The following is a 57,671-nucleotide window of genomic DNA, read 5'->3' as shown; positions in this document are numbered from 1 at the left end:
AAAACGGACGCCCCGCTTACCGTCCATCGGATTTACTCAAACTCTACATTTATGGGTATCTGAACAGAACCCGCTCCTCCCGAGGTTTAGAGAAAGAGTGCAAGAGAAACATAGAGGTCATGTGGTTACTCAAATGCTTAAGCCCTGACCACAATACCATTTCGAACTTTAGACGGGACAATCCCAAAGCAATAAAAAAAGTGTTTCGAAAAACCGTTCAGCTGGCCAAATACTTTAATTTGATTGGCGGGAAATTGTTAGCTGGAGACAGTACCAAACTCAGGGCACAGAACAGCAAAAAGAACAACTTCAACCAAAAAAAGATTGACCGTCATTTAGCTTATATTGAGAACAAGCTTTCGGAGTATGAAAAGGCATTGGCAGAAAGTGACGGCGATAAAAAAAAGATCATCGAAGAAGAAATCAGCAAACAAACTGATCGGAAAAAGGAGTATCAAAATATAGAGAGTCAAATCAAGCAAACAGGTCAGCCTCAAATCTCTACTTCCGATCCTGACAGCCGTCAGATGATTACCCGTAATAACATTACCGAAGTAGCGTATAATGTACAAACTACGGTTGATTCAGATAACAACATCCCCATCGATTACAAAGTGACAAATGCCAACGACAGCAAAGCCATGGGCAATATGCTGCAACGTGCAAAATCAATTTTACGAAGCAACCAATTCACGGCTCTATACGATAAAGGTTATCATACCGGTTCCGAATTCGCTGTCGCGGATCGATTGGGTATTGAAACCATAGTAGCCATACCCAGAGTGGCAGCACAAGCACCGAATCCGCAGTATAATGTAGAAAATTTCAAGTACAACAAAGAGGAAGATTATTATACTTGTCCGCAAAACCAACAGCTAAAAAGTAACGGAAGATGGCACCAGGCCAGAACCTATCAGTTTAAACGCTACACGACCAAAGCCTGCGGGAACTGTGAAGTAAAAGATCAATGCAGCAAGGCTGCTTGTGGGAAGGCAATACAACGCAGCGAACACCAGGATCTCATTGAGATAAACAAACAACGCGTAAATCAGAATCAGAGCTATTACAAACGACGGCAAGCCATAGTCGAACATCCCTACGGAACCATAAAACGACAATGGGGCTTCAATCACATTATGACAAAAAAAGGCATGGCAAGGGCAAGTGCTGATGTGGGCTTAATAATGACCGCCTATAACCTACGCCGTTTAATCAATACAATTGGCCTAAAAACCCTCATAAAATGGGCTCTACAGCAATTATCTTATTTTCTTGAATTAATAGTCCTGTTAGAATTAAAAGGGACCCAAATAAGAACCTCAATTCTATTTCCAAATAAAAGGATTTTCAATTTTTATGTATGCTTAAAACCGCTATATTTAAGACTTAATTGAGCAGTTTTATAAGTTTTTAGACAAACTGCCGTTACCAACAATTTTAAAACCAATACATGGAGTCGAGATTAGAATTAAAAACAAAAGCCAATTTAGGAAAAAGAATCTCAGCAGGACTAATAGATTATGGAATGGTATCTGTTTTTACAGCTGTAATGTTTTTTTTATATGGAGAACCTATTGAAGGAGGATATACTTTGACTGGCTATCCTTTTTTGATTGTAATTTTATTCTGGGCAGTCATGACAATAGGAATGGAACAACTTTTTGGTGTGACACTTGGTAACTACATGTCAGATTTGAAAGCTATTTCTGCTAGTAATTTTAATGACAGTAAAATCAGTTTAGGTCAATCCGTAAAGAGACACTTGATTGCAATAATAGATATTTGGCTTTTTGGACTTATAGGCATTCTATTAATTAAGAACACAAAGCTTAATCAAAGGTTAGGAGATATTTGGGCAAAAACCGTTGTTGTTGATACGACTGACGAGTGTCAAGGCATTCAATAAAACAGTTGGTAACAAAAGCTAAATTATCATGGGCGTTGACGAGCAGTTTGAAAGTTTAGTGCAATTAATAAACACCAGCAAGCCAATAAAATTTGGCCTTGCTCCTACTATAAATAAGTAAATTTAATCGGCTTGCTTACTTGGCGCATTGATAAGATTACTCTTTAAAATCGCCCACGAAACTTAGCAAAACCGTTATAGGCAAGCTTAAAAATAAAAAACATGAAAAAAATAATACCATCAATTCTTCTAATAATATTCACACTCCAACTAACCGCTCAAAATACAGAAATTTCCTCATTGCTCTCAGGAATTAGTTTAGTCCAAATCAAAGACAAATCAACAATTGATTATGATTTCATAAAGGAAACTGACAAGAAAATTGTAATAATAGAGTTTTGGGAAACTTGGTGCGCACCTTGCATTGAAGGAATGCACCATCTAAAAGAATTAAAAAATAAGTTTCCTGATAAACTCGAAATCATTTGTGTTTCAAGTGACAAGTTTAATCAAACAACGAAATTTATCAATAAAAACTTATTCCCATTTAAGTTTATTTATGACAAAGAAAAACAATTATCTAATATTTTCCCGCATACAGGGATACCTCACTCTATAGTCGTTGACACAAAGGGTCAAATACAAGCAGAAACATATCCAAGTTTTATTACCGAAACTATAATAAATAAATTAAGCTCAGGTAATTCTATTAATATTCCTAGAAAAAACAATTTTACGGAAGAATCTTTTAATAAATCATTTTCAGATAATAATGTTAAAAATTCACTTGTTTCGTTTGAACTTCAGACATATAAATTAGGAGATAGAAATTATACAGAAAGAGATTTTCGCCCTAATAAAAGGCGTGTAATCTCTGGTTATTCAGGTGACACTTACAAAGACACTCTCGAGATCATTCAAATATATAAATCAGCTGGTAAAAATATCTTACAGTTATATATGGACGCATATAAAGGTTATACAGAAAAAAGATTCATATTTCATAAAAAATTAAATTATTTGAAATCTGTTAGCCCTAATAATCGATATCGCATAAAATTCGAAGTAACCAATTTGTTTGGTGATTTTAATAAACTTTTCATTAACCAACTAAACGCATCTTTTGCATTAAAAACTAAAATTATAGAAAAGGAAGTGAATTATTATGAGCTTGCAGATGTTAAAATCAATAACAAAACAATTATGCCTGTAAATAAAGAACTACTGGTTAACCGTCAGGAATTTGATCAAAGTTTTAAAAATTTAAAAGTAAGTGGTGTTTATTCTGCAAATTCTATTGCCTCAATAATTGAAGATCAAATTGTTCATTTGCAAAGTAACAAATATTATAACGATGAAAATAAGAGAATATATTACCCTGTAATAACAAATTCAAAAGGATACTATACTTTAAATATTTCAATAGAAAATAAGAGTTCTAGTTTAGATAAATGGGTGGATATATTAGAAAAAAACGGATTGACTCTTGTCAAGAAAAAGGGAAAAATAAAATACATTCAAATTGAAAAATTATCTAACGAATAGAACAAAAAGCCAGCCTATAACAAAAGCTAAATTATCATGGGCGTTGATGAGCAGTTTGAAAGTTTAGTTCAATTAAGAAACACCAGCAAGCCAATTCAATTTGTCTTGCTCAAAATATAAATAAGTAAATTTAATCGGCTTGCTTGCATGGCCAAATAACCCTTTCGCAAATATAAAAGAAAGTGAACAATCGCACATGGATGCAATTGCATCATTATTAGATGAAAACAATGTATCATATACTATTTTACAGTCAGGGCAATTCTCTGAACCAGATTTGCAAAATTATTACAATCAATTCATCACAGACGGTGAAATAAGTTCTTCAAATGCATTAAAAATAGGGGCAACTATCGAAGACTTGGATATTGTAGATTTACAAAAGTATGTAGGAGAAATCACAACTCAATCTGTTATTGATGTTTTTAACTTGTTAGAATGTGGTTCGCGAAATCATTTACGTTCATTTTATAAATCAATAATGCTTTTAGATGAAACTTACACACCTCAATTTTTAACTTTAGATGAGTATAACAACATAGTAAACAGTGCAAACGAAAATTGCAATCAATAAAACCCGATTATAATTACTAAGTAAAAGCAATATTTTGATTACGACTACCTTTATGGTCCCTTTTGTACTGAGGATACGACACCAACAATGTTTCCTCTATGTGAAGCATCACAAACTATTTAAAAAATAAAATTTGAAACAACTAAACGCTAGTAGAGTAGACAGGTGACGGTCTATTTACCGCCACTGTGCCTCTCCCACCGTACTTGCGGTCTCATATACGGCCCAGAGGAATCGGGATTAAATTAAGGGGAATAAAGAATCACGTCTATTAGGCGTGATTTGTTTGTAAATGTCGAGCATCGATTCGTAACCTCTCTTTTTCAACCTGTCAAACGTAATGGTTGTTCTTAAAATTGGACTCTGAGCAATGACTCATAAAATCATTTTATAGTAAAGTATTCGATAGAGCTTCGTGGGATTATGGCTTTGATGTAAAATTCTGAAATCGAATAAACATCACTTGAAACAATTCTTCTTGTTATGTTTATTCTATATTATTCATTCAATAAAACAAAAATAAGCTAATTAAATATGCTCTGAATAATGATCCGGATTAACCAGTTCGCGGTATTTGAATACTATTTTTTTGAAATCTTCCCATGTTTCGCGCTTAAGAGCAGAATTACGTAACAATGCGGCAGGATGGAAAACAGGCAGCACCAATCGATTTTCCCAGTTTATCCAGTTGCCATGGATCTTAGTAATTTTCAAACTATCATCTTTAAGTAAACGCTTTAATGCAGTTGCTCCTAAAGGAATGATAATTTTAGGATTAACAAGCTCTATCTGTTCATACAAATAAGCAATGCATTCATTTACCTCCTCTTCTTTAGGAACTCGGTTACCCGGTGGCCTGCAACGGAGTATATTGCTGAGAAAAACATGTTCCTGCCTAGTAAAACCGCATGCCAGCAGTATTTTATCGAGCAATTGCCCCGATTTACCAACAAATGGTCGTCCCATCTTGTCTTCATCGGCACCAGGAGCTTCTCCAATAATTAATATGTCAGCATTAGGGTTTCCTTCGCCCCATATCGCATGATTCCTTGTTTTTGATAAATCACATGCAGTACAATTTAATATTCTTGCTTTTAATTGTTCCATATTCAGAAGCTAAACAGTCTCAATCGTTTTGTTCTTCATCGCATTCACGATATCATAAGGAATTACCATATTCCCAAAACCATTTCCCAAATCTACTCCCGGTTTTCTGGTACCGTGAAAATCTGAGCCTCCTGTTATCAACAAATTATATTTTGTTACGATCGCCTTAAACTGTTTAATCTGGGTATCAGTATGTGTGGTATAGATTGCCTCCAAGCCTTTTAGCCCCATAGATGCAAGTTTCCCAATCAATTTATCCAATTCAGTCATTGAAAGACAATACTCCAGTGGATGCGCCAAAGAAGTAATTCCACCATATTCTGAAATTATTTTTATGGCTTCTTCAGGACTCCCAGAGCTATTGCGCCAATCCATTTCTACATTATTTAGAATAAGAACACCTTCCTCCTGACTTTTATCAATAAAATAGGCTAAAATATGAATCCCATAAACCTGTCCCATACCCGAAGCAGACATTTCCATACCAGGAATAAACTCTATTGGCAGATGTGATTTATTGATATAATCCATTGCCTTCTGTATCCCCTTCATGGTATCATGATCGGTAATAGAAATGGCTGAAAGATTCTTTTTCACTGCATAATCGACAAGCTCTATAGGTGTATAAGTACCATCAGAAGCAGTTGTGTGAATGTGTAAATCAATAGTTTTCATAGTAAATCATTATAAATTTTGAATATCCGCAATTGCCTGTTCCGGATTATTATTATTTGTAAAATCTTTATCAAACAAATTGGTAACCAAAGCATTTGACACTTTACTGAATATCATATCATGACCAACGCACAGGCCCATTGAAATATTTAAGTCGGTGTTTTTTTTATTTAAAAAATCAGCTTGTCCTGCCGGATTACATAATATACGACCGCCAGTCCTTCCTATAATGTCTTTCTGAGCTATTCTACCATACTTACAATCAATAGTGTAAACATCGAAATACCTCGAAAAATAGTCCTTCAATATTTGAGCTTCGTTTGAAAATGTAATGCAATGTGCTATTCCTAATCGCTCAAAATTAATACCCCGCGCAAAATTCATTATTTCTTCAATACGGTTTGAACTCATACTGGTAGTCTCAAAATTGACTTTCATTACTTTACGAAATTCTTCTGTATATAAATTCTTCATTGTGTTTTTAATAGGTTAACGTATTTTAAAATGTTGTAATAAATGTTTCGTTGAATAGCTTGTAAATTGAAGGACTTTTAAATGTTGCTATTCTATGCTTGAAGAGTATATCTATGCTTTTAATAAGAAACTTGAGTACAAAGGTAATGAGAATATTCTCATTTCAAACTTTTGGTTTTAAAATATATTGATTTAATCTTTTCTTTCAAAAAACTCGAAATAAATTTGATTAATGAACTATAGTTCATTAATTTTGTGATGAACTATTGATTACTAAATATGCCTCCAAGAAAAAGAGTATTACGAAAAATTTTAAATCCACCAATAATCAATGGATTTAAGCCTTATGGTCAAAAATCAGGAAAACTTAATTCGGAGCTCGTTAATCTATTATATGAGGAATATGAAGCTATTCGCCTAAGTGACTACGACACGCTTAATCATCATCAAGCATCTGTTATAATGGGTGTTTCCAGACCCACTTTCACAAGAATTTATGCTTCTGCTCTTCAAAAAGTTGCAAAAGCATTTGTCGAAGGACGGCAAATTGCGATTAAAGGAGGTCAGGTTTATTTTGACAGCGACTGGTATCATTGCAATACATGCAAGTGCTATTTTAATAACCCTGAAAAAGAAAAAACAGTTGAAAATTGTTCATTGTGCGGTAGTCAACAGGTTAAGGAATTTGATTACACTTATAATGAAACAGGTATTAAACATTGCAATGATTTGTGTGTTTGTCCCAGCTGTGGATTTAAGCAAAAACATGAATGTGGTATAAACTGTAATAAGCACATATGTCCAACATGTGGTGCCAGGATGAAAAGAACATTTTAATTAATAGTATTAATAAATAAACGCATGAAAGTCGCAATCACATCTACAGGAAATACATTAGAATCAACAATTGACCAACGATTTGGTCGCTGTGCATACTTTGTGATTTACGACAATGAAAGTAAAGCAATGGAATTTATTCCTAATCCAAACAAAGAATCAGAAGAGGATGCGGGTACTTCTTCAGTGCGATTAGTGGCATCTCGCAATGTAAATAAAATAATTTCATGCGATTTTGGAATGAAAATAAAATCCTTGCTTGATAGTTTAAAAATCCAAATGATAGTTATAAAACAGCCGGAAAAAAAAATCAGAGAAATTATAGAAATGTTAAATCATTAAAATCACTATAATATGCCAAAACTTGATGGTACTGGTCCCGAAGGAAAAGGCTCCCACTCAGGACGCAATTTAGGAGAATGTAGCAATGCTACTGAAGATGAAAAACTTCAAAAATTAGGTAAAGGAATGGATAAAAAACGTCATTCTGGTGGAGGTACGGGGAAAGGGAAACGCTTAAAAAGTGATGAAAAATAGTATTAACAATTAAAAAAGGAGGTCATTATGCCAGGTTTTAATCAAACAGGTCCAATGGGACAAGGTCCCATGACAGGCCGTAGAATGGGACGTTGTGCCAATGTGGAAACAAATCCCGAAAATCAAACTACCGAATCGAAAGAAAATACCAACGATAATACGCCTGAAAATTTTCAGGGAAGAGGTTTTGGCTTTGGACGAGGTAGAGGCAGAGGTAGAAGAGGTTTCGGAATGGGACGACAAAACGGTTTCAGAGGCGGCTTTTAAATTAATTCTGAGAGAGGCTAATTCAGCCTCTCTTTATTTAATCAATAAAATTATGAATACAGTTCGTGATTTATTAAAAACATCTGGATATTCCGCTAGAGCAATAAAATACTATGAAAATAATTTTAATGTCGGAAGAATTGAAAACCCAGATGCGCATTTCACATATACAGGCCCTTGCGGTGATTCGCTAGAAATATTTTTGAAAATATCGGATGTTATAACTGATGCTAAATTTCAAGCTATTGGATGTGTAGGTACTTTTATATTCGGTTCCGCTTTAACAAAAATAATAATTCGTAAAAAAGTAAAGGATTGTGAAAATTTTGATGAAATAGATTTATTAAAACATGTGGGTGAAGTGCCTGAGCAAAAAAAACATTGCGCACACTTGGTTGCATTAACTTTTAAAAAAACTATTGAGCAATATAAAGAATAGAATATTACTAAAAAGACAAACATTATGTTTGGAAAAGGGAAAAATCAACAAAACAAATCACAACAAAGAGGAAGGAGCACATCACAATTTGGCGTTTGTAGCTGTCCTCAATGCAATTATTCCATTACTCATAAACGAGGAGTTCCATGTACGACTTTACTATGTCCTAAGTGCCATATCCCGCTTATAAGACAAGATCAGCCTAAAAATCGCGACAAACAACAGGCTTCTAATGAAAATACCAAAACCTCAAGCTTTCCAAAAATTAATATTGAACTTTGTATTGGTTGCGGAGCATGTGTAGATATATGTCCTTCAAAAGCCATTCACATAGAAGATGGTAAAGCTAAAATAACAATCACGAATTGCAAAAAATGCAGAGCATGCATAAATGCTTGTCCTGTAGGAGCAATCACATAATAAAAATTGAATATGAAACGTCCATGCCAAAGTGATTTTGACACACAGGGAGATGATTATCTCAGCATGGTAAGTTCCATATGGTAAAAACATAAAATTATAATCATATGAAACGTCCATGACAAGTAATTTTGACACACAGGAGGATGATTATTCCAGCATGGTAAGTTCCATATGGCAAAAACTTAAAATTATAATCATATGAAATTAACAGTATTAACAGAAAATATGGCAGGTGGTGAATTCCTTGCAGAACATGGTTTGTCCTATTTAATTGAACAGGATGGGAAAACTATTTTATTTGATACCGGGCACAGTGATATATTTCTTAAAAACAGCATTTTAAAGGGGTATCGTATTGAGGATTCCGCTGATGTAGTTGTGCTTAGTCATGGACATTGGGATCATGGAGATGGTTTACAGCATATTAGTAATAAAACACTGATTGCTCATCCAAATTCATTTATCAAAAGATTTCATAAAGGAAGCAAACGAAATATTGGCCTTTCATTATCAAAATCTGAGATTAAAAAGAGGTTTAATTTGATTGAGTCTGCATTACCTTATTATATTACAAAAGATATTATTTTTCTAGGTGAAATACCTCGAACAAATAAATTTGAATCTCAAGAAACCCCTTTTATTGATGAACAAGCTAATGAGGATTTTGTTCCTGATGATTCTGCTTTAGCAATTATTCAAAACAATGAACTAATAATAATTACGGGGTGCTCCCATTCCGGAATATGTAATATTGTAGAATATGCGATAAAAGTTAGCAAGATAGACAAGGTAAAAGTAATTATGGGTGGATTTCATTTGAAGAAAGATGATTCTCAAACGCAAAAAACCATCGAGTATCTAAAACACTTAAACGTAAGGCAAGTTTTACCATCTCATTGTACAGAATTACCAGCATTGGCAGCTTTTTATAATGAGTTTAAAATTCAACAAGTGAGAACAGGGCAAGAATTTCTATTTTAAAAATAAAAATATATTGAAGAATATTGATGTAATCCAATTTTAAGAGCTTCACAAATCTTGCAATTGAAGCCTTCTTAAAAAACACTTCAAAACCAGAACCTTTTCGTAGATTCATTAATTGGCATTAAAAAGATGAACCAGCTAAACCTGCAAGAAAAACGAGAATTACTGGATGCTCTTAATTATGAGATTAGGACTTGTGAGAAATGTAGTTTATCGGCTACAAGAAAATATGCGCTTACCGGTGAAGGAAATATAGGTGCCAGTATCCTATTTGTTGCGCTATCTCCTGGAGCGAAAGAAGATATCGGAAATAAAATGTTTATTGGCCCTTCGGGACAGGTTTTTAATAGACTGCTGCAAACAGCCGGAATTGAAAGACAATCGGTATATATGACTAATTTGGTGAAATGTTTATTGCCGAATAATCGGAAACCTACATGGAATGAAATTGAAGCATGCAGCTCCTTTTTGGGTAACGAAATTTCGATTATCCAACCTCAAATCATAGTCCCTTTGGGTTATTATGCAACTCGCTCAATTTTAACGAAATATCACGCTGATCCTTCCCGTGAAGAAATGAGTTTTAAAAATGTAAACGGCAAATTATTGGTTCTCGATGGAATGAAAATATTTCCATTGACACATCCATCTGCCCTTCTATATAATCCCTCTTTTGAACCGAGTACCATAGAGAAATATAGTAAGCTAAATTCCTATTTGTAAGTGTACAATTAAATATTAAGAAAATAGCATGTGTAAAACTCAAATAAATTTAAATGAACAAGATGTACAGTATTTGAAGGATTGGTTTTTTCATTATGTACAATCATTTAAAAATGGAGATAAAAATATTCAAGAGAATATAATTTTGAAAGAAAATCATACGATGCAAGTATGCAAAGAAATTATCAATATAGGTAAACAGGTTGAATTAAATAATGATGAATTGCGTCTATCTGAGGTTATTGCACTGTTTCATGATATTGGTCGCTTTGAGCAATATGCACGCTTTAAAACCTTTGCTGACAAAAAATCAGTAAATCATGCTGAATTAGGTGTTCAAATATTAAAAGACAATAAGGTTTTAAATAGATTGGATGAATCAATGCAAAGTTTAATTCTCCGAACAATATTGTACCATAATCGAGCAATACTTCCTGAAAAAGAGACAGATACTTGTCTGTTTTATACGAAATTGCTACGTGATGCGGATAAACTGGATATTTGGAGGGTAGTTACCGATTATTATAAGCAAAAAAACGGCAAAAAAAATGTGGCTCTTGAACTTGAACTTCCAAATACATCAGGAATCTCCGAAGAGGTTTATCATGACTTGACAAATGGAAGCATCGTTGATAGTAAGCATGTGAAAAATTTAAATGATTTTAAACTACTTCAAATGGGATGGGTTTTTGATATCAATTTTGATGCGACTTTCCATTGTATTCGGTCAAGACATTATATAGAAATGATTGACGATGCTTTACCAAAATCAATAGAAATTCAAAATATAGTTAGAATGATTCAAATGTATCTTGACAAACAGATAAAAGAAAAAGCTTGATGAAAAATCACAAAGTTATATATAAACACCTATTTGGTCCTGTTCCCTCACGTAGATTGGGTATGTCGTTGGGTATTGATTTAATACCTAAAAAAGTGTGCTCATTAAATTGTGTTTACTGCGAAGTAGGTAAAACCACTAAACTTACTCTCGATAGAATGGAGTATGTAAAATACGATGAGGTGATTGCTGAATTAAAGCAGTTTATGGGCAATAAACCTAAAATCGATTACATTACATTTTCGGGCTCAGGAGAACCAACCCTCAATAACAGAATAGGAGATGTTCTGAATTTTGTTAAAAAAAATTATCCTGACATAAAAACAGGTATTTTAACAAACGGAACTTTATTTTTTAATCAGAAGTTAAGAACTGAACTGTTACAAGCCGATGTGATTTTGCCTTCTTTAGATGCTGCTAGTCAGACTGTTTTTGAAAAAATTGACCGCCCAAATTCAAACTTAAAAATAGAAACTTACATTCAGGGCTTAATTGATTTAAGAAAAGAATACAAAGGCAAAATTTGGTTAGAAATATTCTTACTGAAGGGTTATAATGATTCAAAAGAAGAATTGGATTTACTTAAAAAAGTCATTCTAAAAATTAATCCCGACAGTATTCAATTAAATACACTCGATCGTCCGGGAACCATAGCCAGATTAATTCCTTTATTAAAAAGTGAATTACAGGAAATTATTGATTATTGGAACATACCAAATGTTGAAATTATAGCAGCCGCTCAGGAGCGAACATCTGTTGAATCCTATAGCGGCGATATTGAAACTGCCATTATAGAAACCATAGCCCGTCGCCCTTGTACGCTTGATGACTTACATCATTTTCTGGGTATTCATGTTAATGAAATAAATAAATATTTAGGGCCATTGGAAGCAAGTAATAAAATTAGAACGGTTCAGCTTGATCGGGGTGTTTTTTATGAATTAAAACATAAATAATCTTGGCTTAAAAGTCAATTTGATTGTAATAAAAAAGGAACTCCATGTGGATATTTTAATATTGGCTCAAGCATGCCACCATATCTACTTGATTATAATCAAGTTATAGGAGAAAAAATTAAAACAGGACAGTGAATAGTATTATAATTAATTGCATAAAACCTAAATTGGTGTTGCTAAATAATACCTACAGGCTGTTTTGAAATGTATATATAACTAAACAAAAATCCCATTAACTAACACATCTAAAAAGAGCCACATTAATGAAATGCGGCTCCTTTTGTATGTTAACTTACAGTTTCAACTTCCAGATTATTTCATCCAGGAATCAACCAATACTTTATTGGTTTTATACCATTCCGTAGCTCCTGCTTCTTCTCCTTTTTCTACAATGAGTGCCATTAATTCGTACAACTGGGCTTCTTCAAGGTTAAAATTTCTGAAAAAATTAGCCGCTTCTGGCTTGTCTTTTGCAAATCCTTTTCGAGAAATAATTGTGCAAGCATCCTTTGGGTAGATTCCTTTGGGATCTTCTAGATATTTCAAGTCGTTTTCGGCCCATGTGAAATGTGGTTTCCAGCCGGTAACTACAATCCACTCTTTATTCTTGATTGCCTTCTCAAGACTGGCCACCATGGTAGGACCACTAGATGTCATTTGTTCGAAATCGAGCTTATAAGCATCTATTGCTTTAAGTGTGATGCCATGAATACCAGCACCACCGCCAACACCAATAATTTTACTTTCAAATTTATCTTTATTGGCGTTCAACTCTTCAATAGAGTTAATCGTAACATAGGCAGGGACAACCAATCCACTTGTCCCCTCGCTAAACGATTCGCCTAATATCTCTAGGTTATCACCATAGTCGGCCCAGTAAGCTTTGTGCGTATTCGGAAGCCATGCATCAAGATTCACATCCCCTTTTGAGTCATCTTTTGACAATTCACCGTATATCAATCCGTTTGCCAGATTGGTGAGTTCCACATCATAAGCATTTGCTTCGAGTGCTACTTTTGCCAAATAAGTGAACGCAATTGATTCAGCCCAATTGGCATAAAAGATGCTAACTTCTTTTTTATCTTTTGCTTTTTTATTTCCACTGTTATTGCATGAACTAACTAAAACCGTTAATGCTACAAGTAAAATCCCTAAGTTTTTTAATTTCATCATATATTAGATTTATTTTTTTGCGATAGCTTGCGTGATTCTATCTGAAATTATGGCCAATATCACAATGCCCAATCCCGATTCAAAACCTTTTGCAATGTCGTTCTGTTGAATTTCCTCATAAGAGAAAGAAAGTGCATCTATTTTAAAAGAAGATATTGTATGTATTGACCAAATTAAAAACGATTGGGCTTATTATAAATTTATCGGAAAGACAACTGAAACATGAATAAAAAAAGTAGCCACATTATTAAAATGCAGCTACTTTTGTATGTAATCTTACAGTTGCAACTTCCAGATTATTTCAACCAGGAATCAACCAATACTTTATTGGCTTTATACCATTCCGTAGCTCCTGCTTCTTCCCCTTTACTCTGAATGGCTGCCACTAATTCGTATAATTTCGCTTCACCCATCTTAAAGTTTTTGAAAAAAGTAGCCGCTTCAGGTTTGTCTTTTTCAAATCCTTTTCTCGAAATAATGGTACAGGCATCTATAGGATAAATTCCTTTGGGATCTTCTAAATATTTCAAGTCGTATTTATTCCATATAAAATGAGGTTTCCAGCCAGTTACTATAATCGATTCTTTATCTCTGATTGCCTTCTCAAGACTAGCCACCATTGCAGGACCACTAGATGTTATTTGTTCAAAATCGAGCTTGTATGCATCGATGGCTTTAAGTGTGTTGGCATGAACACCTGCACCTGCACCAATGCCAATAATTTGTCCTCCAAATTGATCTTTATTTGCATTTAACTCTTCAATAGAGTTAATTGTAACGTAAGAAGGCACTACCAAACCGGTTGTTCCATCGCTAAAGGCTTCACCTAATTTTACCAGATTATCACCATAGTCGGCCCAGTATTCTTTGTGGGTATTTGGAAGCCATGCATCCATAAATACATCCCCTTTTGAGTCCTCTTTTGACAATTCTCCATAGATCATGCCTGGGGCCAAATTGGTCAATTCCACTTCGTAACCATTTGCTTCGAGAGCTGCTTTTGCCAAATAGGTAAACGCAATTCCTTCGCTCCAATTGGGATAAAAAATACTCACTTTTTTAGCTGCACTTTTTTCTTTTTTATTACTGTTATTGCATGAACTAACTGAAACAGTTAATGCTACAACTACAAGTAAGATTCCTAAGTTTCTTAATTTCATCATATATTAGATTAATTTTATTTTTTTGCAATTACTTGCGCGATTCTATCTGAAATTATGGCCAATTTCACAATACCCAATCCTGATTCAAAACCTTTTGCAATGTCCTTCTGTTAAATTTCCTCATAAAGGAAAGAGTAAGAGGGTAGAAAGTGCATCTATTTTAAAAGGAGATATTGTATGTATTGACCAAATTAAAAACGATTGGGTTAAAATAAATTTATCGCAAAGACTACTGAAACTTGGATGAAAAAAAGGAGCCACATTATTGAAATGCGGCTCCTTTTGTATGTTAACTTACAGTTTCAACGTCCAGATTATTTCATCCAGGAATCAACCAATACTTTATTGGCTTTATACCACTTCGCAGCTCCTGCTTCTTCACCATTGTCAGCAATGGCTGTCATTAATTCGTACAACTGTCCTTCTTCAAGGCTAAAGTTTTTGAAAAAAGTAGCAGCCTCTGGTTGGTCTTTTGCAAATCCTCTTCGCGAAATAATTGTTAAGACATCCTTTGGGAAAATTCCTTTAGGATCATCTAAATATTTCAAGTCATTTCTAACCCATTTGAAATGTGGTTTCCAGCCGGTTACTACAACCCATTCTTCATCTCTGATTGCCTTCTCAAGACTAGCAACCATCGCAGGTCCACTTGATGTAATCTGCTCGAAATCTAGCTCGTATGCATCTATTGCCTTAATCGTGTTGGCATGAATACCAGCACCTCCACCAACACCAATAATTTCACTGCTAAATTTATCTTTATTGGCATTCAACTCTTCTATAGAGTTAATCGTAACATAGGCAGGAACAACCAAACCAGTTGTAGCCCCAGTAAACGCTTCGCCTATTTTTACCAGTTTATCACCATAGTCGGCCCAGTAATCTTTGTGCGTATTCGGAAGCCATGCATCAAGACACACATCCCCTTTTGAGTCGTCTTTTGACAATTCACCATATATTAAGCCTGGTGCCAAATTGGTAAGATTCACTTCAAAACCATCTGCTTCGAGTGCTGCTTTTGCCAAATAAGTAAACGCAACTCCTTCAGCCCAATTAGGATAAAAGATGTTAACTTCTTTTTTATTTTCACTTTTTCCTTTTTTCTTACCACTGTTATTGCATGAACTAACTGAAACAGTTAATAGTACAGATACAAGTAAAATTCCTAAATTTCTTAATTTCAACATAATTATATTTAAAGATTAATATTATTATTATTTTTTTGCGACAGCTTGTGTGATTCTGTCTAAAATTATGGCCAATATCACAATACCCAATCCCGATTCAAAACCTTTTGCAATGTCGTTTTGCTGAATACCCTGGTAAACAATACTTCCTAGCCCTTTAGCTCCTACCATTGAAGCGATAACCACCATTGATAAAGCCAATAGTATTACCTGATTAATTCCGGCCAAAATAGTTGGTTTGGCCAAAGGCAACTGTATTTTAAATAAAATTTGTTTTTCGGTTGCTCCAAAAGCACGCCCCGCCTCGATCACATCCTCCGAAACATTTTGAATTCCCAAACAAGTTAAACGTACGGCCGGTGGGAGAGAGAAAATCACAGTAGCTACAACTCCGGGAGTATTTCCTACACTAAAAAAGAAAATAGCCGGAATCAGATAAACAAAGGCTGGCATAGTTTGCATCAAATCAAGTATGGGCCGAATAATCACATCAGCGGTTTTGCTTCGGGCAGCCAAAATTCCCAGTGGAATACTCAAAATAAGGGCAATCAGGGTTGAAACAATAACCAAGGTGGTTGTTTGTATGGCTTCTTCCCAGTACCCCATTGCGAAAATTAAAAATAATCCCAAAAGGACAAATAATGTCATTCCACCTCCTTTTTTTAATCCTTCTATTTTAAAGGAACTTTTCCCAGCATTGGCATAATAAGCCCCCAAGGCTACAAGTACAATAATGACATAAAAAGGAATGGACAGAAACACGTCGTTCATACCATTAACCGTCCAGGAGATTACATCATCAATAGCTCCCCACAATCCAGAAAAGTTCTCTTCCAACTTATTAATTCCAGCTTCTATATATTTACCAAGATCAATTAATTTTTCCATATTACATTTCGTTTGCACGTTCTTTTAGTTCACTTATTTCTTTTTTTCCAAATCGCGTAGCTTCAATAATCAACGAAGTTTGAGATATTAAGCCAAGTAATTTCCCACTTACTTCGTCTATAACAGCCAGAGGGTATTTAATCCCTGTAATCAGGGGTAACATATCTTCTACGGAATAGTGTTTATATACACTCGGAACATTTGTCTTCAGTGCTTTTTCAATAGAAGTTTCCTTTTCTTTTTCCAATTCCAGGAGGTCTTGCAACCATACATAACCAAGAAATACTCTGTTTTCATCCTCCACAGGAAGAACATCAACTGCAACTGTACGCATTTTACGGATGGCTCCTCTGGGACCATCTTTGGCCATTTGAACCAGCGTATTCTTTTCAAACATGAGAGTTTCAGCCGTAATAATAGTTTTTCGATCCACTTTATTAACAAAAGCTTCAACATATTCAGTTGCCGGGTTTGTTAAAATATCTTCCGCTGTGCCAATTTGGTTTATAACACCATCTTTCATAATAGCAATACGGTCACCAATTTTCATTGCTTCGTCCAAATCGTGAGTAATAAATACTATCGTTTTGTGCAACTTGCTCTGTATTGCCAGCAGCTCATCCTGCATATCTGCTTTAATGAGTGGATCGAGTGCAGAAAACGCTTCGTCCATAAGCAAAACTTCCGGATCGTTTGCCAGGGCACGTGCTAAACCTACCCGCTGTTGCATACCTCCTGACATTGCCGATGGGTATTGATATTCATAACCTTTTAACCCAACGGTTTCGAGTGCTTCCAGGGCTCTTTCTTCCCGCTTCTGCTTTTCTTCGCCCCTAATCTCTAATCCAAAAGCAGCGTTCTCAAGAATCGTTCTGTGTGGAAGAAGACCAAACTTCTGGAATACCATACTCATTTCTGTACGTCTGGTTTCCAATAGTTCTTTATTACTCTCGCGGGTAATATCATGCTCATCGAAGAAAACTTTACCGGCGGTAGGATTGATAAGTCGATTCAAACAGCGGATTAAAGTAGATTTTCCACTGCCCGACAATCCCATAATAACAAAAACCTCTCCTTCCTTAATTTCAAAGTTAGCCTTGTTAACCCCAACAGTACATTTTGTTTTCTTCAGAATTTCGTCTTTTGAAACTCCTTTCTCAAGTAGAGCAAGGGCATCCTGTTTACGTTTCCCGAAAATCAGGGTTAAGTCCTCAACCTTAATTTTTATTTTTCTTTTATCCGCCATAACATCTCATTTTTCTAATTAAAAGTAATACCCGATATTCATATTGCAGCGCATTTTCTCAAACTGGTCTTTCCCTTGCGCTGCGCCAACATACATATAAACGTTACCTGCAATAAGCAATACTCCAGTTACATTTATAAAAGATTTATCGAAGTCATCGATTTATTTATCCATAAAACCAAAATCATTATAAAACAAGAGGTTAGGAATTCCTTTTCATTCTACCGACACGGAATAAGCTGCACCAAGTGTATTAGTAGTAGCTTACGATGCTACCATATATATAGATATCCATAGGCAGTCATTGGTTTTATCTGCCAGATTTTAAGTGTTTTATTTGTATTTAGAGAATTGTACTGAGTAATTTCAAACGGTACTTGTGTTGATCCTATTTGAAGGGTATTTATAGGAGTAAAATCGTAACCGACCCAAGCTTGCGTTAACATTTCGTCGCCAAAGCCTTCCGAATAAAAAACGATACTCGGCATTCAATTTAACTCCTTTGTATTTTGCTTTGGCATTTACACGAAAAACATCGTAGCCAAAATTACCGCCTTGTTCTTTTTGTCCATCTTTCCAAGAAGAAAGATTATAATTAGAGCCCAATGCATCCACAACATGAAACTCTGGCTTATCTTGATATAATAAAGAAATGAACGGTAAAAGTGTAAACACCGATACCATTTTATGTTTTAGAAACATAAAAGATATAGTTTTAATGAAAAAGATACTGGCAGAAACAGAGAATTAAACGCAAGGAGGTTTGGATTTACCCATCTGATTTCTGAAAATCAAATTATATACAGTAAATACCCTTTCGTTATTTTGTTTGTGAATTTTATTATTCATTGCGTGCAAAGGTACGATTAAAAGCCAGATTAAACAATTTGAATACAGAAAGATAACAAAAGTGCCCCTTTCACATTCCTCTAGTATTTCAAAAATCAATATCTAAGCTTGATAAAAAGTTGAATAATTTGATTTCTAATGCTCTGGTTTTTGAGCGTATGGATTTCAATTTTTCATCTGAATCAGATGAAGACCATAGAAGCAAAATTGACTTGTTATATTAGAAACACGGAAATAATGACTTCAGTTACCTTCAGCTCTTATTCCGGAACTTTTAATTCCAGACTATCCATACTGGCATTGGCCTTTTATGTCGAGTAGGAGAAGACTACTAACTGGTTAACTCTTACCAATCTATCACCGTAAAGATTTGGTTAACTGGAAACTAATTGGCCATACGATTGATCGGCCAGACATAGTTGATTTTAATAGATTACCAGATAAACTTGGCTTGTTTGCTCCTAACCATCCGTTATTACGATGGTATATTTTACATCGTCAACACCTGCGTGGCTTGTAAAATGAATTTTTACATTACAGCGACTGATCCTGCAGGTCCCTGGTCTGATCCCATATGGTTGCCCTGAGGGTATTGATCCATCACTGTTTTGGGAGCATGATGGGAAGTGTTATTATACCGGAATGAAAGGACCTAAAAAGAAGCAATCGAAAGACCAGTGTATGATATACAATCAGGAACTTAATTTGCAGCAACAAAAGCTGGTTGGAAAAAAACACATATTAACCTATGGACATGCTAACAATGCTTCGTATTCAGAAGATCCCCACCTTTATAAAATTAAGGACTAAGTATATGCTGTTGATATCGGAAGGTGGAACTGGCATGTATGATGCGCTTACGGTTCATCATGGCGATTCAATTAAAGGATCTTATATTTCGGATTATATCAATCCAGGACTCTCACACCGTCAGTTTGGTGAGGATTACCCGCTGTATGCAATCGGGCACGGTGATTTGGTGCAAACACAAAACGAAAAGTGGTGGTGTGTATGCCACAAGTAATGGTAAAGATTCAAAAACAGGGCACTCTTCGATTGGTTTTATTATAAAGGGAAATAGTAAATATTATTTTATCGGATAATGTTGACATACGCCACACAATAACGTATCAAAATCTGAGCGCAGTTCATCGGCATACTAAAAGGCCAAATAAGAATTGATTTGGCCTTTTATTTTAAAAAAAAAATCTACTTATTCACCGCATAATCATCCTTTTCACAGTCTTTCCCCTTGTACGCATCAGCTTAGTCACTGCCTAAGAATTTTAAACGGCACCAATCCTGGCGAACATTAACTCTCTCCTAAATCCAAACCGCAACATACACCAAGCATTATATGCTGTCTAAAAATGAACAAAACTATGCGCTAATTGTTGTTAGTTTTTTAATACAAATACAATTACCTTAGTTACAGAGTAAAATATGTATGTTCATCAAATTCGATAAAAATAACCGAATGTTGAAAATCAGTAAACGTTTAACTATTGCTTTATTCATAATTAGTTCACTAATTATTAGTAATTCTTTTATGAGTTGTAACACACAAAAATCGATGATTGATAAAACGGTAGTTGAGCAGCTGGATATTCAACGATATTTGGGCATATGGTATGAAATTGCTCGTTACGACCATCGTTTTGAACGTGGACTTGTTGGTGTAACAGCCGATTATTCAACACGCGACGATGGAAAAATAAAGGTGGTAAACAGTGGCTATGAAAATAGTTTCGAGGGTAAATTCTCGCAGGCGGTTGGAAAAGCTAAAATACCCCAACCCGAAAAAGCACCGGCAAAACTAAAAGTATCCTTTTTCTTGTTCTTTTACGGCGATTACTTTGTAATGGAATTAGACAAGGATTACCAATGGGCCGTTATTGGCAGCAGCTCAGATAAATATCTTTGGATTTTGAGCCGCACTCCAAAAATGGAAAATGAATTATATACAGACTTGCTTACTCGATTAAAAAAGCGCGGTTATGATGTTTCAAGCTTGATAAAAGTGGAACAAAAGCCTTTGTAACAAGATAAAATTCAAATGTTATGCAAATAAAAAGTATCCTCATAAGTTACCTGCTTACTTTCATCGTTTTTTTGATGATAGACTTACTATGGCTTGGCATCATAGCTAAAAACCTCTATCAAAAATACCTGGGTGATTTTTTATCTGATAAAGTAAATTGGACCGCAGCTTTTATTTTCTACTTCATATATGTTGCAGGGATTTCAATATTTGCTGTTTATCCGGCAGTTCAAAAAGGCTCTGTTCTTAGTGCAATTTTGATGGGAGCTTTATTTGGTCTGTTTACTTATGCTACTTACGATTTAACGAATTTGGCCACACTTAAAGACTGGCCACTACCTATCGTTTTTATCGATATTTTATGGGGCGCAATTTTATCAGCAACCGTTAGTTTAGCCGGTTTTCATATTGTAAAATGGATTAATTAATAGTAATCATGCAAAAGATTGAAACACCTTTTATCGACGGGAAATTCTTGTATTATGCTTTTATCGCAGGAGGAAATCAGATACTAAAAAATCAGGTCGAAATAAATAGAATAAATATTTTTCCGGTTAACGATAAAGACACCGGAACAAACCTTGCCTCTACTGTCCGTTCTGTTATCGACAATATAAAACCTCATAAATCATATAAGACTACGGTAAGCAATATTGCTGATGCAGCATTAATTGGAGCACGTGGAAATTCGGGAGTTATTTTTGCTCAGTTTCTACATGGTTTAAATCGGGAAACCTTAAACAAACCAATTATTACTTTAACTGAATTTGCCGAAAGTGTAAAAAGATCAATTCCTTATATATACGAGGCTATTGCAAATCCGGTTGAAGGAACAATGTTAACCGTTATCAAAGAGTGGTCCGATTTTCTAAATAGTAAAAAAGATGCCATACCTGATTTTGCAGATGTAATCATTGATTCTTTGGCAGTGTTAGAGAAATCATTGGCTGAAACAAACACAAAATTGCAAGCCTTAAGCAAAACGGATTTTGTAGATGCGGGAGCAAAAGGCTTTGTTTTGTTTATTGAAGGAATTATCGGTTTTATTAAAAATAGAAATATTCGAAATCTTGCGGTTGAGTCTACTCAAAATGTTTCGCTTGTTCATTCGAACGAATTGACAGAAGAAGAAATCACCTTCCGCTTTTGCACCGAGGCCATTATAAAAAATATTCGCCAAAGTAAATCTGAACTTCAAAAATTCCTTAGCCAAAATGGTGATTCAGTTGTTGTTGCCGGTTCGGAAAGCATTTGTCGTATTCACGTTCACACCAATAACCCAGCAGAGCTTTTTCATCAGTTAAAAGAAATTGGAACCATCACTTTACAAAAAGTGGATGATATGCTTCGGCAACAGGAGGCTGTAAGCAAACGAAAATGGAATATTGCGTTGGTTACAGATTCAACCTGTGATTTATCGCAGGAATTGATTGATTTTTATCAGATTAATGTGGTGCCGCTTAATTTGAATTTTGGCGATAGTCATTATTTAGATAAAGTTACAATTCAACCCAATCAGTTTTACGATTTGTTGGAAACTGAGCCTGAATTCCCAAAAACATCTCAAATAAATGAGCAGACTTTCACCAACTTATATTCACATTTGGCCTCGCATTACGATGCCATAATTGCTGTGCATTTAACCAGCCAGTTTAGTGGAACTTATTCAAACAGTGTAAAAGCCGGCGAACGCATTACAAAAGAGTTTAAAAAACCGGTTCATGTAATCGACTCAAAAAATTTATCAGGAGCACTGGGTTTATTGGTATTAAAAACAGCCAAAAATATTGAAGCTGGCGAGTCCGTCGAATCAATTGTTGAAACCCTTAAAAAGGATGTACTCCAATCTAAAATATTTGTAAGTGTTCGCGATTTACAAACGATGATTAGAGGTGGAAGGGTTTCTAAACCTAAAGGAATAATCGCCACCGCTCTGGGCTTAAATCCGGTTATTTCAATGGATGAAAATGGAAAATCGCTATTGTTTGGAAAAACCTTTAGCCAGCAAGCCAGCTTAAAAAAAATATTTAAGCATATAGCAAAGATTAGCCGTGAAAAAACCTTATGGAATTATATCATTTTGCATGCACAGAATTCTGATGGAGCTCAATTGGTAGAGGATAAAATGTTTGAAATGACCGGAATAAAACCAGTATCGGTTGTCAATATCTCACCGGTTATTGGAATGCATGCAGGCAACGGTGCTCTTGCTATCTCATTACTTTTTAACAATTAATTCGATTCAAATGATGACTCTGTTTTTACAAGCTTCCTTACTCGTTTTAGTTCTGGTAACGCTGTTATGGATTTGGAGTGTATTTCTAAAAAATGTAAGTATTGTTGACATTTTTTGGGGATTTGGTTTTGTACTTGTGAATGCATTTTACGTATTTAAGTCGGGCGAAATAAATGCGCGAGAAATACTAATTTTAGTTTTGGTTAGCATTTGGGGGCTTAGGCTTACCCTCTATCTTGCCTGGCGAAATATAGGCAAAGGAGAGGATTTCAGATATCAGGAATTTAGAAGAAACTATGGTCCAAAACGTTATTGGTGGTTTAGTTTTTTCCAAACGTTTTTGTTACAAGGTGTCTTGATCATGATTGTTTCCTTGCCCCTATTAGGTATTCATTCGAGTACAAGTTCCGGAGAACTTAGACTGCTGGATTACCTCGGAATAATAGTATGGCTTATTGGCTTTGCTTTTGAGGCAGGAGGCGATTTTCAGTTGGCGCGTTTTAAACAGAATGTTGCAAATAAAGGAAAAGTTCTAAATACAGGATTCTGGAAATACACCCGCCATCCGAATTATTTTGGCGACTCTGCTGTATGGTGGGCGTATGCAATTTTCAGTATTGCCGCTGGTGGTTACTGGCAAATAATCGGTTCTGTGGTAATGACTTTACTGATTATAAAAATATCAGGAGTGGTACTACTTGAAAAAACCTTAAACGATACAAAACCACAATACAGAAAATACATCGAAAAAACCAGTTCTTTTTTTCCGTGGTTCCCTAAAAAATAAACACAATGGACTTTATCGCTAAAAATATTTGGTTTATACTTTTTGTAGCTTGGGGTTTGCCATTAAGTTATTACAGAAGCAAATTCCGTAAAATGGTGTATCAAACCGATAGTTGGACAATAAATATCAAACCGGTTTTTTGGAAAGAAATCAAGGGACTTTTTGGAAACATCTATCCCGATAATCTCAAATACAAGAAGTTTAAGAACTTCTACCTGCTTTATCTGACCATTTATTTAGTCTTGTTTATTGCTTATCTAATTTTTGACACAAATTCTGAAAAAATGAAAAAAATGGAAGTCGGAAGCAAAGTTCCAACATTTGAATTAAACGACCAGAATGGTCAACAATTTAAACTTGAAACTGTATTGGGTAAAAAGAATCTGGTGATTTATTTCTATCCTAAAGACGATAGTCCGGGTTGTACAAAAGAAGCTTGTTCGTTTCGTGATCAATTTGAAGTTTTTGCCGATGCCGACGCAATGATTATTGGAATTAGTGCACAATCGGTAGAAAGTCATCTGGAATTTGCGAAAAAGCACCGTCTTAATTACACTCTATTAAGCGACACAGGAAATAAAGTGCGCAACTTATTTGGTGTCCCGTCCAGTCTTTTCGGGTTAATTCCTGGCCGGGTTACTTATGTTGTGAATAAGGAAGGAAAAATAGCCTACCTATTTAATTCCCAGATTCAAGCCCAAAAGCATGTCGATGAAGCCTTACGAATTATTCAGGAATTGAGATGAATATAACAATTCAATATCCTTTCCTACTACTCTCCTACTTACTGGGAGCCATACCCTTTGGCTACATTTTAACCCGATATTTTACGGGTAAAAATATTCTGGAAATAGGCAGTGGTAATGTCGGGTCAACCAATGTGGGAAGAGTTGCAGGAAAAAAAATTGCCATCGCCACTCAGCTTCTCGATATGTTGAAAGGATTTGCACCGGTAGCTGTTTATTTATTTTTTATTGATGATAAAAAAATAGGGCCTGATTTTTTTGTCTATTGTGTTTCGCTTGCCACGATTATTGGTCACGATTTTAGCATCTTTTTAAAATTTAAAGGAGGAAAGGGTGTGAATACCACACTTGGAGCCTCGGTATTAATTGCACCCTTTTCTGTTTTTATTTCGGTAGCAATCTATTTTATTATAAAATGGCGCCTAAAATATGTTTCGTTGGGCTCTATTATTTTAGGAATAGCTTTACCAATAACTGAATTGTTTATTCACGGCCTGAGCTCAACATTCTATTATTTATTAATTTGCATGGTACTTATTATTCTCTTGCATCGAACAAATATAAATCGCTTGTTACATAACGAAGAACTTTCATCCTAAAAAAAAATTATGGCATTTTATCAATTTCAAAAAGAACAATTTGTTAATGCCTCCATAGACGAGGTCTGGGATTTTATAAGTTCACCACAAAATCTCAAAAAAATTACGCCCAAAAATATGGGTTTCGATATACGTACTCCAAATTTACCCGATAAAATATATGAGGGCATGATTGTCAGTTATACGGTTCACCCTTTGTTGAGTATTCCAACAAACTGGGTTACCGAAATAACACATATTAGAGATAAATCTTATTTTGTAGATGAACAAAGAGTTGGCCCCTACAAACTATGGCATCATCAGCACATTATTAGGCCTGTAGAAAATGGTGTTTTAATGAAAGACATTGTTAGCTACCAACCTCCATTTGGCTGGTTAGGAAGTATTGCAAATGCCTTGGTCATTAAAAATAAATTGAATGAAATTTTTGATTTCCGTACCAAAGCACTTGAAAAAATATTTCCATTATGAGAATTTGGTCTGTACATCCCAAGTATTTAGATACAAAAGGTTTAGTTGCTCTTTGGCGGGAAACTCTTTTGGCAAAAAATGTATTAGAGGGCAATACAAAAGGATATAAAAATCACCCTCAACTAACACGTTTTAAAAAATCAACGAATCCACTTCATAGCATCAATCAATATTTGGAAGCCGTTTACCAGGAATCACTCAAAAGGGGATATCATTTCAATAAAAATAAATTTAGTGTGGAGTCGGATCCAGTAACTTTAACTGTTTCTAAAGGACAAATTGAATATGAAACGCAGCATTTACTCAAGAAATTAAAAGCTCGAGATTTGTCTAAATATGATAGCCTATTAGCGGAAACGAATATTGAATCCCACCCTCTTTTTAAAATAATTATAGGAGAAATAGAAGCATGGGAAATATTTTAACAAAAGGCAGCATACAATAATGTATAAAAGAATAGGCAGGTTAGCAATAAACTCAATGGTTGTAGCCCAAAGAAGTGGATAAAAAAAGCATATATATTTGATAATTAGCCCATCGGCATTATACAAGGCCAAATCAAAATTGATTTGGCCTTGTTCTTTCTTTTAAATCTACTTGTTCACGGCATAATCATCCATTTCACAGTGTTTTTCCAAGTACGCATCCCCTAAATCACTGCCTAAAGATTTTAAACGGTTCCAATCCTGGCAGGCTCCAGCCATATTGCCAACAATTAATTGAGTTCTTCCTCTTAAAAACAAAATCGAATAATCATTTGGCTGATAAACTATAGCATGGTTAAGAATACGTAATGCTTTCAATGGTTTATTCTTTAAAAGCCTTTTATTTGCTCGATTATAAAATTTACGAGCTAACTTAACATGGTCCGAATTCTCCATTTGAAAGGTGACAGACACTTCCCTTTCCATAGCAACCGGAGTTCCATTATTCTTGCCCGGGCTCCACATTCCATCGGTCAACTTTAAAACCTTGATAACCTCATTGTCTATATCAGATGTTACACTGCTAACTACCCGAAAATCGTCTAATTCCCCATTTGCAAGCACAGTAAATTGAACGATTGTTGTTCCTTCGATCCATCTACTCTCTGATTCTTCAGGGTACTGTACCCTTTCTTCCAAATAATCATTAATAGAGCCAAAATCATTTGATTTTATAATATCTATTCCTGTAAATACTGGAGGTATCACATCTACTCCTCCTAACATTCTTGTTTTCGTTAAATCCTGAGCTACAGATAAAAACACAACAAACATGAACAGGACGAAAATCGCTTTTGTTTTCATAACTTAGATTTTTAATAAAAATTAAAACTTCACCACTAAAATAGTTTGGCATACCATCACCCATTTGTAAAGACTAAAATAAGGAGAATGGAGAGGCCAAACATAGCTCTCATGTTGCAAATATTTTAATTTTATTTTCCACAAGTTGAAAATATGTTGCAGACTTAAAACTAGGTTGTAGTAGACTTACAACTTGCCAAAAAGATTAAATAAAGTAGTCTGTAAATAGAATAATTCAAAAATCTCTTTAAACCTCCAATCCCATTTTATTTAATAAAGCTTTATACCTTGGTTCGGAGTGAATATTTTCAAGATTGCGATCATTTTTTAGCCGAATAAATATTAAGCCTATCCGAGCTTCAAAGGCTCTCTCTAACCAATCCAAAGCCTTCTGTTTTTGTCCTAATTTAGCATATAGTTCAGCTATAAAATAGGGTTCAGGAGCATTTTTAGCTAACTGTAAATCAATTAACCAAAGAAGCATCCCATTTCCCCCTGATTTTTCAAAGGCTTCTTCCATAAAAGTAATCTGTTTTTTGTCCAAGGAATCCTTTGCCAAATATTTCTTTAGTTCGTCAACAGCCTCAACATTCTTCTCTTGTTGCAAGAGAAGATAGAAAATATCAATATGAGCATATCTGAAGGTTTTATCCATATCAAGTACAGTTTGATGTAAAGCCAGAGCTTGCTCGTAATACCCACGCTGATAATGATAGACACCACTCATACTGTGCATAGTGACTGATAAAGGGTCTAATTCCAGAGCCTTGTTTATCTCTTCAATTGCTTCATCTATTTTTCCAACAGCACCCAAATACTCCGCATACCATTGATGAGCTGTTGCATAATTTGTATTCAATTCAATAGCTCGTTTAAATTCTCTCTCAGCTTCCGCCCAATTCCATTCATTTTCAGCAATTACACCAAGCGTTGCATGAGGTTCTGCCAGCTTTGGATCAATTGTAAGAGTCTTCAGCGCAAACTCTTTAGCTTTTGCATAACCTTCTTTATGCGGATACCATCCCCACCATGCAAGAATGAAGTAGGCATCAGCCATCCCAGCATAAGCTAAGGCATAAGAAGAATCCAGTATAATTGACTGTTCAAAATATTTAAGACTTCTTTTTACCCCCTCTTCGGTTCGTTTGTTCCAGAAAAAGCGACCTTTTAGATACAGGTTGTACGCCTCCAGATTCTCTGTTTGTTTCCGTTCAACTTGTTTAATTTCATCGGGAGTGAGAACAGCTTCTAATTCGGAAGCAACTCGTTTAGCAATATCAGTTTGAAGGGATAATAAATTATCAAATTCAGCATCAAATCTCTCTGACCAAATATGCTGATCATCCTGGGCCTTAATGAGCTGCACAAAGATTCTCGTCTTGTTTTTAAATTTTTGAACACTTCCCTCGAGAATGTAAGCGACACCCAATTCATTCGCAATTTGAGGCAAGGATTTAGAACTTTCATGATATTGCTCAGAGGAAATTCTCGAAATAACTTTCAACTCATGAATATGCGACAGACGATTCAGTATATCCTCAACCATCCCATCAGCAAAGTACTGATTTGTTTTGTCCTCACTTAGGTTTTTAAAGGGAAGAACGGCTATGGATTTGTCGACTACTTCACCACCACTTATTTCACCAAAATCCTCCCCGATCATCTTCGGGATTAGAAAATAGGTGATCGAAATTACCGTTAGTAATAACAGCGAAACAATTAAAAACTTCGAAAATGAATACTGTTTTCCCTTTGCATAGCTCCGTTTTGATGATTTAAATTCTATTTCCGATTCAGAATATGAAGCATTTTTTTTCTTAACCTCTCCGGGAGGATACCCATAATAGTCATGAAAGCACTTGTTAAAATAAGTCGGACTTCGAAAACCAACGCGAAAAGCAATTTCGGAAGCTGTAGCCACATTTCCCTGTAAAAGTTCCATCGCTTTCTTCAGCCGAATTTCGCAAATAAACTTACTTATTGATTGTTGAGTAAGCGCTTTTAGTTTACGGTGAATTTGAGAACGACTCATGCTCATCTCCTTGGCCAAGTCCTTCACCCCAAATTGTTCATTTGTCAGATTTTCTTCAATAACAAGAGTTAACTTTTTTAAAAAAACCTGATCCATGGAATCATCTTTAACCATGCCTTCCAATTACATTAACAACAATCAATTTATTGGCCTAACACAAACTTTAATTTATTCAGATATAATTTCAGACAACTCTTTAAGTTACAAAAAAAACATATCAAACTAAAGAAATAACCCAACATAAACAACTCTATTATAACTCAATAACAATATAATAAAAGAAAATCCCCTTCCTGAAAATCGCATAAAAAAACCTCCAATCTGCTAAAAGGAGGTTCGCATTTATTTAGAATAATTAATTATAAATCTTCGAGTACATAAACCATTGTACGTAATACTTTCGATGAAAACTTACGTCCTTTATCCGAAGAAGAGACTGATATACTTGCAATACCACCTCCCATTACAACGGCACGCTCTCCTTTTATTAATTCAAAATCATCCATTGAATGTAGAATTTTACTTGCAGGTACAACAACATGCAGTACTTCAGCCAAAAAAACGGTTAATAAAACTTCAGGATCTTGTGTATCTAAGATTAGGGTTCCGGTATCAGCAAGAGCAAAATCAGCTTCGATTAAAGCGTTTTTCGCATTACTAATATCAAATGATGTTCTATCCAGCTTACAACTTTTCATTCGAATAAATTCAAACTGAATATTTTTCTTATTCGCAGCTTTAACAAATAAATCGGTCTCTACTTTTAAAGCCTCGTTGCCTATATTGTTTGAATTCGATAAAAATGATTCCAAAAGGTCCTTCTTATCACTCCTGAAATTTATCTTTTTAATTTGCGTATCAGTCCTTACTTCCATACCTTTTAGATTTAAATTAAACATCATCCATTTAAGAGCAAAAGGAATGCCATAAAACGGTAAAATAGAGGTATCACAAGAATCAATCACCAACATTTTGACAGTGAGTATATTAGAAGAAATGAGAAGGATTAACAAATTCACTAAAAATGTTCACTTTTGAACAACTCACATGCAATATGGTCCAAAAGTGAACAAGTGTATCATATCATCCACTTTCGCCCCTCATTTTGCCTGTGAAAAAAATCCACACGTGTGGAAAAATATCACACCCCACAATGTAAAATTTAGGCGCCATTTTAATCAGGGGAAACACCCACAAATTTTGAATATCGACTGTACTTATAATTTATTCATTCGACTACGTAGAGCACTTCTGGTAATCCCCAGATATTCTGCTGTTTTTGATTTGTTATCATCGAATTTCTTTAATGCTTTCCGAACAATTTCCAGCTCCAATTGCTCAATTCGTAATTCGTCATCAGGTAAAACAACGCGTCCCAAAACAATTGGCTGCTCTCCCGATTCAAACTCATTATCATCCGCGTGCAAAAATCTCAAGTGCTCTGTTTTTAATTCTAAATCGTTAAAAAGAAGGGTTGCCCTTTCAATGGTATTTTTCAATTCCCGAATATTCCCCGGCCATTCATAATCCTGTAATATTTTTTTTGCATCCTTACTTATAAATCTAAACTTTCGATTCCGTTTTTTCGAATACTGATCTAAAAATATTTGAGAAAAGGACAAGATAGCTTCCTTTCTTTCCCGCAAAGGCGGAATATACAAACGACCCGTATTTAGGCGATAGTACAAATCGCTTCTAAATGTCTTTTCGGCCACCATTTCCTTCAAATTCCTATTGGTTGCAAAAATCACCCTAACATCTAATTCAATGGGTTTACTTCCCCCTACCCGATACATTTCTCGCTGTTGCAGTACACGCAACAATTTAGGTTGCATATCCAATGGCATCTCTCCAATTTCATCCAAAAACAAAGTTCCTCCCTGTGCCAACTCTAATTTACCGGGTTTTCCCTCTTTACTGGCTCCTGTAAATGCACCTTCGTCATATCCAAATAATTCACTTTCAAAAAGTGTTGGAGAAATAGCAGAACAATTTATCGAAATAAATGGTTTCGTAACATCACTAGATTTTCCGAAGTGAACCAAACGTGCGACAACCTCTTTTCCTGTTCCTGTTTCCCCCTCAATTAAAACGGGTACCGAACGATCTTCATGAAACTGTTCTGCCATGCGAACAACACCACGCATAACATCCGAAAACACACCAATTTTCCCTACACTCGTAATCTCACGAATAGTAGTTTCGTAATATTGAATTCGCTCTGCTTCTTTCTTGCCATGAGAAACTGTTTGCTTAATATTTTCTTTCAGATCTTTGTTTTCCTCTTTCAATTGAATTTTCTCAGCTACCCTCTCAATTAAAATAGCTAATTCTTCGATATTAACAGGTTTTAGCAGATAATCATATGCGCCACCACGCAGGGCTTCGATGGAACTTTCCATATCCCCAAAACCAGTCATAATCACAACCTCAATTTCGGGACCGTTGGGTAATAGCTTAATTTTTTTCAGTAAATCAAGTCCCGAAAGTCCAGGCATTCTCAAATCTGAAATAACCATTTGGAAATCTTCATTCTTCAATGCATTATAGGCTTCTTCCCCATTATGGCAAAGATGAATGGAATAGGCCAACTGCTCTTCAATAAACTCAGCAACAGCAGCCCCACTCGAAATATCATCATCAACAATAAGAATTTTCATTTTTTTTATTTTCTGATTTAATTAGCCTCCGGATTCTTCAATTTAAAACGCAAAATAAAGCTTGCTCCTCCATCTTCATTATTGTAATCCGATATTTCGCCCTGAAATCTATCAATAAATGTTTTCACAATAGCCATCCCCAATCCACTCCCACTTTCATTTCCTTTGGTTGTAAATAAAGGATCATATATTTTCTCGCGAATGCTTGATTCTATACCTGTGCCATTATCATGAATCTCCAAAACACCATGCTTAGAGTCTTGATAAAGATTCAATTTAATTCTTTTATTCTCCTTGTGAACTTTGTCTAAAGAATAAATTGAATTAACAATCAAGTTCACAACAATCTGCTCAAATTGTATGTAATTTGCATACACGTGTATGGAATTTTTCGGAAGATTCTCTATTAATTCGATGCTATGATCATACACCTGTCTTTTTACCATGGATAAAGATCGGTTCACCCCCTCAACCATATCAACAGTCTCTTCCTCAGAAACGTGTGGCTTCTCCCAAAAGGTGCGCATGTGTTTAATAATAGAATCTATTCTGGATGTTCCTTCGGAAATTGTCTGAATTTTTCTTGTAAACATTTCAGGAAGCTGTCCCGGGTTTCGTTTTTGCCAAAACAACACACTATCCGCAGTTATTTTAATCGCGTTTAACGGCTGATTTATTTCATGTGTAATTCCTGCAGCCATCACACCAATTGAAGCCATGCGAGACGATTCCTCGAGCATTCTTAAAGCCTCAACATTCTTTTGTTCTGCCTCAATCCGATCATTCATTAAAGAATTTCGTTCCCAGGCATTGGCTATCATATTTACGGTTGAAAAGAAGATACTTATCTCATCTCTAGTCCAGACATGTGTTTTATTTTGAGCAAACCCCATTAAGCCAGCCACCTGATTTTCGACCATTACAGGAAGCAAAACAACAGCACCAATATTTCGTTTTCTGTAATATTCCTGTTCTTTCTCAGTCAAATTTGATAAATCATGGGAAACAATACTTTTATTCATCTTAACCCTCGAGATAATTTCATCGATTTCTGAAAAATAAAACTGATTAACATCTTTTATATTTTTCCCTTTTAAAGAAATCCGACTTTTGATTATAATCCCAGTATTGGTTGAATCCATTAATGAAAACAAACTAATCCTTGCAACATTTAGCTCTTCAGTCATCAACTTTAAAACATCATCCAATACATTCTTAAAATCGTCGGATGCATTTAATAAGCGCCCAATTAAACCTATTAATCGCTCATGTTTTACTGATATTTTCAAACGGTTTTGTTCAATAATCAACGCCCTTTCTGCTCTAATTCGTCTCAATATAGCTCTTGATAACACCAAAATAATAAGAGCCGCACAAAATGTAATTCCTCCTATCACCTGAATCCATTCTTTATTCTCACTATAAAAGGATTGAGGTGCATTTACAAGTAATGCATCATCAGGCAACACATCTTTATCAATTCCAAAACGCTTTAGTTCATTAAAATTAACAACATACCTGTCTAATGGTTTTCGATAAATAGGAATTGAATCAGCAGGTGTTCCTGATACAATCTTATCAATCATTGTGGCAGCCATTTTTCCATGAAGACGCCCGCTAACAACTTTCCCTCCTAAAACGCCATCACTAGTATAAAAATTCCAGGTAATGAATACTGGCACTTTACTTTGCGGAACAAATAAATCTAAATCATCCTGATAACTTATGAATTTGCCATTTTTATCTTTATTAAATGTCAACAGCAATATACATGTATCTCCTTTAATATTTTTAATATTTTCCTCAACCTCATGAACAGTCTGATCTTCAAAATACACAAACTGAAGTTTCGATTTGTATTTTTTTTCCAAATCGAGCATTATAAGCTTATTCAACTTTGCTGTAGTAGTCTTGCCATCGTTAATTACAACCAGATGCTTTGTTTTTGGCCGAGTCTTTAAAATCAGATCAATTGCTCCATCCCAATCAACCTCCTCAGCCACTCCTGTAATATTGGTCATCCCTTCAATTAGACCATCCCGATAATGATTAATCCCGCAAAATACTATTGGCGTGTTTTTGAAGTACTTACCGCCGTGATCTTTCACAAAAGACAAAGCATTATTGTCGCAAACTATAATCGCATCGTGCTTCTCTCGCTGTAATTTTAAATCGTATAATTCTATTATTTTATTCAGATACTCAGCTGAGGGATTCCTTTTGGTGTCTAGATACTCGTAGTCCAATTCAAACTTATTGCCCAAAGAATCCATCACCTCTTGAATACCACGATTGACATTATCAGTCCATTTTAATCCCTGATGATAAGAATGCAAAACAAGAATTTTCTTTCGTTCAATCGAATATCCATTTATCGATATGAATAAAAGTAAAGAGAAAATGATGTAGTTTAAATACCTCATGCAAAAATATTAAATGAGAGAATAAGAAAGTCCTAAAATAGAATAATACAGCTTAAATCAGGCATCCCAAAAGATGTTACGTGAAATGTTTTAAGAGGTTATTATAAACGAGACTATAATGGAATTGAAAATCGAAAAGAACTACCTTTTCCCAATTCACTCTCTACCCAAATCAATCCATTGTGCATTTCGATAAACTCTTTGCACAAAATTAAACCAAGACCAGTTCCGCTTTCATTCTCGGTTCCTGATTTAATCAATTGTTCGTCAATGCGAAATAACTTCTTCTGTCCATCAGGATCGATCCCTACACCAGTATCTGTAACCCAAATCTCAACATTCGTTTCTGTGATATGAGATGAAACAGTAATATTCCCGCCAATTGGAGTAAATTTAATGGCATTCGATACCAAATTTCGAACTACGGTATTAATCATGTTTGGATCTGCAACAATCTTTAAATCCTCATCGACAACAGCTTCCAAATTTATTTCTTTATTTTCTGCACTTCCAGTGTGTAATATGACCACCTCGTTAACCAAATCCCACAAATCAATTTCTTTTGGCTTCAAGGCCATCGAACCTGTCTGCATTCTCGACCATGTTAACAGATTCTCTAATAAACTATAGGCTTGTCGTGCAGATTGGTTGATGATTCCTGAAAAAGTTTTTATTTGTTCCTTAGATAATTCATCTGCATTATCAACCAATAAATCAGACGCTCCGATTAATGAAGCAAACGGATTTTTCAAATCGTGAGCAATAATCGAGAAAAATTTGTCTTTAGTTGCATTCAAACTCTCCAATTCTTTCCGCTGCTTTTCTACAGTCCGTTTCTGCTGCGTCAATTCTTCCTCCAGAATATCTTTCAGCACCATCCTTTTTCGAATATTTTGGAGGGGAAGAAGAATGGTATCAATTATTTGAATATCGAATTCATCTTCAAGCTGTTTAATATGATCATCGGTACATCGAAGAAGAATCGAATTACTTTTCGCACTTGCCGAAGCTGTTCGGGTTTCTGTATTTGTTAATGCATATTCGCCAAAACTCTTCCCTTCCTGAAGCTCAATAAAAATATGTCCTTCATCATGAATCTGAACACAACCATTTACAATTATAAAAACGGCTCCACCTATATCTCCCTTTGAAAATATGGTCTCTCCTTTCGCAACGTCTACCTCATCAACAATACCCGCTAAAAAATGGCAAGTTGAAGCATCCAGTTCCGCAAGGAAATCAAGAGTTTTTAAAAGTTCCACCTTTTTTGCCGGGCTAAGTGACATGATCAATATTAGTTTATACTAGAATTAGAAGAACTACAAATATAGACAATTACAAAAAATATTCCGCGTAAAAAAAACCGCTGATCGAAACCAGCAGTTTTATATATCATAAATAAATGCAATCTAGAAGATTTTAAATCCTAAGGTTACATTTACCATTTTATTCTTTTTTAAGAATTCCGAAGAAACATCCGATAAACCAAACTCATAATCAACATCTAATGTCAATTTCCAAACATCAACACCAGCACCTACTTTTGCATTCCAAACAGCACCATTAAAATCTTCATCAACCTCACCAAGAGTAGATTTAAAACTATCGTCAATTTTAAAGGATGCAACAGGACCAGCAAATGCACGTAACTTGAAAGCAGGTAATTTTACAATTTTATACCCCAATAAAATAGGTATATCTAAACTTTTCGTTTTAATATCATACGATTCTCCTAGAACTTCCAATTGCGATTTTCTAGATACATAATTCAACTCAGGCTGTAAATACCATTTGTTTAAATTAACTCGAAGAAAAGCACCAATCATCATTCCGTTATCCGCTTTTTCCTTAACATCTGCAAAACTTCCTGTATCAGCATCAGTTTTTGTACTCACCAATCCTGCGTGTAAACCAAAATTTATAGGCGAAGACAATTGTGCGAATAAAGCGCTTGAAAACATACAGATTACTGCAACTAAAAAAATCTTTTTCATAGTTAAATATTTATATTCATTTTATTATCAATCCCTTAAAACGAGGATTTTTATTTCACTTATCAGTAATAAACAGCTACTAATATAAAGAATATTAGCATTCATATAAAACAAATAAGCTAAAAAGGTAAAAAAACAAAAACCCCGACCAATTGGCCGGGGTTCAAATATTATAATTACTAGGCAATTACAAGCCTAATTTCTTTTTCATTTCTTTAGACAATGCATCTTTATGAATCATGAAAGACATTGTTTTGTATGCAACAAACGGATAAGAAGCATAAAAATACCCATCGTAAGGATTATTATCAGTTCCCCATGAATTTTTCACGATGAAATATTTGTTGTCTTTTTGATCTTTTGAGATTCCAACAATATGCATTCCATGATCATCTGTAGTGTTGTAATTATCGAATGCTTTCTGACGCATTTCCTGAGTAATAACTTTTTCAGTCCCAGGCTCATCAAATTCAAATAATTTACCATCTTTTTCTTTTTTCGAAAGATTCTCCCATTTCGAAATTTCAGAATCTGACATGTTCTTTGTATCAACTTCTGGAACAATAGCAACTCCTTTTTTGTATGCAAAACCTTTTTCGCTTACATCCGAAGCCCAACCAATTGTGTAGCCATTCATAATTGCACCTTCCATGATTTCCATCATTTCGTTCATTGGTACATTATACACTTCATCCCACAACCAGTTATCCGGTACCTCAATAATGAATTTTTCGTAAAAAGGATGGTGAGTATAAGATGAAATTTCGATGTAATCATCAGGATTTACACCAACAAAATCGCTCGCAAATGATTTTGGAGTATATTCCTTTCCTTCGTAATCAAACTTGGTTGGGAGATCGCCTAAATAAGCGTCTAATATACCATCAAAGCCTTTGTGCCAAACAGTTGTGAGTTTTTTGTTTTTATTCTTAATAACCGCCTCAACATAATCGTTCAAAACAGCATCCAGCTCCCCATGTGTGTGTCCTTCTTCACCATAATTTAAGCCTTTATAAACAGTTTCAGGAACAATCCCATAATTTTTCATCACGTAAGTTACATCGTGAAATGCGCCTCCGCCACCGAAGTTAAACTTTCCATTTAATCTTACATGCTTCACAGATTTATCTGAATAGCAGTTGTAAACCACAAACATTTCCGACAAATCAGTTTCTGGTTTTCCCATTCTAATCATTTCTGATTCGATAAATGATAAACCCGCAAAAGACCAACAAGTACCAGATCTGTGCTGATTTTTTACAGAAGTAGCAGGTAATCTTTTAACATCAGTAAAAACATAACCTTCTTTCTTCTCCTCTTTTTTTTCTTTTTTCTCTGCTTTAACTGCGGTAGACAGTAACATGCTAGTCGCTAAAAGCAATACGCTAAGAAATTTAATTTTCATCATATTTTGCTTTATTATTCTCATTTCAAACGGTTGCAAAAGTAATAAAAACAGATTCACAAGCAAGTCAACAGCCTATTTTCATTCATTTTTTCGATGAAATAAGGTCAAAACAAGATGTACAATGCATAAATTAAAAAATCTAAAACAAAAAAAGGAGAAATTAACCAAAGTTAATTTCCCCCAATATTAAAAATCTTTATGAAATTAGCCCATTACAATTTGTTTGCCAAGTACTCCTTTCATTTCTATTAAATTAATACTAGCCTCAGCGATCATCTCGTCTGATAAATTCTTCGCATTATAAACAACATCAAAAGTGGTGTCGAGAAGAGGTTTCTTATTAAAATAATTTCGTAGAATTTCTCTTTTCTTATCAATTTCATTTGCATAAGACAGCATATCTTTCATACTCGATTGATATATTTCTTGCAACTGTGCAGCTCTCCATTCAAGTGGAGCCTGCAACTTTATATGAAACGATCGTTGAATACCCTGAGTAAGAACAACTCCTCCTCTACCAATAATAATACAATTCCCTCTGCAGGCAAAACCTCTCACTACGTCGGCAATGGTCTTCTTTATTTTCCGATCACTTTGATAATATTTATTTGAAAATGCTCCGAGAATTTCATCCCAAGTTGTTTTCTCCATGGAATTAAATACATATTCAATTTTTCCTGGTGCTAAATTCAATTCTTTCGCTGAGTATTCAAGAATCTCCTTGGTTATGCAAGTCCATCTATTACCCGTTTTTGCAGTGAGCTTTTCGGCCATCATATTGGCAACATTAATCGCCGTACAACCACACTCACGAGAGATAGTGATTACTGGTCCCTCACCAAAAAAACCTTTTTTAGGATCAATTATTTTGGGTTGAAACCGGTTCTCCATGTACTTTAACAGAATATTGTTCATCTCCACCTCCTAAATTTGATTAAGATCTCACCTTAATTTAAGTCTTTTTAGGAAAAAATGAAAATCATTTGGTGTGTTTTTTGTTATATAAAGTGAATATTTTAAAGAAGGAGTATATTATTTATTAAATTTGTTATCCGAACGATTTTAACCCTTTAAAAATTATACAATGCCCCGAATAATTCTTTTTATTCTCTTCCTGTTTAGCTTCACCTCTTTCGAACTTAGCGCACAATTAAATACCGAAAATATTTTTGATAAAGGTAGAAGTGCAATCTATTTTGATGATTATACCGAAGCAATCACAAAGTTCAATGATATTATTAGGGTGAAACCATATCTTCCTGAGCCTTTTTTTTTCAGAGGACTTGCAAAATCACAACTTGAAGATTTCAACGGAGCTATTGTTGATTACACAAAAGCCCTGGAATTAAATCCAAATTACACGTTTGCTTATCTCTATCGAGGCATCGCAAAATATCAATTAAAAAATTTCAACGGAGCTCTGCAGGATTTTGAAAAAGCTCTGGAATTTAAACCGAACAATGCAGATATCTTTTTCAGTAAAGCGAATAGTTTAGCTGCTCTTAATAAATTTAAGGAAGCCGATGCCAATTACTCAAAAGCCATACAAATAGATCCTGAATTAATGGGTGCTTATCTTAACAGATCAATTGTTCGTGACAATTTGGGAGATATTGATGGCGCCATTCAGGATTGCAATAAAGCCGTTCAGCTAAACGAATTTTCGGCAGATGCATTTGGAAACAGAGGTTATTTAAAATTCAAGAAAAAAGAATACGAAGAAGCAATTAAAGATTACGACCGGGCTCTTAAAATTTCACCTGAAAACACTCGGGTTTTAATGAGTAGAGGTATTGCTAATTATGAATTTAAAAACCCTAAAGGTGCTCTTGAAGATTATAATAAAGTACTGGAATTAGATCCAAATAATGCGCATTGCTATTACAACAGAGCTTTACTAAAATCAGAAATTGGCGATTACGACTCGGCCATAGAGGATTTTAATAACGTTTTAGAAATGAATCCTGATAACATGCTTATCTATTTTAACAGAGGTTTTGTTAAAATGGACATTGGCAATTTACAAGGTGCTATTGCTGATTACACAACTGCAATTAAAATTTATCCTGATTTTGCAAAAGCGTACTTAGCAAGATCCTCAGCAAAACGTCAATTGAATAACATTGAAGGTTCTATACAAGATAGAAATCAGGCTTTGTTGATTATCGAACGCTATAAAAAAATGAAAAGCGAAGGTGCTATGTCTGCCTTTGTTGACACAACCGAGAATTTCCAAAAATTAATTGACTTAAATTCCCGGGAATCATTTACCGAGGACATTATTAAAGGTCGTGTTCAAGATAAATATGTTACTATTCAATTAGAGAATAATTTTCACATCACTCATTTAGACCTAGATACCTTGAGAGCCGGTAAGGTTCAATATTACGATCAGGCAATCATGAAATACAATCAACAGCAAAATTACAATCCTGCATTTACAATCGATAACAGGCATTTTAGATATCCCAAAAAAGTAATCGACAAACAAATTGCGAATGCCAATTCTCAAATTGAAAAAAACAATCCAAATGGATACTTCCACAGAGGAGTTTACTATTTATTAGATAAAAAATATAATGATGCAATTGAGGATTTTAGTCTTGCCATTGAAAAAAACAGCAATTTTAGTTTTGCCTATTTCAATCGTGCTAATGCATCTGCGGCTATGACAGATTATATTCAATCCTTTGGTGAAACAGGAGAAGCATTACTTAATCTTAGACCGAAACAAAAGAAAAATGAAAAGGAAAATGAGATAATTGTAGATTACAGTAGTGCTATTGCTGATTATACAAAAGCAATACAACTTAATCCATCCTTTCTATTTTCCATATATAATCGAGGTAATGCGTACGCTAAATCGAAACAATTCAAGAAGGCTATTGCCGATTACGATTGGGTGATTCAATTGGATCCTAATTTCACCGAGGCCTATTATAACCGAGGTTTAATCTATTTATTTCTTGATCAGACAGATTTGGCTTACGAAGATTTAAGCAAGGCAGGTGAATTGGGCTTGCTTGATGCTTACAACGTAATTAAAAGATATTGCAATAAAGACTAGAAGACTAAGAAACTGTTTAAATTTGTTGTCGATAAAAAATGAAGTGCGATAAGGCAAACTTTATGCGAATAGTGGTTCTATTCAAATGAAATGTAACACAGTTTTGCTTTATTTCTTCATGTAAAAAACGAAAAGATAAATTTTAAACATTTTCTAAGATAATTACAAATAGAATACAACAAACATGACTCCCAATCAACCCTTAGCAGAACGATTACGCCCAACAGAACTGAAAAATTATCTGGGTCAGAAACATTTGGTTGGAGAAAATGCAGTTTTACGAAAAATGATTGAATCCGGCAATGTGTCCTCTTTCATTTTATGGGGACCTCCTGGAGTTGGCAAAACAACTTTGGCCAAAATTATTGCAAAACAACTCAATCGACCATTCTATACTCTTTCTGCTGTAAGTTCAGGTGTGAAAGATGTTCGCGAAGTAATCGCCAAAGCCGAGAAACAAAAGTTTTTCTCGACCCCAAATCCTATTTTGTTTATTGATGAAATTCATCGATTCAGTAAATCGCAGCAGGATTCATTATTAGGAGCTGTGGAAAATGGCACAATTACTTTAATTGGAGCTACAACCGAAAATCCATCCTTCGAGGTGATTTCGCCCTTACTTTCAAGATGCCAGGTTTATGTGTTAAAAGCACAGGAAAAAGCAGATTTAGAAGCCCTTGTTGATTTTGCGATTGAAAATGACAGCTATCTAAATCAAAAAAAGATTCATGTTCAAGAGAAAGAAGCATTATTAAAATTCTCTGGTGGAGATGCCCGAAAGCTGTTAAATATTTTGGAATTAGTTGTTAATTCTCAAAACACAGAATCGATAACTATCACCAACGAACTGATAACCAAAGAACTTCAAGAAAACCCATCGATGTATGATAAAGATGGGGAACAGCATTTTGATATTGCCTCAGCTCTAATAAAATCAATTCGAGGAGGAGATCCTGATGCGACTGTGTACTGGCTGGCACGAATGATTGAAGGTGGAGAACAACCCAAATTCATAGCCCGCAGACTGGTGATATCAGCAAGTGAAGATATTGGTTTGGCAAATCCTAATGCTCTTTTACTTGCAAACGCATGTTTCCAGTCGGTTAACTTGGTTGGAATGCCCGAATCGCGAATTATCTTATCCGAAACAGCTATTTATCTGGCTACTTCACCCAAAAGTAACGCCTCTTATTTGGCAATTGGTAAAGCTCAGGCATTGGTAAGAGAAACAGGGAATTTATCTGTACCTCTTCATTTACGAAATGCGCCAACCAAATTAATGAAAGATTTAGGTTACAAAAAGGACTACTTGTACTCACACGATTATCCTGGAAATTTTGTTGATCAGCAATACCTTCCAGATCAAATAAAAAACCAGAGACTATACACTCCACAGCAAAATGCTCAGGAAATAAAAATCTGGGAAAGATTAAAACACTGGTGGAAGAACAGATTTTAATTTCCATTATTAAAAATAAAATTTGTTTACTTTTGCCCTAAATAAAAATAAAATCTCATGATAAAAAACATTCCAAATATAAAATACACAGATAGTGGTAACTTCTTTCTTATGGCCGGCCCTTGTGCTATTGAAAGTGAAGAAATTGCTATGAGGATTGCTGAGCGAATTGTTCAAATTACGGATAAACTTGAAATCCCATTCATTTTTAAGGGATCGTATCGAAAAGCAAACCGATCAAGATTAGATTCATTTGCTGGTATTGGTGACGAGCAAGCTTTGAAAATCTTGAAAAAAGTAAGCGATACTTTTGGAGTTCCAACGGTTACAGATATTCACTCGGCAGAAGAAGCGGCAATGGCTGCGGCTTATGTTGATGTATTGCAAATTCCTGCCTTTTTATGTCGCCAAACCGATCTTTTAATTGCCGCTGCAGAAACAGGAAAAGTGATAAATATCAAAAAAGGTCAGTTCCTTTCTGCCGAATCAATGAAATTTGCTGTAAATAAAGTGCGGGAATCAGGAAATGATCAAGTAATTCTAACTGACCGTGGAACGATGTTCGGCTATCAGGATATGATTATAGATTACAGAGGTATTCCTGCTATGCAAGAGAATAATTGTCCTGTTGTTTTGGACATTACCCATTCGTTACAGCAACCAAACCAAACAAGTGGAGTTACCGGTGGTCGTCCTGAGCTAATAGAGACGGTTGCAAAAGCAGGTATTGCTGTTGGTGTGGATGGAATCTTTATCGAAACTCATCCCGACCCGGCCAATGCCAAATCGGATGGAGCCAACATGCTTCATTTAGATTATTTGGAAGATTTACTTACAAAACTGGTTGCCATTCGAAAAGTGATCAATCAATTTTAAATACAAACAAAAGATCCGGCTAACAACCGGATCTTTTCACTTACTAATCACCACTCATTAGTCTTTATATAAACACTAATACTGTTCTCTCTTCACGTAAGATGTATGAAGAAGTTTATGCGATTTATGACTTAGTGGATTTTCCAGAAATTCCTTGTAGATCTGAATAATTTCAGGGTTTTCATGAGATTTTCGAATTGGAAGATGTCTATCCTCATCGTAAATAGCATTCATCCTTTGTTGACGAATTTCATTATCAACAGGGAATGGTTGACCTCCACCTCCCAGACAACCACCTGGACAAGCCATTATTTCAATAAAATGATAGAATTTATCACCTTTCTTAATTGCTTCCATTAACTGATGAGCATTCTCGAGACCATTTGTTATAGCGCATTTTAATTCAACTCCTTCCAAAAAGCTCCATGCTTCAACAGTTCCCTCAATTTTAATTATCGCCTCTTTTACCCCTTCCAAACCACGAACAGGAGTAATCTCTAGGTTAGAGAAAGGAACTTCACGACCTGTAACAATCTCATAAGCTGTCCTTAAAGCTGCCTCCATAACTCCACCTGAGGCACCAAAAATAACACCGGCACCAGATCCAATCCCCATCATCGAGTCAAAACTTTCATCGTTTAACTTTTCGAATTCGATACCTGCCTGTTTTATCATCACAGCCAGTTCTCTGGTAGTTAAAACAAAATCAACATCCTTATACCCACTGTCTTTCATTTCGGGTCGATTTGCTTCAAACTTCTTTGCCGTACAAGGCATAATCGAAACAGATACGATATTTTCAGGCGCAACATTTATTTTTTTTGCGTAATACGTTTTAGCCAAAGCACCAAACATCTGTTGCGGTGATTTACAAGTAGACAAATTAGGCAAATACTCCGGATACTTATGCTCTATATATTTAACCCATCCTGGCGAACATGAAGTAGCCATCGGAAGTGCGACATCTGCATCATCATCGACCAAAGCTCGTTTCAATCTTGTAAGTAATTCTGTGCCTTCTTCCATGATCGTTAAATCGGCAGTAAAATCAGTATCCAGAACGGAATCAAAACCTAATCTTTTTAATGCAGAAACCATTTTCCCAGTAACACGGGTTCCTAATCCCAACCCGAGCTCTTCACCTAATCCAACACGAACAGCCGGAGCCGTTTGTACGATAACATTTATATCTGGATCGGAAAGTGCATCCCATACTTTTTCTACATAGGATTTTTCGGTTAGCGCACCTGTCGGACAATGAACAATACACTGGCCGCAATTGGTACAAACAACTTCATCAAGCGATCGGTCGAAGAATGTAGAAATCTTCATCTTCGATCCTTTATGAGCTACAGCAATAGCACCAACGCTTTGTATTTCGGCACATGTGCGAACACATCGCTGACAACGAATACACTTACTGTCATCCTTTACAATTGCTGGTGACAGCATATCAATGGTATAATTCTTATCAGGAACCAAATCAATAAAATCTTGATTTGTGATTTGATATTCTGCCGACAATGCTTGCAACTCACAATGTCCATTTCTATAGCATTTGGTACATTCTTCTCTATGTTCTGTGAGTAAAAGTTCAATAATATGTTTCCGGCAATTTCGAACTTTTAAAGTATTTGTATTAATTTCCATTCCCTCCGAAACAGGAGTAGCACAGGATGCAACCAATTTTTGATTACCCACTTGTTCCACAATACAAACTCTGCAGTTTCCTGCAACGCAAAGGTCTTTGTGATAACAAAGAGTTGGTATTTTTATATGGAGTTCTTTAGCAGCCTCGAGTATGGTCTTATTTTCCTTAACACTAACAGCTATTCCATTAATTGTTAAATTCACCATGTTTGACATATCAATTTTAGTTTAAAATGTTCAAAATTCAGATTGGTTTATTTCCCTATTAATAAATCATTTCCTCGCGGAAATTTTCGACAATAGAAGAAAACGAATTTGCAACTGATTGTCCCAATCCACATTTAGCTGTTAACTTCATGGTTTCAGTTAATTTCAGGAGTTGATCGAGATAAGAAGCGGGTTTTTCACCACGTTTAACTGCTTTAATTCCTTTCAAAAGTTGCTGACAACCAACGCGGCATGGCGTACACTGTCCACAAGATTCTTCTTCAAAGAATTCCAGATAATTGTTCAATACATTATACATGGATCGAGAACTATTAAAAATCATCATAGATCCTCCTGTAGGTAACGATATACCTGTTAATTTCCCTTCGTAACCAATCGTGGTTTTTCCAAAACGCTTTCGCGGAACCAAAAAACCAGATGCACCACCAACCTGAACGGCTTTACAATCGCCATCGCCAAAATCATCAACAAAGTCCTGAACAGTCATCCCCAATTCCAGCTCATAAATTCCCGGTATGGGAGTATCTCCGGATACCGAAAACACCTTAGAACCCCGAGAATCCTTAACACCAAGATCTCTAAATTTTTTGGCTCCAAATTTTAATATTGTGTAAGAATGAGCTAGAGTTTCCACATTATTAACTACTGTTGGTTTTCCTTTAAAGCCTCTCACACTCGGAAATGGAGGTTTATTTCTAGGTTCCCCCCTTTTACCTTCCATCGATTCAATAAGAGCACTTTCCTCACCACAAATGTATGCTCCACTTCCCATAAAAATTTCAACACGGAAATCCAATCCCAACTCATCCAGTATATCATGAAATTTTCTTAGTTCTTTCTTCAATTCAGGAACTAAGAATTTATATTCTCCTCGTAAATAGATATAGCCTTTTTCAGCTCCAATAATTTTAGCACACACAGCCATACCCGAAAGAACCTTATGCGGTACTCTTGATAAAATTTCCCGATCCTTAAATGTTCCTGGTTCTCCTTCGTCTGCATTACAGATTACATACTTTTCCTTTTCATTCGATTCGGCAGTCAGTTTCCATTTTAACCCAGTTGGAAAACCTGCACCACCTCTACCTTTAAGACCAGAATTCACCATTTCATTGACAAGCTCCTGGTTAGATCTTGACAATGCATTTCTAAGAATCTCTTTACAATCATCTTCATGCTTAAAGATCAGATCGATTCTATGCAGTTGTTTTTTAATAGTTGTTGTCATACCTAAGGGTATTAAGATGTTAGTTTTGCTTTGTTAGGCTTTGATGCTTAGTTTTTTTCTTTGTACTCACGAAGAATATCTACTACTGATTCAGGAGTCAGTTCTGTATAAACGTCATCGTTTATTAACATTGCCGGAGCTTTATGACACCATCCTAAGCAATTCGTTTGAAGAATAGTAAACTTTTTATCAATAGTAGTTTCACCCACCTTAATTTTCAAAAAACTCTCAATAGACTGAATTATTTGATTTTTCCCTTTCATCGCGCAAGTAATAGTCTTACAAACCCGAATAACAAACTTCCCTCTTGGTTCGATATCCAGAAAAGAATAAAAACTTGCAGTACCGTAAACATCGGCAGCAGGAATACTCATTTCTTTCGAAATTTTCAGTATTACTTCTTCCGAAAGATATCGTTCCTGATCAATCACTCCCTGTAAAATTGGAAGCAGATTTTCCCGGTCTCTTCCATGTTTTGAAACCAAATCCTGCACTAATTTTTCATGAAAATCCATAAAGTAATGCTTTAAGAGTTAATAATTAATAGAGTTCTTCTTTGAAGATAAATAAATTAAAGAAATTTTTCTCTATTAAAATAGACTAACTCAACACCAGCATATTACAATCACTACAGGGAAATACACAACACATAATACTCACAATTTATTAAACACCCTATAAAATATAATGCCCCAGAGAGAAAACACTTATAATATTTTATTTTTATATTCAACAAACACTACTGTAAAACATGGCTAATTTGAATTTAGACTTCTTTTAAACTGTGATCCTTCAATTATAAAACAAAGAAAGCCTTCGGTATAATACCGAAGGCTTTCTTTATTAGGCTGTTGTATAATTAACAGTATTCCCGAGGTTCTATTTCTCCTCTTAGAACCATATATCCATTCATAGCCAATGCCTTCATTTCATCCTCACCAGGGTAAACAGCCACGGGTGCAATAAACGAAACCATTTCCTTAATGTAATTTACTAAATCTGGATTATGAGCAATTCCGCCGGTTAGCAGTATTCCATCCACCTTACCCTTTAGTACAGTCGACATCGCCCCAATGGATTTTGCCACTTGATATGACATTGCATCCTGAATTAATTTTGCTTTAGCATCACCTGCTTTGGCTTTTAACTCAACATCGTAAGCATCATTAGTACCTAAATGAGCAACTAATCCACCTTCTCCTTTTATCATTTTCTTAACGTCGTCAAGAGTATAATCGCCACTAAAGCAAAGCTTTGCTAAAGCTCCGGCAGGTAATGTCCCCGATCTTTCAGGAGAAAATGGTCCTTCACCATCTAATGCATTGTTTACATCAACTACGCGCCCTTTACAATGAGCTCCAACAGAAATTCCACCTCCTAAGTGAGCAACAATTACGTTAACATCCTCGTATTTTTTATCATTTGCCTGTGCAAATGCACGACCAATGGCTTTTTGATTTAAAGCGTGAAAGATAGACACTCTTTGAAATTCAGGATGCCCTGATATTCGGGCAACATCAATCATCTCATCTACAACTACCGGATCGGCAATGTAAGCTTTGGCTTTAGGTAGTGCCTGCGCTATATTATCGGCAATTAATCCACCCAAGTTACTCGCATGTTCTCCAAGTACTCCAATTCTTAAATCCTCCTTTAAACGTTCGTTTACCGAGTAAATTCCCGACTCAATTGGCTTCACCAATCCTCCACGTCCAACGACTGCTTCTATTAAGTCGATTTGAATTTCTGCATCAATCAATTCTTTCATAATGATATTCTTACGAAATTCGAATTGATCTGAAATCTTTTCAAACTGGGATAATTCCTCGTTTGAATGCTTTATATTTTTCAAAAAGACAGATTTATCGCCTTGAAAAACAGCAATTTTGGTAGATGTGGAGCCAGGATTAATAGCTAAGATTCTACGAGTTTCCATTTGTTAAGTATGTTTGTGTTTGTGTTTATCTATTATTCAATTTGAATGCAAAAATACCAAACTTGATTAGAATTCAATATCATTTAAAGACATTTTACTACAATTTATCTATTTAGTTTGACTTTTAGTAATAAATTATCACAAAACCATTTAAATAATTCCTTAAATACAATAAACACAGCATGTCGATTAATCTTATCTTAGAAATAGATAAAAACGTTTTAACCGACAAACAAAAGGAGGCATAAAATTTCTCGTTGAAAATTTGAGAACACAAGAATACAAAAGATACTATCTGATTACAGAAATTAAATACACGGAAGAGAAAATAGAATTAAAACGAAGCGTCTAGCTCCAATCTTCGAAGCTTGGTAATTTATCGAGAGCAATTACTTCCTGGCGAGCTTCAAAATGATTAAAAAGATCATGTTCAGGCCATACCTTCACCGATCTTATAAATCGACTCATTAACACACTTAAATCTTTGGTAAAATCCGATCCTCTCCAAGTAGAGCTATTCGTGATAATAACATAACTTAAACCATTTGAATAATGCTTTAACAAAGCTGAACTTCCCGCTAAAGAACCAGTTCTCCACCAAGTACCATTACCATGAGTACCTTTCCACCCGATAGGACTGTGACCTAACTTATTGGGAGTAGTCATATATTTCACACTTTCTTTAGATAGAATATCCGGAAGAGTATCATCACCATCAATGGCCATCATAAATTTGATTAGTTCTGCACCTGAAGCAACCCAACCTCCGGCGCCACCCAAGGCCTCCAGATTATTTCCACCATTACTTTTAAAAACCGTTTTACCCGATCCATTGAAAGCAGATATTTTAATCGCATTCGACTGCTCATAATAATTTACCTCATTAGGAAAGCGATCCTCTTGCAGGCTGTGGCCCAAATGCATGTCGAAAATACCAGCAGGATTCAATACGTGCGTCTGTACGTAGGTCTCGTAAGGTTCATCAGCCAATTTAGAGATTACCTTCTCGAGAATAACGTAACCAAGGTTAGAGTAACTTCCTCGGGTTCCCGGTGTAAAGCCTAATCTTCTAGACAAAGCAAATTCAATGATCGTTTGAGCATCAATTGGAGATTCAACCTTCATTTTCTTCGCTATCGCCAAGGGCAAAAACATTGGATCACCATATTTGCTTGTAAAGCCACCGGAATGACGAAGCAAGTGTTCTACAGTAATTCTTTTTGTTCGCTTATCCCTAATATTCGAATATATCGTATCATTCAAAATACCATGCTCTCCAAAAACAAAATCATCTAAATGTAATTTCCCTTCCTCTTGCAATTTCATAATTGCAGTACCTGTAATCAACTTAGAAACACTTGCAATTCTAAATAAATTTGATGTTTCAACTCCCTTTTCATTATCCACATCAGAATAACCATATCCTTTCGCATAAACTAATTTGCCGTCTTTAACAACAGCAACAGTTGCTCCTGCTACTTCCCATCTTTTTAAAAAGCGATTCAATAACTTATCAGCCTTTTGGGTTTCCACACATTCCGATAATTTATTTGAGATTCTATGAGACACGGCTTCAATCCTGTTATCAATGGGCACAGAAGCAGCTTCTTGAGTAGAGAAGCTAAATGTCTGGTCTAGAATAACCAGAGCTATAATGATAATTACTGATACTAATCTTCTTACAATCATTAGATGTAAATTGATTTAACTTGCTTTATTCCAACTTCACAACTCATCCTATCAACAAGTCAGTAAATTCTTTACTTTTATTACAGGTACAAAAATGTTGATATTTTTCCGTTATACAATTCTAAATTAGATACAATCAATAAAAAGAAAAAACTAAAACATTAGTCGCAAATATAAACCATTTAGTCGCCAAAACAAACCACTTAAACATATTATTGATACGTAAAAACATTTTTTTTGTTTGCCTGAATTTAAATTAGAAAAGCATAATTGAAGACAAAAAGAAAATAAAAAACAAAAGAGACCCATAAACTTGGGCCTATATTTAACTATTTGTAATCTGAAGGATCTACCGTTATTCCCCAAAAAGCATTTAAAATGAGCTATACCACCTGCAATATCACCATTTTATCATCAATCCCCTTGATTTTAACCTTACCCAGATTAATTAATTTGTTATGACGACCATTTAATTGATTGGCAATCGACTCACTTACTAAAAATTGAGAATTAAATTTCTTATTAAGCTGTTCAATTCGAGAAGCAATAATCACATTTTTGCCTGCCAGAGAAAATTGTTTCCGGATTTCATTCCCAATATTTCCAGCAACGACTTCACCACAGTGAAGGCCAATTCCCACACGGGTTTTATTACCATCAATTGAATCTCGGCAATGATTAATAACTTCTACAATTTGATTACCAGCACAGTATGCATCATTTGCATGATTTGGGTTATTGACCGCAACACCAAAAGAAGCCATAAAACCATCTCCCATAATTTGATGTATAATGCCATTATTCTTTTCTATAATTCTGATTAAAGGGTCAAAAATTGCATTTTGAAACTCGATGGTTTGCTCTGGGCTTTGATGATCCGCCATAACCGTGAAATTTCGAATATCTAAAAACATGATCGATCCAGTCACCTTCTGTCCAACCTTGTCGTTACGATGCAAGATTAATTCTTTTGCAACATCCTTTGACAACTGTTGACCAAGAAGAGACTCAATTTCATTTTGATGATCTTTCGCTTTAAGCAGATTATTCACCCTTTTTTGAATTTCTGACGCTACAATTCCTGCAATTACTCCTGCCGACAATAAGCCCAAACTTCGCATCGAATAAATCTCGATCATTTGATCAACATCACCTGTTGGTTTCAAAAATTGTATTCCCCAATAGGAAACACCAAAGTATCCACAACACGCTAATATGCCAGCCCCCAGAGATATTTTAAAATCGAGATGCATTGCTGATAACATCAACAACAAAAAATAAAAAGTAAGACCGTCATACTCCAATACCAACAAAGAGTTATCGTACTTTACGATGTTGTATAAAATAATGGCAGGCAAGCCAAACTCTAATAATAAATTGAGAATTAATACTCGTTTAGAAACTGTGCGCTCATTTTTTATCATCCAGCTCATTCGAGCAAAAGCTAAAGTTTCAAATAGTAAGAAGCTCAACCACCAAAAGAAAACAACCGGAACAAATTCCCTATTATTAAATTGATCGCGCAGTAAATTTGGAATCAACTGGTGCAAAACTGGTATCACCAAGGTGCTCACCACAAAAATAAACAAGATAATCCCTACCCGCTTTCTCTCAATTTTAAGAAACTCAGGATGCAATGGCTCATTGTATTTATGGTATCCAATAAACATGAGATCAGGTTTAAATGGTTTAGCGAACATAGAATTTAAATATTCTGCAAAGAAACAGAATTTAGATATCATCTACTACTCCAAATAGATAAGTACTGTATTTTCATCGGTAAAGGACATCCAAGTATAAACAGTCCTCTACGAACAGAAAAGCCTATATTAGGTTGTTAAATCAAACACTCAAAACATCTTTTATGAAACCTTTCTGTACATTCGAACTGCAATGGTAATTGTTGATATAGCAAAAATACCTAATATGGCTAACTCTCTAAGAATATCAAAAAAGCCTGATCCTTTTAGCATGATCATTCTTATAATCTTGATAAAATAAGCAATTGGATTCAATGAATTCAGCTTTTGGCCCCATTCCGGCATACTTTCAATCGGTGTAAATAGTCCACCCATCAGTAAGAAAATCACCATAAAGAACCAAGCTATAAACATTGCCTGCTGTTGTGTATCAGTTTGTGTCGAAATCAGTAATCCAAAACCCAAGATTGTTGCCAGATACACAAAGGCTACCAAATAAATCAACCAAACAGAACCTAATAATGGAATATTAAATGCAAATACTGCTATTAACAGCCCAAGCCCTAACTCAAAAAAGCCTATCACTAAAAAGGGAATTAATTTAGCCATCAAAAATTGAGACTTTTTTATAGGTGTCACATTAATTTGTTCGATGGTTCCAATCTCTTTTTCCCGCACTACATTCATAGCAGACAAAAACAAACTAATTACAGTAACCAATAAAACCAGTAAGCCTGGTAACATGTATGGTATGTATTTCATCTCAGGATTAAACTGATGAGAATAAGTTGTTTTGACAATATTGTGTTGATTGTCTTGTCCCAGTTTTGCAAAATTTGGTTTTATGTCTTCATTATAATCCAGTATAACCGAATTGATATAAGCATTGTACAAACCTGCCGAGCTAGCATTTATGGCATTTACCAGAATCTGAACGGAAGCCTGTGTTTTTAAATCAACAGATTTCCCGAAGTCTTTGTTGAAGACAAGAATCGCATCGATATTATCTCTAAATATCTCTTTTTCTGCCTCTTTTTCCGAAAACCCAATCTCCTTAACTGTGAAGAATGGAGATCCATTAAACTTAGAAATCAATTCTCGGGAGTGACTTGAAAGATCTTTATCTACGACATACAGATTTGTGTTTTTCATATCGTAAGTCGCCGCAAAAGACAGAACGCAAAGTTGCAGAATTGGCATCACAAATATGATAGGTAACATACTCTTGTTACGAAATATCTGTAGAAATTCTTTTTGCAATAAGTATTTTAATATTCGCATAACTTTTTTGTATTACTCTAACCTTATTTTAAACTTCTTTAAACTGAGTCCAATGAAACCCATGGTCATAACAATTAAAATCAAGGTTTCCTTCCATACATATTCAAAGCCTACACCTTTCAGCATAATATTTTTCAATATTATAATAAACCATTTGGGCGGAATAATATTACTTATCACCTGCAATGGAATTGGCATGTTTCGAATAGGGAAAATAAAGCCCGAAAGTATAATGGTAGGCAACATTAACCCAAACATTGAAAGCATCATTGCTACCTGTTGACTTTTAGACACTGTTGATATATAAATACCTATGGATAAAGCAAGAAAAATGAAAAGAATACACTCCGCCATCAGTAATGCAAAACTACCAAGAATCGGAACTCCAAATATGAAATACCCCATTCCCACAATAACCAATGCATTGATAAAAGACAAAACCAAATAAGGAGTTACCTTACCCAATATAATTTGCAATGGATTTAAAGGCGACACCAACAATATTTCCATGGTTCCCAATTCCTTTTCTCTGGCGATGGATATTGAAGTCATCATGGCCGAAACCAACATTAAAATTGTGGCCATAATTCCGGGAATAAACATGAAAACACTTTCCAGGTTCGAATTAAAATACATTCGGGTTTTTGTTTGGATGGAAAATGGTCTTTTCTTCCCGCTATTAATTTTAATATTGTAATTCTGAAGAATTCCCTGCAAATAATTCACTTCCAAATTCGCTGTATTTGGGTCTGAAGCATCTGTTAGTATTTGAATATTCCCTTTTGAATTTTTGATCAGATTCTTACCAAAATCTGGTTCAAAAACTAAAATCAACTTCACATCACCTTTTCGGAAAACCGCATCAGCCTCTTCTACCGATTCAAGGTTTTCCGTTAGCGAAAAGTATCCCGAAGAAGTTATTTTATTGATAATTTCTGTTGAATATTCATCTTTAGAATGATCCAAAACTGCCATTTTTACATCTTTCAAGTCGGTACTAATCACATAACCAAAAAGCATGATTTGAACAATAGGCATCCCGAACAGAATCAGCATTGAACGCTTATCTCTAAATATATGATAAAACTCTTTTTTTAAAAATCCGATAAATCGATTCATCTGTTTTATTTTAAATCTTACTCAATGTTTGTTGCGTGTCTTGCCAAACTCAAAAAAACTTGATCCATATCAGCAGCATTAAACTGTTTTTTCAACATTTCAGGTGTATCGAGTGCCTCAATTTTACCGTCAACCATAATTGAAACCTGGTCGCAATACTCCGCCTCATCCATATAATGGGTTGTTACAAATACGGTAATTCCTGCTCGTGCGGCATCGTAAATTAAATCCCAAAATTGCCTTCTGGTAACAGGATCGACACCTCCGGTTGGTTCATCAAGAAATACAATTTTCGGATCGTGAAAAATAGCAACCGAAAAAGCCAGTTTTTGCTTCCATCCCAAAGGCAAATCACTAATTTTTTTATTTCTGGCATGCTGTAAATCAAGTTTATTCAGCAATTCATCAGCTTTCGAATGAATTTCAGCTTTCGACAAACCGTAAATTCCACCAAAAAAGCGAATATTTTCGAACACCGTTAAATCCTCGTAAAGAGAGAATTTCTGGCTCATATAGCCAATATTTCTTTTTACCGATTCGCGTTGGGTATAAACATCAAAACCGGCCACACTTATTTCTCCTGAACTTGGGTAAGATAATCCGCAAAGTATTTTTATTGCAGTTGTTTTACCTGCTCCGTTAGCTCCCAAAAATCCAAAAATCTCACCTTTTGATACTTCAAACGACAAATCGTCATTCGCAGTAAAATTGCCGAATTTCTTATACATGTTTTTAACACTTATCACTTTCTCCTTCTTATTCATGTTCTTCAGGTTTTGTGCTTAATGCCATAAAACAATCTTCGATAACCGGTTTTATTTTTTCGATTACTACGCCGGATCTTCCTTTGTTTTCCAGATAATTATTTATTTCATCCTTCGGAATTTCTTTTCGCAAATCGGTATAATGCAAACTTTGTCCGAACAAAAACACAGTGTTGGTCGAATTAAATTCTCTTAAGTCGAGTAGTGTTTGATAGTTATCCTCGCTTCTTACAGCATACAAATCTTTCTCGAATTGCTCAACAATCTCAGCAGGACTATTTACCTGCAAAATCTCCCCATCCTGAATTAAAGCAACACGTTCACACATATTGGCCTCATCCATATATGGAGTAGCAACCACGATTGTGATTCCTTTGTTTTTTAACCCCTTTAACATTTGCCAAAATTCACTTCTCGATACAGAATCAACACCTGTAGTAGGTTCATCCAATAATAGAATTTTAGGTTGATGAATTAATGCACAACAAAGTGCCAGTTTCTGCTTCATCCCACCCGACAGTTTTCCTGCCAAACGATCCTTAAAAGGTTCAATCTGCACCCAAATATCACGTATCATATCCATATTATCCTCGATTCGAGTATTGAAAACGGCAGCAAAAAACTCCAGGTTTTCAATAACACTCAAATCCTGATAAAGCGAGAATTTTCCCGGCATGTAACCAAGAAAATTCCGGATCTTCTTGTAATCTGAGACACTGTCCAACCCACACAGTTTTGCGGTACCTTTACTGGGTAACAACAAAGTTGCCAGCAGTCGAAACAAAGTCGTTTTCCCTGCACCATCCGGACCAATTAGTCCAAACAACTCTCCCGATTTAATATCTAAATTGATATTTTTTAGAGCCTGTACATTTCCATAACTTTTGAACAGGTTATCTACGCGTATATTTGCATCCATAATCCTCTAGAATCTAATTTCACCTGGCATCCCTATTTTTAGGCGACCATCGTTTGCAACTCTTACTTTAACAGCATACACCAATTTTACTCTTTCTTCTTTCGTCTGAATAATTTTAGGTGTAAATTCCGATTGAGAAGAAATCCAAGATACTTGTCCTTCAAGAGTTTCATTCTCTTCCGCCGTTTTATCGATAATTACTTTCACCTTCTGCCCCAACTTCACACTTGGAAGTTGATTACCTCCAACATAAATTCTTAATTCCAGATAACTTAAATCGGCAAGCTTAAACAAAGGAGTTCCATTATTGACCACTTCATGTATCTCGCGATACTTTTCTAAAACAGTTGCTTTTTCAGGCACAATAATCTTGCTTTTAGCAATCAAATCTTCCAAAGATTCAATTTGCCGATCAATATTTTCAACATTACCAAGAACCTTAGCATTCTCGGTTTGCACCGATTTAATTTGTTTATCTACAACTTGTATATTTCCTGTAATATCATCCACTTCCTTTATTGATACAGCTCCATCGGCAAACATTTTGTCGATGCGTTCTTTGTCCTTTTTCAGAATTGATTTTTGTTCTTTGTACACTGCAGCTCTTGATAAAATATTCTGTATTCCCGCAACGGTTGATTTTCGCTGTGCTCGGAGTTGTTCTTTTTTTAGAAATAGTTGTGTTGTATCAATAATTCCAACCATAGTTGGTTCTGAAAACACATCACCTTCTTCAAGATTCAAAGCCATAATCTTACCCGAATTCTCTGCTGAAATTACATAATCTACCGCCTCAAAATTTCCGTAAGCATCCGATTTCTCTTCTCCTGTACCACAAGCACCCGCTAGCGCTGCAAGTGCAAATACTATAAATAATTGTGTTCGTTTCATCTGTATATAATTATTACAATTCTGTTTTTCCTATAATCCGACTGTACTCTGCAATTGACTGACTCAATTGAATATGATGATATTCACGATTTAATTTGGACTGAATTTCTTTATTCAAATCTTCCAAATAATCACTTGAGGTAATAATTCCATTATCCAGCTTTGAAGAAGAGCTTTTTGTAACATCTTCCTGAAGTTCAACAATAGCATCATCCTGAGTCAATAAAATTTTAAATTTGGAGATATTATTGTGTTCTTTGTTAAGTTCAACCTTCTGATTCCTTTGAAAACTTGACTCCTGTGTCTCAATCAACTCTTTTTGAATATCAAATTTTCGTTGATTTCTTTTACCTGCTTTCCAATCAAAAATATTCCAACTTACTTTTGCTCCAATCATGTAATAGGAATCAAATTCATCGCTTAACTGATTGTATCCAGGTTGTCCATATCCAAGCTGTCCAAATCCTGTAATTACCGGCAACCTATCTTTTTTCACTAATTCTATTTTTTCAGCAAGCAGAGTTTTTTGTCCGGCATACAACTGATATTCCGGTCTTTTTTCAAGTTGCTCATCCTCCAAGAGTAAATCCTTTTGATCAATCTTAAGATTTGTAATTTCTATTTCAAAATCATTATCTCGATTCATTAATTCAGCTAAGGTTTCAAAGGCTGATTTTTCTGCAAATTCAAGCTCATTAACCTGTTGGTTGATTAGCAAAATTTCCGCTTCAAGAACTTTTGAATTAGCCATTGCCATCACCCCGCTTTTTACTGCTGATTTAACCTGTTCCAAACTTGCGGTAATACTTTTCTTTTTCTCGTCTATTACCATTCTACTCTGTCTTAAAAGAAGAATGCTAAAGAATGCTTCATTTACTCTTTCTCTCAAAGCAAACATTTTCACCTCTAAATCCTGAATATCAATTTCTGTCGAAAGCTTACTAAGATTCAATTGAGATTTTGTTCTGCCTCCATTGTAAATTAATTGTTCAACATCTAAATTGACAGAATATTGATCTTTTGGTGCCCCAAAAGAACTCGTTCCAGATATTGGACTGCTTGTAACATCCGATTGATAACTCATTTTTCCATTTGCATATAATTTTGGTAAATAAGCAATTTTAATATTCTCTATACTTAGTTCTGAATGCTTACTTAAAAGCTCTTTCCCTTTTACCAAAGGATAATTTCTTTGTACTTCATCTTGAATTTGATTCAAGCTTAAAACAGTCTTCTGTCCTGAGCTAATTTGAATCAAACTAAAGAATATCAGCATGAAAATCCACGTCTTCTTTTTAAACGCTAAACTCATAATTTTAAATTTTTATTGATTTTATAATAAAGTCTGAAACACAATCTGCTCTTTCATTCAACATTTTGTCCA

General features: G+C 35.1%; 59 protein-coding genes (2 of these 59 cut by a window edge). 28 read left to right on the top strand and 31 right to left on the bottom strand.

Annotation, left to right across the window (positions count from 1 at the left end):
* The 4 genes from ALGA_RS16185 to ALGA_RS16170 all read left to right on the top strand — a co-directional run.
* Positions 1 to 1,394, top strand: the 3' portion of a protein-coding gene (locus ALGA_RS16185) for an IS1182 family transposase (protein WP_096430901.1). The gene continues 154 nt to the left of window position 1, outside the view; the window shows 1,394 of its 1,548 coding nt (coding positions 155-1,548); the start codon falls outside the window, past its left edge; the stop codon is at positions 1,392 to 1,394.
* A 56-nt stretch (positions 1,395 to 1,450) separates the two neighbouring features.
* Positions 1,451 to 1,906, top strand: coding sequence for an RDD family protein (locus ALGA_RS16180; RefSeq protein ID WP_096430899.1), 456 nt, complete (start codon positions 1,451 to 1,453; stop codon positions 1,904 to 1,906).
* A 222-nt stretch (positions 1,907 to 2,128) separates the two neighbouring features.
* Positions 2,129 to 3,451: a TlpA family protein disulfide reductase gene (locus ALGA_RS16175; protein WP_096430897.1), complete on the top strand. Its 1,323-nt coding sequence runs from the start codon at positions 2,129 to 2,131 to the stop codon at positions 3,449 to 3,451.
* A gap of 139 nt (positions 3,452 to 3,590) precedes the next feature.
* Complete coding sequence (locus ALGA_RS16170) at positions 3,591 to 4,025, top strand: DUF2202 domain-containing protein (protein ID WP_197705593.1); 435 nt, start codon at positions 3,591 to 3,593, stop codon at positions 4,023 to 4,025.
* Between the two features lie 528 nt (positions 4,026 to 4,553).
* Here ALGA_RS16170 and ALGA_RS16165 read toward each other — a convergent pair.
* Genes ALGA_RS16165 through ALGA_RS16155 form a run of 3 tightly spaced genes read right to left on the bottom strand, consistent with a single transcriptional unit; the run spans position 4,554 to position 6,281 of the window.
* Positions 4,554 to 5,132, bottom strand: a complete 579-nt coding sequence (locus ALGA_RS16165) for a uracil-DNA glycosylase (RefSeq protein ID WP_162845467.1) — start codon at positions 5,130 to 5,132, stop codon at positions 4,554 to 4,556.
* Between the two features lie 9 nt (positions 5,133 to 5,141).
* The gene (locus ALGA_RS16160; RefSeq protein ID WP_096430891.1) at positions 5,142 to 5,807 is read right to left on the bottom strand and encodes a PHP domain-containing protein; all 666 of its coding nucleotides are present in this window, start codon (positions 5,805 to 5,807) and stop codon (positions 5,142 to 5,144) included.
* 9 nt (positions 5,808 to 5,816) lie between these two features.
* Entirely contained in the window at positions 5,817 to 6,281 is a 465-nt protein-coding gene (locus ALGA_RS16155; protein WP_096430889.1) for a DUF1847 domain-containing protein, read from the bottom strand.
* A 279-nt stretch (positions 6,282 to 6,560) separates the two neighbouring features.
* Here ALGA_RS16155 and ALGA_RS16150 point away from each other — a divergent pair, with 279 nt between their 5' ends.
* From ALGA_RS16150 to ALGA_RS16105, 10 genes are all read left to right on the top strand, one after another.
* Positions 6,561 to 7,118: a DUF134 domain-containing protein gene (locus ALGA_RS16150; RefSeq protein ID WP_096430887.1), complete on the top strand. Its 558-nt coding sequence runs from the start codon at positions 6,561 to 6,563 to the stop codon at positions 7,116 to 7,118.
* Between the two features lie 24 nt (positions 7,119 to 7,142).
* The gene (locus ALGA_RS16145) at positions 7,143 to 7,460 is read left to right on the top strand and encodes a NifB/NifX family molybdenum-iron cluster-binding protein (protein WP_096430885.1); all 318 of its coding nucleotides are present in this window, start codon (positions 7,143 to 7,145) and stop codon (positions 7,458 to 7,460) included.
* Between the two features lie 12 nt (positions 7,461 to 7,472).
* Positions 7,473 to 7,655, top strand: a complete 183-nt coding sequence (locus tag ALGA_RS16140; RefSeq protein ID WP_096430883.1) for a DUF5320 domain-containing protein — start codon at positions 7,473 to 7,475, stop codon at positions 7,653 to 7,655.
* A 27-nt stretch (positions 7,656 to 7,682) separates the two neighbouring features.
* Positions 7,683 to 7,922 (top strand): DUF5320 domain-containing protein, encoded by a 240-nt coding sequence (locus ALGA_RS16135; protein WP_145957650.1) that lies wholly within the window; start codon positions 7,683 to 7,685, stop codon positions 7,920 to 7,922.
* 52 nt (positions 7,923 to 7,974) lie between these two features.
* Positions 7,975 to 8,361 carry an iron-sulfur cluster assembly scaffold protein gene (locus tag ALGA_RS16130; RefSeq protein WP_096430879.1) on the top strand — a complete coding sequence of 129 codons (387 nt, stop codon included), beginning with the start codon at positions 7,975 to 7,977 and terminating at the stop codon, positions 8,359 to 8,361.
* A gap of 24 nt (positions 8,362 to 8,385) precedes the next feature.
* Positions 8,386 to 8,781, top strand: a complete 396-nt coding sequence (locus ALGA_RS16125) for a DUF362 domain-containing protein (RefSeq protein WP_096430877.1) — start codon at positions 8,386 to 8,388, stop codon at positions 8,779 to 8,781.
* Positions 8,782 to 8,982: 201 nt separating this feature from the next.
* Positions 8,983 to 9,765, top strand: coding sequence for an MBL fold metallo-hydrolase (locus ALGA_RS16120; protein ID WP_096430875.1), 783 nt, complete (start codon positions 8,983 to 8,985; stop codon positions 9,763 to 9,765).
* Positions 9,766 to 9,897: 132 nt separating this feature from the next.
* Positions 9,898 to 10,491, top strand: coding sequence for a uracil-DNA glycosylase (locus ALGA_RS16115; protein WP_096430873.1), 594 nt, complete (start codon positions 9,898 to 9,900; stop codon positions 10,489 to 10,491).
* A gap of 28 nt (positions 10,492 to 10,519) precedes the next feature.
* Entirely contained in the window at positions 10,520 to 11,332 is an 813-nt protein-coding gene (locus ALGA_RS16110) for an HD domain-containing protein (RefSeq protein WP_096430871.1), read from the top strand.
* Positions 11,332 to 12,288, top strand: a complete 957-nt coding sequence (locus tag ALGA_RS16105; RefSeq protein WP_162845466.1) for a radical SAM protein — start codon at positions 11,332 to 11,334, stop codon at positions 12,286 to 12,288. The genes ALGA_RS16110 and ALGA_RS16105 overlap by 1 nt, the downstream gene beginning before the upstream one ends.
* 312 nt (positions 12,289 to 12,600) lie before the next feature.
* On the opposite strand, the gene ALGA_RS16100 is transcribed toward ALGA_RS16105, so the two are convergent.
* The 6 genes from ALGA_RS16100 to ALGA_RS16075 all read right to left on the bottom strand — a co-directional run bounded on the left by ALGA_RS16100 (position 12,601) and on the right by ALGA_RS16075 (position 18,647).
* Positions 12,601 to 13,461, bottom strand: a complete 861-nt coding sequence (locus ALGA_RS16100) for a glycine betaine ABC transporter substrate-binding protein (RefSeq protein WP_096430869.1) — start codon at positions 13,459 to 13,461, stop codon at positions 12,601 to 12,603.
* Between the two features lie 296 nt (positions 13,462 to 13,757).
* Positions 13,758 to 14,624: a glycine betaine ABC transporter substrate-binding protein gene (locus ALGA_RS16095; RefSeq protein WP_096430867.1), complete on the bottom strand. Its 867-nt coding sequence runs from the start codon at positions 14,622 to 14,624 to the stop codon at positions 13,758 to 13,760.
* 314 nt (positions 14,625 to 14,938) lie between these two features.
* Positions 14,939 to 15,811 carry a glycine betaine ABC transporter substrate-binding protein gene (locus ALGA_RS16090; protein WP_096430865.1) on the bottom strand — a complete coding sequence of 291 codons (873 nt, stop codon included), beginning with the start codon at positions 15,809 to 15,811 and terminating at the stop codon, positions 14,939 to 14,941.
* A 27-nt stretch (positions 15,812 to 15,838) separates the two neighbouring features.
* Entirely contained in the window at positions 15,839 to 16,699 is an 861-nt protein-coding gene (locus ALGA_RS16085) for an ABC transporter permease (protein WP_096430863.1), read from the bottom strand.
* A gap of 1 nt (position 16,700) precedes the next feature.
* Complete coding sequence (locus tag ALGA_RS16080; RefSeq protein ID WP_096430861.1) at positions 16,701 to 17,945, bottom strand: quaternary amine ABC transporter ATP-binding protein; 1,245 nt, start codon at positions 17,943 to 17,945, stop codon at positions 16,701 to 16,703.
* Positions 17,946 to 18,311: 366 nt separating this feature from the next.
* Positions 18,312 to 18,647 (bottom strand): hypothetical protein, encoded by a 336-nt coding sequence (locus ALGA_RS16075; protein WP_096430859.1) that lies wholly within the window; start codon positions 18,645 to 18,647, stop codon positions 18,312 to 18,314.
* Between the two features lie 566 nt (positions 18,648 to 19,213).
* Here ALGA_RS16075 and ALGA_RS23655 point away from each other — a divergent pair.
* The 11 genes from ALGA_RS23655 to ALGA_RS16020 all read left to right on the top strand — a co-directional run bounded on the left by ALGA_RS23655 (position 19,214) and on the right by ALGA_RS16020 (position 26,099).
* On the top strand, positions 19,214 to 19,381 hold the full coding sequence (locus tag ALGA_RS23655) for a family 43 glycosylhydrolase (protein WP_096430857.1): 168 nt from the start codon (positions 19,214 to 19,216) through the stop codon (positions 19,379 to 19,381).
* Complete coding sequence (locus tag ALGA_RS23650; protein ID WP_096430855.1) at positions 19,320 to 19,604, top strand: family 43 glycosylhydrolase; 285 nt, start codon at positions 19,320 to 19,322, stop codon at positions 19,602 to 19,604. The genes ALGA_RS23655 and ALGA_RS23650 overlap by 62 nt, the downstream gene beginning before the upstream one ends.
* Before the next feature lie 4 nt (positions 19,605 to 19,608).
* Positions 19,609 to 19,818: a family 43 glycosylhydrolase gene (locus ALGA_RS16060; protein WP_162845464.1), complete on the top strand. Its 210-nt coding sequence runs from the start codon at positions 19,609 to 19,611 to the stop codon at positions 19,816 to 19,818.
* 525 nt (positions 19,819 to 20,343) lie between these two features.
* A complete protein-coding gene (locus ALGA_RS16055; protein WP_197705592.1) occupies positions 20,344 to 20,835 on the top strand; it encodes a lipocalin family protein in 492 nt (163 codons plus the stop codon).
* A 20-nt stretch (positions 20,836 to 20,855) separates the two neighbouring features.
* Positions 20,856 to 21,263: a DUF2177 family protein gene (locus tag ALGA_RS16050; RefSeq protein WP_096430851.1), complete on the top strand. Its 408-nt coding sequence runs from the start codon at positions 20,856 to 20,858 to the stop codon at positions 21,261 to 21,263.
* A gap of 8 nt (positions 21,264 to 21,271) precedes the next feature.
* The gene (locus ALGA_RS16045; protein WP_096430849.1) at positions 21,272 to 23,071 is read left to right on the top strand and encodes a DAK2 domain-containing protein; all 1,800 of its coding nucleotides are present in this window, start codon (positions 21,272 to 21,274) and stop codon (positions 23,069 to 23,071) included.
* A 10-nt stretch (positions 23,072 to 23,081) separates the two neighbouring features.
* The gene (locus ALGA_RS16040) at positions 23,082 to 23,858 is read left to right on the top strand and encodes a DUF1295 domain-containing protein (protein ID WP_096430847.1); all 777 of its coding nucleotides are present in this window, start codon (positions 23,082 to 23,084) and stop codon (positions 23,856 to 23,858) included.
* Between the two features lie 5 nt (positions 23,859 to 23,863).
* Complete coding sequence (locus tag ALGA_RS23235; RefSeq protein ID WP_197705591.1) at positions 23,864 to 24,604, top strand: peroxiredoxin; 741 nt, start codon at positions 23,864 to 23,866, stop codon at positions 24,602 to 24,604.
* A complete protein-coding gene (gene plsY / locus ALGA_RS16030) occupies positions 24,601 to 25,203 on the top strand; it encodes a glycerol-3-phosphate 1-O-acyltransferase PlsY (RefSeq protein WP_096430845.1) in 603 nt (200 codons plus the stop codon). Before ALGA_RS23235 ends, plsY begins: the two co-directional genes overlap by 4 nt.
* Positions 25,204 to 25,212: 9 nt before the next feature.
* Positions 25,213 to 25,674 carry an SRPBCC family protein gene (locus ALGA_RS16025; RefSeq protein ID WP_096430843.1) on the top strand — a complete coding sequence of 154 codons (462 nt, stop codon included), beginning with the start codon at positions 25,213 to 25,215 and terminating at the stop codon, positions 25,672 to 25,674.
* Positions 25,671 to 26,099, top strand: coding sequence for a pyrimidine dimer DNA glycosylase/endonuclease V (locus tag ALGA_RS16020; RefSeq protein ID WP_096430841.1), 429 nt, complete (start codon positions 25,671 to 25,673; stop codon positions 26,097 to 26,099). Before ALGA_RS16025 ends, ALGA_RS16020 begins: the two co-directional genes overlap by 4 nt.
* A 168-nt stretch (positions 26,100 to 26,267) precedes the next feature.
* Here the strand turns inward: ALGA_RS16020 and ALGA_RS16015 are convergent, their stop codons facing one another.
* The 9 genes from ALGA_RS16015 to ALGA_RS15975 all read right to left on the bottom strand — a co-directional run bounded on the left by ALGA_RS16015 (position 26,268) and on the right by ALGA_RS15975 (position 38,395).
* The gene (locus ALGA_RS16015; protein ID WP_096430839.1) at positions 26,268 to 26,963 is read right to left on the bottom strand and encodes an energy transducer TonB; all 696 of its coding nucleotides are present in this window, start codon (positions 26,961 to 26,963) and stop codon (positions 26,268 to 26,270) included.
* 247 nt (positions 26,964 to 27,210) lie between these two features.
* A complete protein-coding gene (locus ALGA_RS16010) occupies positions 27,211 to 29,091 on the bottom strand; it encodes a helix-turn-helix domain-containing protein (RefSeq protein ID WP_162845463.1) in 1,881 nt (626 codons plus the stop codon).
* Between the two features lie 263 nt (positions 29,092 to 29,354).
* On the bottom strand, positions 29,355 to 29,966 hold the full coding sequence (locus tag ALGA_RS16005) for an LUD domain-containing protein (RefSeq protein ID WP_096430835.1): 612 nt from the start codon (positions 29,964 to 29,966) through the stop codon (positions 29,355 to 29,357).
* Between the two features lie 246 nt (positions 29,967 to 30,212).
* On the bottom strand, positions 30,213 to 31,655 hold the full coding sequence (locus ALGA_RS16000) for a sigma-54-dependent transcriptional regulator (protein WP_096430833.1): 1,443 nt from the start codon (positions 31,653 to 31,655) through the stop codon (positions 30,213 to 30,215).
* A 17-nt stretch (positions 31,656 to 31,672) separates the two neighbouring features.
* On the bottom strand, positions 31,673 to 34,078 hold the full coding sequence (locus tag ALGA_RS15995; RefSeq protein WP_096430831.1) for an ABC transporter substrate binding protein: 2,406 nt from the start codon (positions 34,076 to 34,078) through the stop codon (positions 31,673 to 31,675).
* A gap of 113 nt (positions 34,079 to 34,191) precedes the next feature.
* Positions 34,192 to 35,364 (bottom strand): ATP-binding protein, encoded by a 1,173-nt coding sequence (locus tag ALGA_RS15990; protein WP_096430829.1) that lies wholly within the window; start codon positions 35,362 to 35,364, stop codon positions 34,192 to 34,194.
* Positions 35,365 to 35,487: 123 nt separating this feature from the next.
* On the bottom strand, positions 35,488 to 36,072 hold the full coding sequence (locus tag ALGA_RS15985) for a porin family protein (protein WP_096430827.1): 585 nt from the start codon (positions 36,070 to 36,072) through the stop codon (positions 35,488 to 35,490).
* 187 nt (positions 36,073 to 36,259) lie between these two features.
* Positions 36,260 to 37,480 carry a C1 family peptidase gene (locus ALGA_RS15980; RefSeq protein WP_096430825.1) on the bottom strand — a complete coding sequence of 407 codons (1,221 nt, stop codon included), beginning with the start codon at positions 37,478 to 37,480 and terminating at the stop codon, positions 36,260 to 36,262.
* Between the two features lie 204 nt (positions 37,481 to 37,684).
* Positions 37,685 to 38,395 (bottom strand): cytidylate kinase-like family protein, encoded by a 711-nt coding sequence (locus ALGA_RS15975; RefSeq protein WP_096430823.1) that lies wholly within the window; start codon positions 38,393 to 38,395, stop codon positions 37,685 to 37,687.
* 169 nt (positions 38,396 to 38,564) lie between these two features.
* On the opposite strand from ALGA_RS15975, the gene ALGA_RS15970 reads away from it, so the two are divergent.
* From ALGA_RS15970 to kdsA, 3 genes are all read left to right on the top strand, one after another.
* On the top strand, positions 38,565 to 40,547 hold the full coding sequence (locus tag ALGA_RS15970; RefSeq protein WP_096430821.1) for a tetratricopeptide repeat protein: 1,983 nt from the start codon (positions 38,565 to 38,567) through the stop codon (positions 40,545 to 40,547).
* Positions 40,548 to 40,731: 184 nt separating this feature from the next.
* A complete protein-coding gene (locus ALGA_RS15965) occupies positions 40,732 to 42,006 on the top strand; it encodes a replication-associated recombination protein A (RefSeq protein WP_096430819.1) in 1,275 nt (424 codons plus the stop codon).
* 57 nt (positions 42,007 to 42,063) lie between these two features.
* The gene (gene kdsA, locus ALGA_RS15960; protein WP_096430817.1) at positions 42,064 to 42,882 is read left to right on the top strand and encodes a 3-deoxy-8-phosphooctulonate synthase; all 819 of its coding nucleotides are present in this window, start codon (positions 42,064 to 42,066) and stop codon (positions 42,880 to 42,882) included.
* A 75-nt stretch (positions 42,883 to 42,957) separates the two neighbouring features.
* Here kdsA and ALGA_RS15955 read toward each other — a convergent pair whose 3' ends face one another.
* The 13 genes from ALGA_RS15955 to ALGA_RS15895 form a co-directional block, all read right to left on the bottom strand.
* Complete coding sequence (locus tag ALGA_RS15955) at positions 42,958 to 44,739, bottom strand: NADH-dependent [FeFe] hydrogenase, group A6 (protein ID WP_231705983.1); 1,782 nt, start codon at positions 44,737 to 44,739, stop codon at positions 42,958 to 42,960.
* Between the two features lie 58 nt (positions 44,740 to 44,797).
* Entirely contained in the window at positions 44,798 to 45,988 is a 1,191-nt protein-coding gene (locus ALGA_RS15950) for an NADH-ubiquinone oxidoreductase-F iron-sulfur binding region domain-containing protein (protein WP_231705981.1), read from the bottom strand.
* Positions 45,989 to 46,035: 47 nt separating this feature from the next.
* Positions 46,036 to 46,503: an NADH-quinone oxidoreductase subunit NuoE family protein gene (locus ALGA_RS15945; protein ID WP_096430813.1), complete on the bottom strand. Its 468-nt coding sequence runs from the start codon at positions 46,501 to 46,503 to the stop codon at positions 46,036 to 46,038.
* Positions 46,504 to 46,847: 344 nt separating this feature from the next.
* The gene (gene buk / locus ALGA_RS15940) at positions 46,848 to 47,924 is read right to left on the bottom strand and encodes a butyrate kinase (protein ID WP_096430811.1); all 1,077 of its coding nucleotides are present in this window, start codon (positions 47,922 to 47,924) and stop codon (positions 46,848 to 46,850) included.
* Between the two features lie 348 nt (positions 47,925 to 48,272).
* A complete protein-coding gene (locus ALGA_RS15935; RefSeq protein WP_096430809.1) occupies positions 48,273 to 49,613 on the bottom strand; it encodes a serine hydrolase domain-containing protein in 1,341 nt (446 codons plus the stop codon).
* A gap of 383 nt (positions 49,614 to 49,996) precedes the next feature.
* Positions 49,997 to 51,283, bottom strand: coding sequence for an adenylate/guanylate cyclase domain-containing protein (locus ALGA_RS15930; RefSeq protein ID WP_162845462.1), 1,287 nt, complete (start codon positions 51,281 to 51,283; stop codon positions 49,997 to 49,999).
* A gap of 192 nt (positions 51,284 to 51,475) precedes the next feature.
* Positions 51,476 to 52,594, bottom strand: a complete 1,119-nt coding sequence (locus ALGA_RS15925; protein ID WP_096430805.1) for an ABC transporter permease — start codon at positions 52,592 to 52,594, stop codon at positions 51,476 to 51,478.
* Positions 52,595 to 52,606: 12 nt separating this feature from the next.
* The gene (locus ALGA_RS15920) at positions 52,607 to 53,713 is read right to left on the bottom strand and encodes an ABC transporter permease (protein ID WP_096430803.1); all 1,107 of its coding nucleotides are present in this window, start codon (positions 53,711 to 53,713) and stop codon (positions 52,607 to 52,609) included.
* A 17-nt stretch (positions 53,714 to 53,730) separates the two neighbouring features.
* Positions 53,731 to 54,477 carry an ABC transporter ATP-binding protein gene (locus ALGA_RS15915; RefSeq protein WP_096430801.1) on the bottom strand — a complete coding sequence of 249 codons (747 nt, stop codon included), beginning with the start codon at positions 54,475 to 54,477 and terminating at the stop codon, positions 53,731 to 53,733.
* Positions 54,470 to 55,396 carry an ABC transporter ATP-binding protein gene (locus ALGA_RS15910; protein WP_096430799.1) on the bottom strand — a complete coding sequence of 309 codons (927 nt, stop codon included), beginning with the start codon at positions 55,394 to 55,396 and terminating at the stop codon, positions 54,470 to 54,472. Before ALGA_RS15910 ends, ALGA_RS15915 begins: the two co-directional genes overlap by 8 nt.
* Positions 55,397 to 55,402: 6 nt before the next feature.
* The gene (locus ALGA_RS15905) at positions 55,403 to 56,287 is read right to left on the bottom strand and encodes an HlyD family secretion protein (RefSeq protein WP_096430797.1); all 885 of its coding nucleotides are present in this window, start codon (positions 56,285 to 56,287) and stop codon (positions 55,403 to 55,405) included.
* A gap of 13 nt (positions 56,288 to 56,300) precedes the next feature.
* Entirely contained in the window at positions 56,301 to 57,599 is a 1,299-nt protein-coding gene (locus tag ALGA_RS15900; protein ID WP_096430795.1) for a TolC family protein, read from the bottom strand.
* Positions 57,600 to 57,603: 4 nt separating this feature from the next.
* A protein-coding gene (locus ALGA_RS15895) for a TetR/AcrR family transcriptional regulator (protein ID WP_162845461.1) crosses the window boundary here: on the bottom strand, positions 57,604 to 57,671 show its end. 547 nt of this gene lie beyond the right edge of the window; only the last 68 of its 615 coding nucleotides appear in the window; its start codon lies beyond the right edge, outside the window; the stop codon is at positions 57,604 to 57,606.

Origin of the sequence: Labilibaculum antarcticum, from assembly GCF_002356295.1 — a bacterium.
GTDB classification, from domain to species: Bacteria; Bacteroidota; Bacteroidia; order Bacteroidales; family Marinifilaceae; genus Labilibaculum; species Labilibaculum antarcticum.
This window is presented reverse-complemented; position numbering and strand designations above follow the sequence as displayed.

Excerpts from the sequence above, each read along its gene's own strand:
- ALGA_RS16135 (WP_145957650.1), top strand. The coding sequence starts at position 7,683 with ATGCCAGGTTTTAATCAAACAGGTCCAATGGGACAAGGTCCCATGACA.
- ALGA_RS16110 (WP_096430871.1), top strand. The coding sequence starts at position 10,520 with ATGTGTAAAACTCAAATAAATTTAAATGAACAAGATGTACAGTATTTG.
- ALGA_RS16115 (WP_096430873.1), top strand. The coding sequence starts at position 9,898 with ATGAACCAGCTAAACCTGCAAGAAAAACGAGAATTACTGGATGCTCTT.
- ALGA_RS16040 (WP_096430847.1), top strand. The coding sequence starts at position 23,082 with ATGATGACTCTGTTTTTACAAGCTTCCTTACTCGTTTTAGTTCTGGTA.
- ALGA_RS15990 (WP_096430829.1), bottom strand. The coding sequence starts at position 35,364 with ATGTCACTTAGCCCGGCAAAAAAGGTGGAACTTTTAAAAACTCTTGAT.
- ALGA_RS15930 (WP_162845462.1), bottom strand. The coding sequence starts at position 51,283 with ATGTTTATTGGATACCATAAATACAATGAGCCATTGCATCCTGAGTTT.
- ALGA_RS16125 (WP_096430877.1), top strand. The coding sequence starts at position 8,386 with ATGTTTGGAAAAGGGAAAAATCAACAAAACAAATCACAACAAAGAGGA.
- ALGA_RS15955 (WP_231705983.1), bottom strand. The coding sequence starts at position 44,739 with ATGGTGAATTTAACAATTAATGGAATAGCTGTTAGTGTTAAGGAAAAT.
- ALGA_RS15975 (WP_096430823.1), bottom strand. The coding sequence starts at position 38,395 with ATGAACAATATTCTGTTAAAGTACATGGAGAACCGGTTTCAACCCAAA.
- ALGA_RS15945 (WP_096430813.1), bottom strand. The coding sequence starts at position 46,503 with ATGGATTTTCATGAAAAATTAGTGCAGGATTTGGTTTCAAAACATGGA.
- buk (WP_096430811.1), bottom strand. The coding sequence starts at position 47,924 with ATGGAAACTCGTAGAATCTTAGCTATTAATCCTGGCTCCACATCTACC.
- ALGA_RS15935 (WP_096430809.1), bottom strand. The coding sequence starts at position 49,613 with ATGATTGTAAGAAGATTAGTATCAGTAATTATCATTATAGCTCTGGTT.
- ALGA_RS16005 (WP_096430835.1), bottom strand. The coding sequence starts at position 29,966 with ATGTTGGTGATTGATTCTTGTGATACCTCTATTTTACCGTTTTATGGC.
- ALGA_RS16100 (WP_096430869.1), bottom strand. The coding sequence starts at position 13,461 with ATGATGAAATTAAAAAACTTAGGGATTTTACTTGTAGCATTAACGGTT.
- ALGA_RS16095 (WP_096430867.1), bottom strand. The coding sequence starts at position 14,624 with ATGATGAAATTAAGAAACTTAGGAATCTTACTTGTAGTTGTAGCATTA.
- ALGA_RS16175 (WP_096430897.1), top strand. The coding sequence starts at position 2,129 with ATGAAAAAAATAATACCATCAATTCTTCTAATAATATTCACACTCCAA.
- ALGA_RS16150 (WP_096430887.1), top strand. The coding sequence starts at position 6,561 with ATGCCTCCAAGAAAAAGAGTATTACGAAAAATTTTAAATCCACCAATA.
- ALGA_RS16165 (WP_162845467.1), bottom strand. The coding sequence starts at position 5,132 with ATGGAACAATTAAAAGCAAGAATATTAAATTGTACTGCATGTGATTTA.
- ALGA_RS16050 (WP_096430851.1), top strand. The coding sequence starts at position 20,856 with ATGCAAATAAAAAGTATCCTCATAAGTTACCTGCTTACTTTCATCGTT.
- ALGA_RS15950 (WP_231705981.1), bottom strand. The coding sequence starts at position 45,988 with ATGACAACAACTATTAAAAAACAACTGCATAGAATCGATCTGATCTTT.
- ALGA_RS16105 (WP_162845466.1), top strand. The coding sequence starts at position 11,332 with ATGAAAAATCACAAAGTTATATATAAACACCTATTTGGTCCTGTTCCC.
- ALGA_RS15925 (WP_096430805.1), bottom strand. The coding sequence starts at position 52,594 with ATGCGAATATTAAAATACTTATTGCAAAAAGAATTTCTACAGATATTT.
- ALGA_RS16160 (WP_096430891.1), bottom strand. The coding sequence starts at position 5,807 with ATGAAAACTATTGATTTACACATTCACACAACTGCTTCTGATGGTACT.
- ALGA_RS16155 (WP_096430889.1), bottom strand. The coding sequence starts at position 6,281 with ATGAAGAATTTATATACAGAAGAATTTCGTAAAGTAATGAAAGTCAAT.
- ALGA_RS16020 (WP_096430841.1), top strand. The coding sequence starts at position 25,671 with ATGAGAATTTGGTCTGTACATCCCAAGTATTTAGATACAAAAGGTTTA.
- ALGA_RS15915 (WP_096430801.1), bottom strand. The coding sequence starts at position 54,477 with ATGAATAAGAAGGAGAAAGTGATAAGTGTTAAAAACATGTATAAGAAA.
- kdsA (WP_096430817.1), top strand. The coding sequence starts at position 42,064 with ATGATAAAAAACATTCCAAATATAAAATACACAGATAGTGGTAACTTC.
- ALGA_RS16060 (WP_162845464.1), top strand. The coding sequence starts at position 19,609 with ATGCTGTTGATATCGGAAGGTGGAACTGGCATGTATGATGCGCTTACG.
- ALGA_RS16080 (WP_096430861.1), bottom strand. The coding sequence starts at position 17,945 with ATGGCGGATAAAAGAAAAATAAAAATTAAGGTTGAGGACTTAACCCTG.
- ALGA_RS15920 (WP_096430803.1), bottom strand. The coding sequence starts at position 53,713 with ATGAATCGATTTATCGGATTTTTAAAAAAAGAGTTTTATCATATATTT.
- ALGA_RS15995 (WP_096430831.1), bottom strand. The coding sequence starts at position 34,078 with ATGAGGTATTTAAACTACATCATTTTCTCTTTACTTTTATTCATATCG.
- ALGA_RS16085 (WP_096430863.1), bottom strand. The coding sequence starts at position 16,699 with ATGGAAAAATTAATTGATCTTGGTAAATATATAGAAGCTGGAATTAAT.
- ALGA_RS23235 (WP_197705591.1), top strand. The coding sequence starts at position 23,864 with ATGGACTTTATCGCTAAAAATATTTGGTTTATACTTTTTGTAGCTTGG.
- ALGA_RS15910 (WP_096430799.1), bottom strand. The coding sequence starts at position 55,396 with ATGGATGCAAATATACGCGTAGATAACCTGTTCAAAAGTTATGGAAAT.
- ALGA_RS16000 (WP_096430833.1), bottom strand. The coding sequence starts at position 31,655 with ATGAAAATTCTTATTGTTGATGATGATATTTCGAGTGGGGCTGCTGTT.
- ALGA_RS16180 (WP_096430899.1), top strand. The coding sequence starts at position 1,451 with ATGGAGTCGAGATTAGAATTAAAAACAAAAGCCAATTTAGGAAAAAGA.
- ALGA_RS16090 (WP_096430865.1), bottom strand. The coding sequence starts at position 15,811 with ATGTTGAAATTAAGAAATTTAGGAATTTTACTTGTATCTGTACTATTA.
- ALGA_RS15985 (WP_096430827.1), bottom strand. The coding sequence starts at position 36,072 with ATGAAAAAGATTTTTTTAGTTGCAGTAATCTGTATGTTTTCAAGCGCT.
- plsY (WP_096430845.1), top strand. The coding sequence starts at position 24,601 with ATGAATATAACAATTCAATATCCTTTCCTACTACTCTCCTACTTACTG.
- ALGA_RS15900 (WP_096430795.1), bottom strand. The coding sequence starts at position 57,599 with ATGAGTTTAGCGTTTAAAAAGAAGACGTGGATTTTCATGCTGATATTC.
- ALGA_RS15980 (WP_096430825.1), bottom strand. The coding sequence starts at position 37,480 with ATGATGAAAATTAAATTTCTTAGCGTATTGCTTTTAGCGACTAGCATG.
- ALGA_RS16025 (WP_096430843.1), top strand. The coding sequence starts at position 25,213 with ATGGCATTTTATCAATTTCAAAAAGAACAATTTGTTAATGCCTCCATA.
- ALGA_RS16010 (WP_162845463.1), bottom strand. The coding sequence starts at position 29,091 with ATGGATCAGGTTTTTTTAAAAAAGTTAACTCTTGTTATTGAAGAAAAT.
- ALGA_RS16055 (WP_197705592.1), top strand. The coding sequence starts at position 20,344 with ATGAGTTGTAACACACAAAAATCGATGATTGATAAAACGGTAGTTGAG.
- ALGA_RS16120 (WP_096430875.1), top strand. The coding sequence starts at position 8,983 with ATGAAATTAACAGTATTAACAGAAAATATGGCAGGTGGTGAATTCCTT.
- ALGA_RS16075 (WP_096430859.1), bottom strand. The coding sequence starts at position 18,647 with ATGTTTCTAAAACATAAAATGGTATCGGTGTTTACACTTTTACCGTTC.
- ALGA_RS16130 (WP_096430879.1), top strand. The coding sequence starts at position 7,975 with ATGAATACAGTTCGTGATTTATTAAAAACATCTGGATATTCCGCTAGA.
- ALGA_RS16045 (WP_096430849.1), top strand. The coding sequence starts at position 21,272 with ATGCAAAAGATTGAAACACCTTTTATCGACGGGAAATTCTTGTATTAT.
- ALGA_RS15970 (WP_096430821.1), top strand. The coding sequence starts at position 38,565 with ATGCCCCGAATAATTCTTTTTATTCTCTTCCTGTTTAGCTTCACCTCT.
- ALGA_RS15905 (WP_096430797.1), bottom strand. The coding sequence starts at position 56,287 with ATGAAACGAACACAATTATTTATAGTATTTGCACTTGCAGCGCTAGCG.
- ALGA_RS16140 (WP_096430883.1), top strand. The coding sequence starts at position 7,473 with ATGCCAAAACTTGATGGTACTGGTCCCGAAGGAAAAGGCTCCCACTCA.
- ALGA_RS16015 (WP_096430839.1), bottom strand. The coding sequence starts at position 26,963 with ATGAAAACAAAAGCGATTTTCGTCCTGTTCATGTTTGTTGTGTTTTTA.
- ALGA_RS15965 (WP_096430819.1), top strand. The coding sequence starts at position 40,732 with ATGACTCCCAATCAACCCTTAGCAGAACGATTACGCCCAACAGAACTG.
- ALGA_RS16145 (WP_096430885.1), top strand. The coding sequence starts at position 7,143 with ATGAAAGTCGCAATCACATCTACAGGAAATACATTAGAATCAACAATT.